Origin of the sequence: Streptomyces alfalfae, assembly GCF_004127445.1 — a bacterium.
GTDB lineage: Bacteria > Actinomycetota > Actinomycetes > Streptomycetales > Streptomycetaceae > Streptomyces > Streptomyces alfalfae.
In genome coordinates this window covers 284490-340690 of the sequence record NZ_QEXM01000038.1, presented here as the reverse complement: position 1 = coordinate 340690, position 56201 = coordinate 284490, and the positions used below count along the sequence as shown (strand labels likewise).

The 56201-nt window shown below is 73.3% G+C and carries 48 protein-coding genes, 1 tRNA gene and 1 pseudogene (2 of these 50 cut by a window edge); 20 read left to right on the top strand and 30 right to left on the bottom strand.

Translation table 11 applies throughout. The features are described 5' to 3' along the window. From DCW30_RS17985 to DCW30_RS17970, 4 genes are all read right to left on the bottom strand, one after another. Positions 1–110 carry the 5' portion of an NAD(P)-dependent alcohol dehydrogenase gene (locus DCW30_RS17985; RefSeq protein WP_076687809.1) on the bottom strand. It extends 997 nt beyond the left edge of the window, so the window shows 110 of its 1107 coding nt (coding positions 1–110); it begins with the start codon at positions 108–110; the stop codon falls past the left edge of the window. Positions 111–221: 111 nt separating this feature from the next. Beyond that, positions 222–977 (bottom strand): (5-formylfuran-3-yl)methyl phosphate synthase, encoded by a 756-nt coding sequence (locus DCW30_RS17980; RefSeq protein ID WP_076687807.1) that lies wholly within the window; start codon positions 975–977, stop codon positions 222–224. Positions 978–1222: 245 nt separating this feature from the next. Beyond that, complete coding sequence (locus tag DCW30_RS17975) at positions 1223–1756, bottom strand: EF-hand domain-containing protein (RefSeq protein ID WP_076687804.1); 534 nt, start codon at positions 1754–1756, stop codon at positions 1223–1225. 168 nt (positions 1757–1924) lie between these two features. After that, on the bottom strand, positions 1925–2383 hold the full coding sequence (locus DCW30_RS17970) for a carboxymuconolactone decarboxylase family protein (protein WP_076687802.1): 459 nt from the start codon (positions 2381–2383) through the stop codon (positions 1925–1927). An 86-nt stretch (positions 2384–2469) separates the two neighbouring features. On the opposite strand from DCW30_RS17970, the gene DCW30_RS17965 reads away from it, so the two are divergent. Continuing rightward, positions 2470–3354 (top strand): sigma-70 family RNA polymerase sigma factor, encoded by an 885-nt coding sequence (locus DCW30_RS17965; RefSeq protein WP_076687800.1) that lies wholly within the window; start codon positions 2470–2472, stop codon positions 3352–3354. A 79-nt stretch (positions 3355–3433) separates the two neighbouring features. On the opposite strand, the gene DCW30_RS17960 is transcribed toward DCW30_RS17965, so the two are convergent. Beyond that, positions 3434–3847, bottom strand: a complete 414-nt coding sequence (locus DCW30_RS17960; protein ID WP_232626566.1) for a MerR family transcriptional regulator — start codon at positions 3845–3847, stop codon at positions 3434–3436. Between the two features lie 306 nt (positions 3848–4153). Between DCW30_RS17960 and DCW30_RS17955 the strand changes: the two genes are divergently transcribed. Beyond that, complete coding sequence (locus tag DCW30_RS17955; RefSeq protein ID WP_076689745.1) at positions 4154–5659, top strand: SulP family inorganic anion transporter; 1506 nt, start codon at positions 4154–4156, stop codon at positions 5657–5659. A gap of 41 nt (positions 5660–5700) precedes the next feature. Here the strand turns inward: DCW30_RS17955 and DCW30_RS17950 are convergent, their stop codons facing one another. The 3 genes from DCW30_RS17950 to DCW30_RS17940 are packed head-to-tail and all read right to left on the bottom strand — an operon-like array spanning position 5701 to position 8176. Continuing rightward, positions 5701–6762: an ArsO family NAD(P)H-dependent flavin-containing monooxygenase gene (locus DCW30_RS17950; protein ID WP_076687797.1), complete on the bottom strand. Its 1062-nt coding sequence runs from the start codon at positions 6760–6762 to the stop codon at positions 5701–5703. Beyond that, complete coding sequence (gene arsB, locus DCW30_RS17945) at positions 6759–7871, bottom strand: ACR3 family arsenite efflux transporter (protein ID WP_076687796.1); 1113 nt, start codon at positions 7869–7871, stop codon at positions 6759–6761. The genes DCW30_RS17950 and arsB overlap by 4 nt, the downstream gene beginning before the upstream one ends. Next, positions 7871–8176, bottom strand: a complete 306-nt coding sequence (locus tag DCW30_RS17940; protein ID WP_076687794.1) for an ArsR/SmtB family transcription factor — start codon at positions 8174–8176, stop codon at positions 7871–7873. Before DCW30_RS17940 ends, arsB begins: the two co-directional genes overlap by 1 nt. 105 nt (positions 8177–8281) lie before the next feature. On the opposite strand from DCW30_RS17940, the gene DCW30_RS17935 reads away from it, so the two are divergent. Then, positions 8282–8695 carry an arsenate reductase ArsC gene (locus tag DCW30_RS17935; RefSeq protein ID WP_076687792.1) on the top strand — a complete coding sequence of 138 codons (414 nt, stop codon included), beginning with the start codon at positions 8282–8284 and terminating at the stop codon, positions 8693–8695. A gap of 314 nt (positions 8696–9009) precedes the next feature. On the opposite strand, the gene DCW30_RS17930 is transcribed toward DCW30_RS17935, so the two are convergent. Beyond that, positions 9010–9657: a TetR/AcrR family transcriptional regulator gene (locus DCW30_RS17930; RefSeq protein ID WP_076687789.1), complete on the bottom strand. Its 648-nt coding sequence runs from the start codon at positions 9655–9657 to the stop codon at positions 9010–9012. A gap of 160 nt (positions 9658–9817) precedes the next feature. On the opposite strand from DCW30_RS17930, the gene DCW30_RS17925 reads away from it, so the two are divergent. Both DCW30_RS17925 and DCW30_RS17920 read left to right on the top strand, forming a co-directional pair. Beyond that, positions 9818–11215: an MFS transporter gene (locus DCW30_RS17925; RefSeq protein ID WP_076687787.1), complete on the top strand. Its 1398-nt coding sequence runs from the start codon at positions 9818–9820 to the stop codon at positions 11213–11215. After that, entirely contained in the window at positions 11212–12504 is a 1293-nt protein-coding gene (locus tag DCW30_RS17920) for an FAD-dependent monooxygenase (protein WP_079250263.1), read from the top strand. The genes DCW30_RS17925 and DCW30_RS17920 overlap by 4 nt, the downstream gene beginning before the upstream one ends. 125 nt (positions 12505–12629) lie before the next feature. Here DCW30_RS17920 and DCW30_RS17915 read toward each other — a convergent pair whose 3' ends face one another. The 6 genes from DCW30_RS17915 to DCW30_RS17890 form a co-directional block, all read right to left on the bottom strand. Continuing rightward, complete coding sequence (locus DCW30_RS17915) at positions 12630–13835, bottom strand: vWA domain-containing protein (RefSeq protein ID WP_076687786.1); 1206 nt, start codon at positions 13833–13835, stop codon at positions 12630–12632. Between the two features lie 197 nt (positions 13836–14032). Further along, entirely contained in the window at positions 14033–15334 is a 1302-nt protein-coding gene (locus DCW30_RS17910; protein ID WP_076687785.1) for an AAA family ATPase, read from the bottom strand. 204 nt (positions 15335–15538) lie between these two features. Further along, positions 15539–17035: a serine/threonine-protein kinase gene (locus DCW30_RS17905; protein ID WP_076687782.1), complete on the bottom strand. Its 1497-nt coding sequence runs from the start codon at positions 17033–17035 to the stop codon at positions 15539–15541. A gap of 97 nt (positions 17036–17132) precedes the next feature. After that, positions 17133–17414 carry a hypothetical protein gene (locus DCW30_RS38235; protein WP_076687780.1) on the bottom strand — a complete coding sequence of 94 codons (282 nt, stop codon included), beginning with the start codon at positions 17412–17414 and terminating at the stop codon, positions 17133–17135. A 98-nt stretch (positions 17415–17512) separates the two neighbouring features. Continuing rightward, entirely contained in the window at positions 17513–18592 is a 1080-nt protein-coding gene (locus DCW30_RS17895) for a MerR family transcriptional regulator (protein ID WP_076687778.1), read from the bottom strand. 89 nt (positions 18593–18681) lie between these two features. After that, positions 18682–26856: a type I polyketide synthase gene (locus DCW30_RS17890; RefSeq protein WP_076687776.1), complete on the bottom strand. Its 8175-nt coding sequence runs from the start codon at positions 26854–26856 to the stop codon at positions 18682–18684. A gap of 187 nt (positions 26857–27043) precedes the next feature. Here DCW30_RS17890 and DCW30_RS17885 point away from each other — a divergent pair, with 187 nt between their 5' ends. After that, entirely contained in the window at positions 27044–28651 is a 1608-nt protein-coding gene (locus DCW30_RS17885) for an amidase (RefSeq protein WP_076689742.1), read from the top strand. 51 nt (positions 28652–28702) lie between these two features. Here DCW30_RS17885 and DCW30_RS17880 read toward each other — a convergent pair whose 3' ends face one another. After that, complete coding sequence (locus tag DCW30_RS17880) at positions 28703–29254, bottom strand: GNAT family N-acetyltransferase (protein WP_076687774.1); 552 nt, start codon at positions 29252–29254, stop codon at positions 28703–28705. A gap of 63 nt (positions 29255–29317) precedes the next feature. Beyond that, entirely contained in the window at positions 29318–29950 is a 633-nt protein-coding gene (locus tag DCW30_RS17875) for a dihydrofolate reductase family protein (protein WP_076687772.1), read from the bottom strand. A 154-nt stretch (positions 29951–30104) separates the two neighbouring features. On the opposite strand from DCW30_RS17875, the gene DCW30_RS17870 reads away from it, so the two are divergent. After that, on the top strand, positions 30105–32063 hold the full coding sequence (locus DCW30_RS17870) for an acyl-CoA dehydrogenase family protein (protein ID WP_076687770.1): 1959 nt from the start codon (positions 30105–30107) through the stop codon (positions 32061–32063). A gap of 9 nt (positions 32064–32072) precedes the next feature. Here DCW30_RS17870 and DCW30_RS17865 read toward each other — a convergent pair whose 3' ends face one another. Next, the gene (locus DCW30_RS17865) at positions 32073–33218 is read right to left on the bottom strand and encodes an FAD-dependent oxidoreductase (protein WP_076687768.1); all 1146 of its coding nucleotides are present in this window, start codon (positions 33216–33218) and stop codon (positions 32073–32075) included. Between the two features lie 226 nt (positions 33219–33444). Between DCW30_RS17865 and DCW30_RS17860 the strand changes: the two genes are divergently transcribed. Next, positions 33445–34644: an epoxide hydrolase family protein gene (locus DCW30_RS17860; protein ID WP_076687766.1), complete on the top strand. Its 1200-nt coding sequence runs from the start codon at positions 33445–33447 to the stop codon at positions 34642–34644. Positions 34645–34647: 3 nt separating this feature from the next. Here the strand turns inward: DCW30_RS17860 and DCW30_RS17855 are convergent, their stop codons facing one another. Beyond that, on the bottom strand, positions 34648–35208 hold the full coding sequence (locus DCW30_RS17855) for a CchlQ (RefSeq protein ID WP_076687765.1): 561 nt from the start codon (positions 35206–35208) through the stop codon (positions 34648–34650). A gap of 167 nt (positions 35209–35375) precedes the next feature. On the opposite strand from DCW30_RS17855, the gene DCW30_RS17850 reads away from it, so the two are divergent. After that, positions 35376–35999: a HutD/Ves family protein gene (locus DCW30_RS17850; RefSeq protein WP_076687764.1), complete on the top strand. Its 624-nt coding sequence runs from the start codon at positions 35376–35378 to the stop codon at positions 35997–35999. 52 nt (positions 36000–36051) lie between these two features. On the opposite strand, the gene DCW30_RS17845 is transcribed toward DCW30_RS17850, so the two are convergent. From DCW30_RS17845 to DCW30_RS17835, 3 genes are all read right to left on the bottom strand, one after another. Next, entirely contained in the window at positions 36052–37032 is a 981-nt protein-coding gene (locus DCW30_RS17845; protein ID WP_076687763.1) for a DUF1648 domain-containing protein, read from the bottom strand. Continuing rightward, positions 37029–37376, bottom strand: a complete 348-nt coding sequence (locus DCW30_RS17840; RefSeq protein WP_076687762.1) for a GntR family transcriptional regulator — start codon at positions 37374–37376, stop codon at positions 37029–37031. Before DCW30_RS17840 ends, DCW30_RS17845 begins: the two co-directional genes overlap by 4 nt. A 150-nt stretch (positions 37377–37526) precedes the next feature. Beyond that, positions 37527–38291 (bottom strand): polysaccharide deacetylase family protein, encoded by a 765-nt coding sequence (locus DCW30_RS17835; RefSeq protein WP_062768401.1) that lies wholly within the window; start codon positions 38289–38291, stop codon positions 37527–37529. Between the two features lie 367 nt (positions 38292–38658). Between DCW30_RS17835 and DCW30_RS38230 the strand changes: the two genes are divergently transcribed. The 5 genes from DCW30_RS38230 to DCW30_RS36705 all read left to right on the top strand — a co-directional run bounded on the left by DCW30_RS38230 (position 38659) and on the right by DCW30_RS36705 (position 43727). After that, complete coding sequence (locus DCW30_RS38230; protein ID WP_422125988.1) at positions 38659–39285, top strand: hypothetical protein; 627 nt, start codon at positions 38659–38661, stop codon at positions 39283–39285. A gap of 601 nt (positions 39286–39886) precedes the next feature. Then, on the top strand, positions 39887–40465 hold the full coding sequence (locus tag DCW30_RS17825; protein ID WP_076687761.1) for a dihydrofolate reductase family protein: 579 nt from the start codon (positions 39887–39889) through the stop codon (positions 40463–40465). Positions 40466–40571: 106 nt separating this feature from the next. Beyond that, positions 40572–41201 carry a DUF6629 family protein gene (locus DCW30_RS17820; RefSeq protein ID WP_076687760.1) on the top strand — a complete coding sequence of 210 codons (630 nt, stop codon included), beginning with the start codon at positions 40572–40574 and terminating at the stop codon, positions 41199–41201. A gap of 180 nt (positions 41202–41381) precedes the next feature. Beyond that, positions 41382–42524 carry a polyprenyl synthetase family protein gene (locus DCW30_RS17815; RefSeq protein WP_103557560.1) on the top strand — a complete coding sequence of 381 codons (1143 nt, stop codon included), beginning with the start codon at positions 41382–41384 and terminating at the stop codon, positions 42522–42524. Positions 42525–42614: 90 nt separating this feature from the next. Then, positions 42615–43727, top strand: coding sequence for a DUF6183 family protein (locus DCW30_RS36705; RefSeq protein ID WP_076687759.1), 1113 nt, complete (start codon positions 42615–42617; stop codon positions 43725–43727). Positions 43728–43796: 69 nt separating this feature from the next. On the opposite strand, the gene DCW30_RS17805 is transcribed toward DCW30_RS36705, so the two are convergent. Further along, on the bottom strand, positions 43797–44507 hold the full coding sequence (locus tag DCW30_RS17805; protein ID WP_076687758.1) for a response regulator: 711 nt from the start codon (positions 44505–44507) through the stop codon (positions 43797–43799). Between the two features lie 251 nt (positions 44508–44758). Continuing rightward, positions 44759–45706, bottom strand: a pseudogene (locus tag DCW30_RS17800) (HAMP domain-containing sensor histidine kinase); the annotation flags it as partial. A 398-nt stretch (positions 45707–46104) separates the two neighbouring features. Between DCW30_RS17800 and DCW30_RS17795 the strand changes: the two are divergent. The 5 genes from DCW30_RS17795 to gdhA all read left to right on the top strand — a co-directional run bounded on the left by DCW30_RS17795 (position 46105) and on the right by gdhA (position 50024). Continuing rightward, a complete protein-coding gene (locus DCW30_RS17795; protein WP_062768429.1) occupies positions 46105–46434 on the top strand; it encodes a TraR/DksA family transcriptional regulator in 330 nt (109 codons plus the stop codon). Positions 46435–46489: 55 nt separating this feature from the next. Beyond that, a complete protein-coding gene (locus DCW30_RS17790) occupies positions 46490–46852 on the top strand; it encodes a TraR/DksA family transcriptional regulator (RefSeq protein ID WP_076687756.1) in 363 nt (120 codons plus the stop codon). Next, the gene (locus DCW30_RS17785; protein WP_076687755.1) at positions 46849–47682 is read left to right on the top strand and encodes a rod shape-determining protein; all 834 of its coding nucleotides are present in this window, start codon (positions 46849–46851) and stop codon (positions 47680–47682) included. The genes DCW30_RS17790 and DCW30_RS17785 overlap by 4 nt, the downstream gene beginning before the upstream one ends. Before the next feature lie 143 nt (positions 47683–47825). Further along, positions 47826–48464: an Rv1733c family protein gene (locus tag DCW30_RS17780; protein ID WP_079250262.1), complete on the top strand. Its 639-nt coding sequence runs from the start codon at positions 47826–47828 to the stop codon at positions 48462–48464. A 201-nt stretch (positions 48465–48665) separates the two neighbouring features. Beyond that, positions 48666–50024: an NADP-specific glutamate dehydrogenase gene (gdhA, locus tag DCW30_RS17775; protein ID WP_076687754.1), complete on the top strand. Its 1359-nt coding sequence runs from the start codon at positions 48666–48668 to the stop codon at positions 50022–50024. 33 nt (positions 50025–50057) lie between these two features. Here the strand turns inward: gdhA and DCW30_RS17770 are convergent, their stop codons facing one another. The 3 genes from DCW30_RS17770 to DCW30_RS17760 all read right to left on the bottom strand — a co-directional run bounded on the left by DCW30_RS17770 (position 50058) and on the right by DCW30_RS17760 (position 53577). Beyond that, positions 50058–50825: a cupin domain-containing protein gene (locus tag DCW30_RS17770; RefSeq protein WP_076687753.1), complete on the bottom strand. Its 768-nt coding sequence runs from the start codon at positions 50823–50825 to the stop codon at positions 50058–50060. Positions 50826–51843: 1018 nt separating this feature from the next. After that, entirely contained in the window at positions 51844–52848 is a 1005-nt protein-coding gene (locus DCW30_RS17765) for a MerR family transcriptional regulator (RefSeq protein WP_076687752.1), read from the bottom strand. Between the two features lie 3 nt (positions 52849–52851). Beyond that, positions 52852–53577, bottom strand: a complete 726-nt coding sequence (locus DCW30_RS17760; RefSeq protein ID WP_076689736.1) for a HEAT repeat domain-containing protein — start codon at positions 53575–53577, stop codon at positions 52852–52854. 192 nt (positions 53578–53769) lie between these two features. Between DCW30_RS17760 and DCW30_RS17755 the strand changes: the two genes are divergently transcribed. Beyond that, positions 53770–53844, top strand: a tRNA-Trp gene (locus DCW30_RS17755). Between the two features lie 44 nt (positions 53845–53888). Here the strand turns inward: DCW30_RS17755 and DCW30_RS17750 are convergent. The 3 genes from DCW30_RS17750 to DCW30_RS37500 all read right to left on the bottom strand — a co-directional run. Then, on the bottom strand, positions 53889–54533 hold the full coding sequence (locus tag DCW30_RS17750) for a DUF7691 family protein (protein ID WP_076687751.1): 645 nt from the start codon (positions 54531–54533) through the stop codon (positions 53889–53891). A gap of 90 nt (positions 54534–54623) precedes the next feature. Next, positions 54624–55610 (bottom strand): DUF3500 domain-containing protein, encoded by a 987-nt coding sequence (locus tag DCW30_RS17745; RefSeq protein ID WP_257788624.1) that lies wholly within the window; start codon positions 55608–55610, stop codon positions 54624–54626. 376 nt (positions 55611–55986) lie between these two features. Continuing rightward, positions 55987–56201, bottom strand: the 3' portion of a protein-coding gene (locus tag DCW30_RS37500; protein ID WP_237283479.1) for a hypothetical protein. 13 nt of this gene lie beyond the right edge of the window; the window shows 215 of its 228 coding nt (coding positions 14–228); the start codon falls outside the window, past its right edge — the gene reads right to left on this strand; it ends in the stop codon at positions 55987–55989.

Genomic DNA, 56201 nt, shown 5'->3' with positions numbered 1-56201 from the left:
CCCGCGATGCGGACGAGGACTTCCCCCTCGGCGAGGCCCGGGCCCAGGTGCACTTCCTCGACGTCGAATCGGCTCTCGTACGAGCGCAGTACCGCCGCGCGGAACCTCATCGTTGCGCCCCTTTCGGGCCGTGCACGACGGATGGACGGGTGTCGAGGGCGCCGTACGAGAATTCCCCGTGGTCCCGGCCGTGAGGAATGTGATGCGCCGGGCGGCAGCGGTCAGTTCGCGGTGGCAATGGCCGTCGCGTTCTCCCCGGCGTGCCGGTCCATCTCCGCCCGGAACGCTGCCACCAGCCCGGGTTGAATCCGCCCGGTGGTGCGGTCCCCTCCCCCGCAGACCGCCCCGCGCACCCCCACGATGTCCGTGCCGATGCGGGTCAGCGCCCCGAGGTCGGCCGCCCGCACGCTGCCCGCGAGCGCGGCCAGCAGGTCCGCCTGGTGGGCCAGGTGGACGAACTGCGCGCAGACCTCTTCTGGAAGGTGGTCGAACAGCCGCGTTCCGTCCTTGATCGCGGTGTCGAGCATGGCCGCGTCGGCGCCGGAACGGTGGGCGATATCGGGCAGCGCGAGCGGGTTGACGCAGCCTATCCGGTGGGCGTCGGCGTATCCCGAGGCGACCACGAAGGCGTCCGGCCGGTAGTCCTTCACCGCTCGGACCACCCCGCGCATGACGTCGATGGCCTGGTCCGGGGTCGTGCATCCGTAGAGGCCGACCTTGATGTAGGTGGCTCCGGAGACGGCGGCGCCGAGCGCCGCCTGGGCCACCGTGCCGGGCTTGTACGGCACGTCTCCGACCGTGGCGGAGACCGGCTTGTCCGCCGGGACCGTGTCGCGGATCTCCCTGATGACCCACGGGAAGTTGGCGCCGAGCGAGCCCTCGTCGGGCTTCTTGACGTCGACGATGTCAAGGTGCTGCGCCGCCTTCGCGCAGTCGCGGGCCTCCTCGACGCCGTCCGGGGATATGAGAAGTAACAAGGTGCACTCCTTCCACCGCGTGTCCGCCCGGCCAGAAGGCGGACCCGCGGAGTCGCCTGGGTCCCTCGCGGTCGGTTCATCATCAAGGTGGCCCTTGACGACCGATAGGGCGCACGGAGTGCGAACGGGTGTGGTCAGGAGAAATCAGCGTGCGCCGTGTGCGCCGGTTCGCACGCGGATTCCTCCTGACCGCGTGGGGGCCGGCTGCTGCCGTTGGGGCGGCGGCAGCCGACCGGCCACCAACGTCAGCCGGTCGGGCTCGCGACCAGGCGGTCTCCCACGATGCCCGCGAGGTCGGGGCGGTAGTAGTCCTTGATGGCCTCGTTCCAGGCCGACACCGTGACCTGGTCGGCTGCCGTCGGTCCCAGGGCGTCGAACAGCGAGTGGATGTTCGGCAGTGCGAAGCCGATGGCCGTCATGGCCCTCGCGAAGGTCGGTCGGTCGATCAGCCCGTCACCGTCCGGGTCCGCCAGCAGCGTGAGCCCGTCGGCGAACTCCCCGATCGCGGCGTCGAAGCGCTCCGGAGCGAGCACGACCGCCTTGAACTCCTCGAAGTCGATCCTGCCGTCGCGATTGGCGTCCAACTCACCGGCCAGCGCCGACCAGAAGGCCCGGAAAGCGGCCAGCATCGCGTCGCGCTTCGCTTCGTCCGCCTCGGGCACCGCCTCGACGACCCGTCCGGCCATCAGCTCGAAGTCATCGGCTTCGATGACGCCGTTGCCGTCGGCGTCGAACAGGGTGAACACCAGCCGTACCCGGTCGACCGCTTCTGTCCGCATCAATACCTCACCTTTCCCACTCCCGGAGACTTGCCGCTCTTCACTTTATTGAAAAACATCAAGTCGGCTCTTTGCGTGCGCACAATTCACGCGAACGAGCCTCCTCGGGAAATTCGTGCGAAGGCTTTCGGTGATGGAGGCTTTGCACACGTCGTTCAGCCGCGCCGGTCAGCCCCAAGTGCGGCCCGCAGGTTCCTTGATGGTGCGGTTGAGCCGGTTGAAGAAGTTGGTCAAGGCGATCTCGAGGTTGATCGCGCCGATCTGCTCCTCGGTGAAGTGGACGGTGGCCTCCGCCCAGATCTCGTCCGTGACGCCTTCCGCGCCGTCCTGCAGCCGGGTGGCGCCCTCCGCCAGCGCCAGGGCCGCGCGCTCCGCGTCGGTGTAGAACGGCGCCTCGCGCCATGCCGCCACGTTGTGCAGCCGCTCGTCGGTGTCGCCGGCCTGCTTGCCCCCGGCGACACCGGCGTGGACGCACGCCGAGCAGCCGTTGATCTGGCTGGCGCGGAGGTGGAGCAGCGCGAGGAGCTTCGGGTCGACGCCTCCGGCGGCTATCGCCTTGTGGAGGTGCTGGATCGCGGTCCACAGGTCGGGGTTGTCGGTGTTCTTGTTCTTGAGCCGGTTCTCCATGAGGAGTGCTCTCCTTGGTAGGGGTTACGTTTCGGGGCTGGTGCCCGTCACCCCTATGACGGAGCAGCTTCCAGAGAGGTAACAACATGCCCGAGGCCCACCCCGCGGTTCCGGCCGGTCCGCTCGTCGACGCCTTCGAGTCCCACCGCGACCGGCTCCGGGCCGTCGCCTACCGGGTGCTCGGCTCGCACGCCGACGCGGAGGACGTCGTCCAGGAGGCGTGGCTGCGGCTCTCCCGCCAGGACGCCGGCGCCATCGACAACCTCGGCGGCTGGCTGACCACCGTGGTCGGCCGCATCAGCCTCGACGTCCTGCGGTCGGGCCGGACCCGCCCGGAAGCCGTCCTCGACGACGGGCTGCCGGAGTTCACCGTGACGCTCGACGAGGCTCCCGCTCCGGAAGAACTGGTGGCGCTCGGGGACTCGGTGGGCCTCGCGCTCCTCACGGTGCTCGACTCGCTGCGGCCCGACGAGCGGCTCGCGTTCGTGCTGCACGACGTGTTCGCCGTGCCCCACGCGGAGATCGGCACGATTCTCGGCAAGTCCGCCGACGCGACGAAGATGCTCACGAGCCGTGCCCGCAGGAAGGTCCGGGCCGCGCCGCGGCCGGCGGGCGGCGCGCGGGAGCAGCGCGAGGTGGTGCGGGCCTTCCTTGCCGCGGCCGGCGAGGGCCGGTTCGAGGAGTTGCTGCGGGTCCTGCACCCGGAGGTGGAGTTCACCGTCCACACCCCGGCGGGCCGGTTCGTCACGATCGGGGCCACCGAGGTCGCCGGACGTGCGCGTGTGGCAGGCGGCTCGACCCAGGGACACGCGGCGACCGTCAACGGCTTCCCCGGCGTCATCTCCTGGCACGAGGACGGCACCCCGCGCTCCCTGCTCGCCTTCACCGTCGCCGAGGGCCGTATCACCGCGATCACGGCCGTGGTCGACCCGGCCGCCCTCGCGCTCATGGAGCTGCCGGACCCGGTGTGACCCGGGCCGGTCCTGGCCCGGACCTCCGGTCGGGTCCGGGACCAGGGGCTGCGGTCGGTGCGAGGGCCAGGGCCTCCGCTCAGGGGCGGGGCCCGGGCGGGGCAGGGTTCAGGCGGGCCCGGAGCGTGGCGGCGAAGTCCTCGGCGCGCGCCAGCTGGACGCGCAGTTCGTCGATCTTCTGGAGGGCGTCGCCCTCGTATCCGCGCACCCGCTCCAGCAGGGCCTCGCGCTCCTCGGCCGTCAGCTCACCGTCGGCGTCGAGGCGGTCGGTGGCGTCCAGCAGGTCGCGCATCTGGTCCAGGGTGAAGCCGAGTGGTTTCATCCGGCGGATGACCATCAGGCGTGCCACGTCGGCCTCGGTGTAGAGGCGGAAGCCGCCCTGGGAGCGCGCGGAGGGGATGACCAGGCCCGTGTCCTCGTAGTGCCGGATGGTGCGCAGCGACAGCTCGGTCCGTGCGGCGACCTCGCCGATCTGCATGTGCTCGCTGCTCACGTGGGGCCCTTTCTCGTGATCACCAGGGCCGGCGGTCGACCGAGCCGATCTCTACTCTAACGTTAGGGTAGAGTACGGGTCCGCGGACACGGGTCGCCACTGCGGGGCACCGTCGACCCGACACGGATGACAGCCGCGGAAGCGGGTCTCGTCCCGTACCGCCGACGCGGCGCACGCCGCCCGCCGCACCCCTGGACTTCGCCCGCCGCATCCGGGCCCCACGGATGGCCGTCCCGGCCCTTCCGTGCCCTCACGCGCGCCTCCCGCCCATGGTGGGGCGTGCCCGAGCACGACAGGTATCTGCCCTTGCCCTCCTCCGCACTGTCCCCGGCGGCGCGCCTGCGCGGCCTGCGTCCCGACTGGCTGAACGACCCCAAGGTCTGGCGCACCGAGATCCTGGGCGGCCTCGTGGTCGCTCTCGCGCTGATCCCCGAGGCGATCTCGTTCTCGATCATCGCGGGCGTCGACCCGGCGATCGGCCTGTTCGCGTCCTTCACGATGGCCGTGACGATCTCGATCGTCGGCGGCCGCCGCGCGATGATCTCCGCGGCGACCGGCGCGGTCGCCCTGGTCATCGCCCCGCTCAACCGGGAGCACGGCCTGGGCTATCTGGTGGCTGCCGTGATCCTGGCCGGTGTCTTCCAGATCGTCCTGGGTGCGCTCGGCGTCGCCAAGCTGATGCGCTTCGTGCCGCGCAGCGTGATGGTCGGCTTCGTCAACGCGCTGGCCATCCTGATCTTCATGGCGCAGGTCCCCGAGATGCACGACGTGCCCTGGGCCGTCTATCCGCTGCTCGTCGGCGGTCTGGTGCTCATGGTGTTCTTCCCCAAGGTCACCACGGTGATCCCGGCGCCGCTCGTCTCCATCGTCGTCCTCACCGTGATCACGCTCGCCGCCGGTATCGCCGTGCCGACCGTGGGCGACAAGGGCGACCTGCCCTCCTCGCTGCCGGCGCCGGGGCTCCCCGACGTGCCCTTCACGGTGGAGACCCTGACCACCGTCGCCCCCTACGCGCTCGCGATGGCGCTGGTGGGCCTGATGGAGTCGCTGATGACCGCCAAGCTGGTCGACGAGATCACCGACACCCACTCCTCCAAGACGCGGGAGTCGATCGGTCAGGGCGTCGCCAACATCGTCACCGGGTTCTTCGGCGGCATGGGCGGCTGCGCGATGATCGGCCAGACCATGATCAACGTGAAGGTGTCCGGCGCCCGCACCCGGCTGTCCACCTTCCTCGCGGGGTCGTTCCTGATGGTGCTCTGCATCGTCTTCGGCCCCGTCGTCTCCGACATCCCGATGGCCGCGCTCGTCGCCGTCATGGTGATGGTGTCGTTCGCGACGTTCGACTGGCACTCCATCGCGCCGAAGACCCTGAAGCGGATGCCCACCGGCGAGATCGCCGTCATGGTCATCACCGTGGCCTGCGTGGTCGCCACCCACAACCTCGCCATCGGCGTGGTCGTCGGCTCCGTCACCGCCATGGTCATCTTCGCCCGGCGCGTCGCGCACCTGGCCGACGTCACCTCCCTCGCGGAGCCCGACGGAGAGACGGTGGTCTACGCCGTGACCGGCGAGCTGTTCTTCGCCTCCTCCAACGACATCGTCGGCCGGTTCGACTACGCCGTCGACGCCAGAAAGGTCATCATCGACCTCACCCACGCCCACATCTGGGACGCCTCGTCGGTCGCGGCCCTCGACGCGATCGAGACCAAGTACGCCGACCGCGGCAGGACCGTCGAGATCATCGGCCTGAACGAGGCGAGCGCCCGCATCCACGAGAAGCTCAGCGGCGAACTCACCGGCAGCCACTGACGGCCTTCCGGGCACGGGGGTGAGTGCCCGCCCGGAGGTGCTCAGGGCCGCAGGGCTCCCGCGATCTCGTGGGCCGCTTCCCGGGCCGTACGGCCGACACCGATCAGGGTGGCGGATGCCGGGCCGGTCCAGTCGCCGTAGCCGAGCAGGTGCAGGCGCGGCTCGTCGACGGCGCGGGTGCCCGCGGTGGCGATGTGCCCCCGTGGCCCGCGCAGGCCGAGCGGCGCGAGGTGGGCCAGGGCGGGCCGGAAGCCCGTGCACCAGATCACCGCGTCCGCGCGGGCCGACGTGCCGTCCGCCCATCGCACCGCGTCGCCGGTGAGGTGCCGGAACATCGGCTGGGGCTTCAGCAGCCCGGCGTCGCGGGCGGCGCGGACCGGGGCGACGGCGACGATGTCGCCGAGGGAGGCCACTCCACCGGTGTCGGCCCCTCCCGTGTCGAGGGCGCGGCGGCGGGCGGTCGCGGCGTCGAACAGGGCGCGCCCGTCGATGTCGTCGGCCAGGAAGCGGGCCGGGCGCCGGGTGACCCAGGTCGGGTCGACGCCGCCCAGGGCGAGGTCGGCGGCGATCTGCGCGCCGGAGTTGCCCCCGCCGACCACCACGACCCGCTGCCCGGCGAACTCGGCCGGGCTCCGGTAGCCGGTGGTGTGCAGTTGGCGGCCCGCGAACTGCTCGCGGCCCGCGACGGCGGGCAGGAACGGACGCCACCAGGTGCCGGTCGCCGACACCACGGCCCGCGCGGACCAGGTGCCCGCGTCGGTCTCCACCCGCAGCCGCCGCCCCTCGGACCGTACGGCGCCGACCCGGACGGGGCGCCGCACGGGAAGGGCGTAGCGCTGTTCGTACGCGGCGAGGTAGTCCACGACGTGTCCGGCGTCGGGGTACTCCTGGCCGCGCTGGGCGGGCATGAGCCGCCCCGGCAGGGAGGAGAACGCGGCCGGGGAGAACAGGCGCAGCGAGTCCCAGGTGTGCTGCCAGGCGCCGCCCGGAGTGGTCTGGGCGTCGAGGACGACGAAGTCGAGCTTCTGGCGACGCAGGTGGTAGCCGGCGGCGAGCCCCGCTTGCCCGCCGCCGATCACCACGACGTCCACGGCGTGCGTCACGGGGTCGTCGTCGGCGCCGGGGCGCTGAACTTCCGGCGCCAGGCCAGGGCGACGTACACGAGGCCGATCAGCACCGGCACCTCGATGAGCGGGCCGACGACGCCGGAGAGGGCCTGGCCGCTGGTCACGCCGAAGGTGGCGATGGCGACGGCGATGGCGAGCTCGAAGTTGTTGCCCGCCGCGGTGAAGGCGAGGGTCGCCGTGCGGTCGTAGGCCAGGCCGATTCCCTTGCCCAGCAGGAAGGTGCCGAAGAACATGAGCGCGAAGTACACGAGGAGGGGCAGCGCGATCCGTACGACGTCCAGCGGCTGGGAGGTGATGGTCCTGCCCTGGAGGGCGAAGAGGACGACGATCGTGAACAGCAGTCCGTACAGCGCCCACGGGCCGATCCTCGGCAGGAACGTGCGCTCGTAGCCGGCGCGGCCCATCTTCTTCTCGCCGACGCGGCGGGTGAGGAATCCGGCGAGGAGCGGGACGCCGAGGAAGATGGCGACGTTCAGCGCGATCTTCCCCATGGAGATGTCGAGGTGCTCGCCGTCGCCGAGGCCGAGCCAGCCCGGCAGCAGGTCGAGGTAGAGCCAGCCGAGCAGGCCGAACGCGATGACCTGGAAGACGGAGTTGAGGGCGACGAGGACGGCTGCGGCCTCGCGGTCGCCGCAGGCCAGGTCGTTCCAGATGATGACCATCGCGATGCAGCGGGCGAGACCGACGATGATGAGGCCGGTGCGGTACTCGGGCAGGTCGGGCAGGAAGATCCAGGCCAGCGCGAACATGACGGCCGGGCCGACGATCCAGTTGACGACCAGCGACGACACCATCAGCTTCTTGTCGCCGGTGACCGCGTCGAGCCGGTCGTAGCGCACCTTCGCGAGGACCGGGTACATCATCACGAGCAGGCCGAGTGCGATGGGCAGGGAGATCCCGCCGATCTCGATCTTCGCCAGGGCGTCGTTCATGCCCGGAATCAGCCGGCCGAGGCCGAGGCCGACGGCCATGGCGAGGAGGATCCACACGGCCAGGTAGCGGTCCAGGGTGGAGAGCTTGGCGACGATGCCCTCGCCCGGGGGCTCGCTCTGGTGCGCCTCCGGGGCGGTGTCGGTGCGGCTCATCAGCAGGCCCTCTTGTTCTCGGCGGCGCCGCGGGCGGCGGTGGCGAGCGCGGCGAACTGCTCGGACAGGCCGGCCAGGACGTCGGGCCTGAGCTTGTAGTAGGTGAACCGGCCACACGGCTCGGTCTCCACCAGCCCGGCCTCGCGCAGCACCTTCATGTGGTTGGAGAGGTTGGTCTGCTTGGCTCCGGTCTCCGCCACCAGGTGCGTCGTGCACAGTGTCTCGCGCGCCAGCAGGGTCACGATCTTCAGGCGGAGCGGATCGCCCAGCGCCCGGATCACATCAGGATCGACTGAAGTCAGCATGCGCTGATACTGTCACATCAGCGTTCACTGTTGCCGACAGGGGACCGAAGTCGTCGGCGGCCGAGTTCCGCCGAGCCACCGGAGAGACCGGAGAAACCGATCACCATGGCCGACAAGCCGTCCGTCCTGTTCGTCTGCGTCCACAACGCGGGCCGCTCCCAGATGGCCGCCGCCTGGTTGACCCACCTGGCCGGCGACCGCGTCGAGGTCCGCTCCGCCGGCTCCGCCCCGGGCTCCGCCGTCAACCCGGCCGCCGTCCTCGCCATGGCCGAGGTCGGCATCGACATCTCCGCCGAGACCCCGAAGATCCTCACCGTCGACGCGGTCAGGGAATCCGATGTCTGCATCACCATGGGCTGCGGCGACACCTGCCCCGTCTTCCCCGGCAAGCGGTACCTCGACTGGGACCTGGAGGACCCCGCGGGACAGGGCGTGGCGGCCGTGCGCCCGATCCGGGACGAGATCAGGGCCCGGGTCGAGGCCCTGATCGCCGAGATCGCCCCGGCCGCGGCGGGGTGAACGGACGGACCGCGACATCGCGGCACGGGTAGGGGTGGGGTGCGTCGGGGGTCACCCCCACCGGCTGCCCGGAGAGCGCTTCCGCGTGCTGTCTCCATGGTCCGGTGGATCTTGGGCGAGCAGCCTGAGCGCGTAGGGATCTCCGAGCAGAAGGAACCACCTGTGTTCAGCATGGAACCGGTGCGCCGCCGTATGGCGCGTACCGCCGCCGTCGGTAGCGGCGACCGGCGTCGAGCGGACCATGGTTGACCATGGTCCGCTCGACGCGTTGCGCCGCTTGACCGCCACGTGACCCGGCAGGCCCGGGGCAAGTACTACGTGGCCTGGTAGGCCCGAAGGAAGGTCCGCACTCCCTCGACGATGAGCGGCTGGACGCGGGGGTCCTCCGCGGCGTTCGCGGAGCCGTACCTGTTGAGGGCGACGCCGAAGGTCAGCGCGATGAACTGGTCGGCCGCGAGCCGGGGGTCGGGGACATCGAGCCGCCCGGCCGCCGCGAAGGCGGCGAACCGCTCGGCGAGCGCCTCGTCGGGGGTGTCGGCCATGGGGTTCTCGCTCTGGTCCGGCGGGTGCCCCGTCTGCGCCCGGACCAGTCGCCGCAGCGTCGCGTGCTCCGCCGAGCCGAGCATGTCGGTCGCGATGCGCGTCGAGAACGTGACCAGCACGTCCTCCAGGTCGGCGGACTCGGCCGGGTCGGTCAGCGTGTCGTCGAGGATGCGCCCGATCGTGGCGATCAGCGACTGGCCGACGTCGTCGACGACCGCTTGCAGCAGCGTCTGCTTGTCGCCGAAGTAGTCGTAGACCGTCCGCTTGGACACCTCGGCGCGGGCGGCGATCGCGTCGACGCTCGACCGGTCGAACCCGTCGGCGAGGAACAGTTCGCGGGCCGCGGCGAGGATGGCGGCCCGCTTCCGCGAGGACCCCTCGCGCAGTGTCTTCGTGGTCGGTGTCTTCGTGGTCGGCATGGCCGTATCCTAACCCAACTTCACTACACCGTGTAGTGTAGTTTCGGAGAGTGGGGCCGCGGGGCGTCGCCATGGCCGCGTCCTGCCCCATGGGGCGACAACAGCGACGGCGCGCGCACGCCCGGAATCCTCACGCCCCGCAGAGACGGAAAGGACGTCCATGACCACGACCCTGGCTCCCCCCGTTCGCATCGGAAGGGCCGCTGTCGGAGCCCTCGGCATGCTGGCAGTTGCCACCGGCGCTCTGGAGTCGGTGGTGACACCGACGCTTCCCCTCCTGCAACGCGAGCTCGACATGAGCCCCGCCGAAGGGGCGTTGCTCAGCATCATGCTTCTCGTCACCGGCGCGCTCATCACGCCGATCGCAGGCAAGTTAGGCGACCGCTACGGCGGAAAACAGGTCCTGACACGGCTGATGGCGGTGGTCAGCGCCGGCGGCCTGGTGTCCGCGCTGGCGCCGAACCTGCCGGTCCTGCTGCTCGGCCAGGTGTTGCAGGGGGCGATGGTGGGCGCGCTGCCCTTGTCGTTCATCCTCGTACGCGCCCACCTCCCCGCGGACGAGGCGAAAGTCGCCATCGGGGTGGTCAGCGGGCTGTTCGTGGGAGGCGGGATGGCGGGCACACTGGCCGCCGGGCCCGTGGCGGAAGGGCTGTCCCGGCACTGGATGTTCGCGCTGCCGACGATCGCCGTCATCGCGGCCACCCTGCTGGTGAACAGGCTGATGCCGCACGACCCGCCGGGCAGGTCGGACGGGGCCGGCGTCGACTGGCTCGGCCTGCTGCTCTTCAGCGGGACGCTGGTCACGCTCATGCTCGCCCTCGCGCTGGCGCCCGACATCGGTTCGCGGCCCCTCGTGCTCGGCGCCGTCGTGGTGGTCCTGGCCGCCTTCGTGATCGCGTGGGTGGCCGTCGAGCGCCGCGCGGCCTCGCCGATGGTCGATCTGCGGATGCTGGCACGGCCCGCGGTGTGGAAGTCGTGCGTGCTGACATTCGTGATCTGCGTCGGCACCTCCGTGGCGGTCTACCTCGTCCCGCAGTTGTTCGCGGTGTCCGACGACGCGTACGGCTTCGGGGCCAGTGCCACCGCGATCGGCTTCTTCCTGCTGCCCGGCGCGGTGGCCGCGTCGCTGGCCGGGCCGATCAGCGGGCTCGGGGTGCGCCGCTTCGGCTCGCGCGCCGTGGTCACCACCGGGGTCGTCATGATGGTCACCGCCCTGCTGGCCCTGGCGGCGGTCCACACGCAGATCTGGCACCTCGTCGTCGGCAAGGTCCTGATCGCGCTGGCCAACGGCCTGTGCGTCACGGCGATGGTGACCAGCACCGCCACCTCCGTCGAACGAGGTGACACCGGCATCGCGACCAGCCTGGTCCTGGTGACCCGTGTACTGGGTTACGCGGTGGGTGTGCAGGCCAGTGGCGCGATCCTCACCGCCGGCACCCCTTCCGGGTCGGACGTCCCGGCCGAATCGTCCTTCGTCACCGGCTTCGTCATCGCCGGCGTCGTCACCGCGCTGTCCCTGCTTGTCGTCCGCACCATGAGCAAAGGAGCCAAGGCATGAGCAGCATCGATCCCCTGACGGACGCCCATCCCCTGACAGACGACCGTCTCCTGACGGGCCCCCATCCGCTGAGGGACACGGGTGCCGCGCGCAGGCGTGAGGTCCTGATATCGGGAGCCGGCATCGCGGGGTCCGCCCTCGCGTTCTGGCTGCACCGCGCGGGATACGCGGTCACGGTCATCGAGAAGGCGACCGCGCTCCGCAGTGGTGGCTACCCCATCGACGTGCGCGGCACCGCACTCGACGTCGTCCGCAGGATGGGGCTCCTGCCACGACTGCGGGACGCCCACGTCGACCTGCGGCGCATCACCTTCCTCGACGAGGACGGCGGCAAGGTCGCCTCGGTCGACCCGCACACCGCCGCCGGCAGCGTCGCGGGACGAGACCTCGAGGTGCGGCGCGGCGATCTCACCCACGCCCTCCACGCGGCGGTCCGTGACGACGTGGAGTTCCTGTTCGGCGACTCCATCGCCACACTCGACCAGTCCGGCCACGGGGTCGACGTCGCCTTCCACGGGGGCGGCAGGCGTACGTTCGCCATGGTGTTCGGCGCGGACGGCATGCACTCACGTACCCGGGAGTTCCTGTTCGGCCCCGAGGAGCGGTTCCACCGGTACCTCGGATACTGCTTCGCCGGGTTCACCATGCGCAACACCCGCGGCCTCTCCCGCGAGGTCATGATGTGGAACACCCCGGGCAGAGCCGCGGCCCTCTACGCCGTCGGGGACAGCGACGACGAGGTGCACGCCTTCCTCAACTTCGCCCGCCCCAAGCCGCCGTTCGACGCGTTCAGAGATCCGGGAGCCCAGCGTGATCTGGTCGCCTCGGTCTTCGCCGACGCGGGGTGGGAGGTCCCCGGCATGCTCGCCGCTCTGCGCGAGGCGGACGACCTGTTCTTCGACGGGGTCAGTCAGATCCGCATGCCGCGCTGGTCCAGCGGCCGGGTCGCGCTGGTCGGCGACGCCGCGTACGCGCCCTCGTTCCTCACCGGGCAGGGCTCGAGCCTCGCGCTCGTCGGTGCGTACATGCTCGCCGGTTCCCTCGCGGGACGCGACCACGCCGAGGGCTTCGCCGCGTACGAGCGCGACACCCGGGGCTTCGTGACCATGAACCAGGACCAGATCGGCGAGGGCGGCGCGTCCCTCTTCCCCACCACCGCTCGGGCCCTGGAGCAGCGCAACGCCATGCTGCGCCGGCTCCGCACCCTGCCTGCCGCGGAGGGACGACCGGCCCACTCGGCGCTCACCCTGCCCGACTTCACGCCCGTGGGCCGGGAGCCGGTGGGCTGAGAGCCGTGGGTCGGGAGCCTGGGGGTCTGGAGCCTGTGGGCTGAGCCTGGGTCCCCTTCCCCTTCCCCTTCCCCTCCCCCCCTCCCCCGCGTCCGCGCGTCCGCCGTCCGCCGTCCGCCCCAGCCTCAGCCGATGTCGACGACACGGGCCCAGGGCGGCGGGGTGTCGGGGACGTGGTCCGGGTTCTCCTCGTCGACCTTTCGGGCCGCGCGGGGGAAGAGGCCCACGACGGTGCGGCAGGCCGGCTGGGCCGACGGCCACGGGGTCTGGCCGTCCGTGAGGGCGACGATCACATCCGGGCGCGGCCGGCTCCGCAGTGCGCGGGCGAACCCGGAGCGCAGGTCCGTCCCGCCGCCGCCGACCAGTTCCACGTGCTCGGCCCGGCAGAGCGGGACGGCGATCCCGGCCGCCACGTCGCAGGAGATCAGCGAGACCAGGTCACGCCGTCCGCCCACCGCCCGCGCGATAGCCATGACCTCCAGCAGCGCGGCGCCCAACTCGGCGTCGCTCACCGAACCGGAGGTGTCGATCACCACGCACACCCTGGGCGGCGTACGGCGCAGGCTGGGCAACACCACTCCGGGGACGCCGGCCGAGCGCCGGGAGGGACGCCGGTAGCTGTGGTTCTCACCCACCCCGGGCGCGCCCGCCGCCGAGCGGATCGCCGAGCCGAGCAACTGCCGCCACGGCTGCGGGGGCTGGAACGCCTCGTCCGCCCAGCGCCGCCACCCTTCCGGCGCACTGCCCGGCCGGCCCTTGATCCCCTCCGCGACCCGGAAACGCACCGCGTCCCGCTGCTGCCGGGTCAGTCCGTGCGCCCCGTCGGGCCCGAGTTCCCAGGGCCGCTCATGGCCGTCGGCGCCGCTGCCGCAGTCCAGCCAGGCCAGCTCCGCGGCCAGCCCGGACATCGAGGCCGTGCGCAGGTACTCCTCCATCAACAGCCCGTCGGGCAGCTGGAGCAGCGACGGGAGCACCACCCCGGTGGGCAGGGGCAGGCCGTCGCCGTAGATGTCGTCGTTGATCTCGAAGTCGGCGGCGATGTTGCGCCGCAACCGCTCGCCGGGGCCGTGCCGCTCGTGCTCGCGGGCGTAGCGCTCGCCCCGCCCGTGGTGGTCCCGGAGCAGGTGGGAGACCTCGTGCACCCAGACGCCCGCCAACTCCTCCACGGGGGTGCGCGCCACGAAACCGGCGGAGACGTAGCAGCGCCAGTGGGCGTCCACCGCCATCGTCGGCACCGACCGGTCCTCCACCACGTGCAGGGCGAAGAGCGCGTCGGCGAGGTAGGGCCGGACCTTCACCGCGTGCAGCCGGGCGGACAGCAGTTTCTCCATGTCCAGGGGAAGTCCTGGCCCGACGCCCGCCGGCCCGGGTCCGGGCCGGCCGCCCGGTCCACCGCTGGAGCCAGGCGGAGGCCCCGGCGCCGTGGCATGCACCGGGCGCGGCGGCGCCGGCCTGGGCAGCGGGCGAGGCAGCGGCCGTGTTCCCATGCGAGGCAATTGCCGCGGCTCCGGGCGTCGCGCGGTCCCCGTCATCGGCGTGTCCCCACCGTGGAACCGGCCGCCGCCGCGGACCGTTCCACGGAGCGGTCGGCGCGCCGGGCGAGCCCGACCACGCCGGTCAGCCGCTCCACCGTGTCCGGCACCTCCCAGTCGTCGCGCCGCAGCGCGGCCAGCGTCGTCGCCGGGGCGACGAGCAGGTCGGGCGCGCCGGTCTCCAGCGCGCGGGCCAGCACCGCCCAACCCGCCTCCCACCGCTTGCGCTCGGGCCGCGCCCCGACGGCCGCCACCACCGCGTCCAGCGCCGCCTGGCGCAGATCGCCGCGCTCGGGCAGCTCGGCGGCTGCCGGATCGACCAGCAGCGTCTCGGGATCCGGCAGATCCAACCGGTCCAGATACGCGAGGAGTTCGAGGCCGGGTCCGTCTCCCACCGCGCCCCGCACCAGCAGCGCCAGCACGTCCCGGGAGACGTGCGCGGCCGTGCCGAAGGCCAGCAGGGTCAGCGCGGCCTCCCAACTCCGCGGTGACGGCCAGGCCCCGCCCCGCCGCGGCTCGGTGCTCGGCAGGCGGTGGATCAGCGTCGGCCGGGCCTCCAGGAAGCCGCACACCACACGCCGCGCGAACGCCACCGCCTCCGGCAACCGCTCCGGCAGCAGCCGGGGCAGCTCGGCACGCGGCCACACCCCGCCGAGGCCGCGCACCACCACCTCACGGTCGTGCGTCCAGTACAGGTGCACGAAACGGTTGGCCAGCGGCGGGCTCAGCTCCCACCCGTCCGCCGCCGAGGCGCGCGGATTGGCGGCCGCCACGATGCGCACCCCCGCGGGCAGTTGCAGCGCCCCGACCCGCCGCTCCAGGACCACCCGGAGCAGGGCGGCCTGGACGGCGGGGGTGGCGGTGGACAGCTCGTCGAGGAACAGCAGCCCCCGCCCCGCGCGTACGAGTTCGACGGCCCACTGCGGCGGCGCCATCGGCACGCCCTGCGTCGCCGGGTCGTCGCCCACGACGGGCAGCCCGGAGAAGTCGGACGGTTCATGGACGCTGGCGATCACGGTCGTCAACGGCAGGCCGAGGGAGGCCGCGAGCTGCGTCAGCGCCGCGGTCTTGCCGATGCCCGGTTCCCCCCAGAGCAGCACGGGCAGGTCGGCCGAGACCGCCAGGGTGAGCGCTTCGAGCTGTTCGTCGGGGCGCGGTTCGGTGGTGGTCGTGCGCAGGAGGGACAGCAGGTCGTCGGCGACGGCGAGCCGGGCGCCGGCGCCGGACGGCTCCGAGTGCGTCGGCACGGGCGTGTCGGCGGCCGGGGGCGGAGTGGGCAGGAGCGTGCTGGTGGTCATGGGCATCACCTGAAGTCGGTCAGGGGAACGGGAGCGGGCCCGTTCCGGGGCTTGGAGACGTGGGGAGCCACGGCGCACGCGGCAAGCGGCGTACGGAGGTGTGGACCTGCGCGGGCACGGGTGTACGGAGCCGTGGCGCTGCCCGGTGACCGCGCGGGGCGGTCGCCGAGCTGTAGGGACAGGAGTCGCGGTGGGCGAGGCGGGTCAGCAGGCCAGGCCGGTGCGGGGGCGGAATCGGGTGCCGCGCTCGCGGCGCGTCATGACGGGCGTATGGCGGTCGATGCGAGGGCGGCGAGCCGCTTTCCGACGCGCGGCGCCCGGGCCGCGGCGCCCGTCGTCCCCGTCATCCCCGTAGTCGGCGTCATCTGCCGAGCCGCGACCGGTGCCGGACCGAGCCCAGGCCCCGGCGTCCCCGCTGACCAGCCCGGCCCGGAAGAGGCCATGGTTGACGCGGCGGGCCGCGGCGGACTCCAGCGCGTCCCTCAGCGGTCCGTCGCGCAGGACCGCCCCGGTGCCGAGCAGGCCTTCGACCACGGCCAGGGCTCCGGTGACGTCCCCGTGGCCGAGCCGCTCGCGCACCGCGGGCAGCGCCTCCGGCGAGCGGTGCACCGCGTCGATGGCCCGTAGGCAGGGCAGCGGTGGCCCGCCGAACGCCACCAGCAGTTCTTCGCGGCGCAGTTGGTCCGGGTCGTGATCGACGGCGGTCAGCACACCGTCCCGCAGGGCGATGCGGTGGACCTCGCCCCGGCACTCAACGCGGTGCGGATCGGCGGGTTTCGGGGCCTGCCCGGCGGCCGACGGCTGCGCGGCGAACATCGGAAGCGCCGCGGCGACGAGCGGATGCAGGCACCCGGACGTGACCAGCCCTGCCCGCAGCAGCTCCAGGTCGGGCAGGGTCCTTGCCGCGGCCTCGGGCAGCACCGGCAGCGCGGCGACCTCCCTCGGTGGCAGCGCGTCGCCCAGTGGCCGCAGCGTCGGGGCATGTCCGGCGTCGGGGGCGACGAGTGCGAACGCGGCCCGGTGACCGCGCGCGCCGAGCCGCACGGCGAAGGCCCCGCGCGGCAGCCCCTCCGCGCGCAGCAACAGCTCCGCCTCGGGCGCCCAACGGCCCGTCGCCCAGCCGGGCTCGGGGGAAGTCACCCCGCCCGCCCCGCTCCGCAGCCCGAGCTCTCCGCTGCGGCTCGCGTCCCAGAGGTGTCTGTGCAGGTCGAGCCGGAAGCGCCGGTCGGGGTGAGGGTGTGGATGCGGGGCCGCGTACCGACGCCCGGCGGTGGCGGCCAGAGCCCCGTCCCACAGGGCGAGGGACATCCGCTGCCCGGCGTCCGCCCAGGCCGGAGGTGTCCGTACGACCAGGTGCAACGGTGTGATGGCGTCCCTCTCGTAGCGGACGAGGGAGAGGGTGAGGCCCGGCCTGAGCCGTCCGTCGGGGGCGATGCGGGGCATGTGCCACCGCAGCAGATCGGGCGCCAGCCGACGCAGATCCGCGCGGAGGCGGGTGAGGAGTTCGGTGCCGTGGCGGTTGCGGACGGCGCGCAGATCGAGGTCGACGTCGACGCGTGCGGCGGCGCAGGCTCCCGCCCAGTCACCGGCGGCACGCCGTGCGGTCGCGGTCTCGATCATGGACGGTGGCACGGCGTACTGACGGACGCGCTGCCACATCGACAGGTGGGGCGGAATCTCGTTCGCGAAGTGATGTGCCATCAGCACTCACCTTGCGCGAATGATTCCCCCATTCCGTGCGAGGAGAAGTTCTTCATCGCCGGAATCCTAACCACAGACGCGTCGATCTGTCAGTGCCTTATCTCACCAGCGCGGCCACCAGGCGCCGGACGCGGGGGCGCGGGTCGGGTACGCCCGGCCCGCCGGTCACTCCCTGGCCGACCCCGACCGCATCCGCGCGGTGCTCACCGCGGCCGGGGACACCGGTGTCGGCGTCGACCGGGTCGAGGCGTACGGGACGTGGGGGCGGGGAGTTGAGAACACGGCGGCGTTCCTTCTGGACATGGGCCCCGGCCGGCATCTGATGGAGCAGGCCGACCCGGCCGCGCGGGCCCGGGCCCGCCGTGCCCTGGCGGTCCATCTGCGCCCCAGGAGACGGCGGACGGCACGGTCCGGCTGGTCAGCACCTCGTGGCTGGTCCCGGCGGACCGTCCGGACCGCCCGTAGGCCGGTTCCGGCCTACGGCTGGAGTTCGAAGACGTCGGCGACCACGCAGCTGACGTTGTCGGGGCCGCCGAGGCCGTTGGCGAGGGCGATGAGTTCGCGGACGGCCTCCTCGGGTTCGCCTGCCTCGGAGAGCACCCGGTGGATGTCCTGTTGCGGCACGACGGCCGACAGGCCGTCGGAGCAGAGCAGGTAGCGGTCGCCCGCCCGCGCGTCCTGGAGGCGCATCTCGGGGGTGCTGTCGGCCCCTTGGCCCAGGGCCCGGACGAGCAGCGACCGCCGGGGGTGGGAGGCCGCTTCCTCGGGGCTGAGGCGTCCCTCGTCGACCATCGACTGGACCATGGTGTGGTCGTGGGTGATCTGGAACATCTCCCCGTCGCGCAGGAGGTGGACGCGCGAGTCGCCGATGTGGACGAGGGCCAGTTGTGATCCCGTCCAGAGCATCGCGGTGAGGGTCGTGCCGGTGTACTCGGGTGAGGAGTCACTCCCGGTGACGTCGTGCACGGCCTGCTTGGCCCGGTCGACGACGTCTTCGAGGACGTTCAGGAGGTTGCCTGCCGGGATGCCGTCGGTCTCCAGGCGCTTGAGCGCGTCGATGGCGGCGGCTCCGGCCGGGGCCCCCTGGCTGCCGCAGCCGTCGGCGACCGCGAGCAGCCGGGAGCCGGCGTAGGCGGTGTCCTGGTTGCTCTCGCGGACGAGACCCGTGTCGGACAGGGCGGCGTAGCGGATCGACAGCGGGCTTGTGGTCGTGGACATGGTGGGGTCCTCCCCTGCGAGATGGTCGATGAGGAAGCCGGCCAGGTCCCGCCGCGCGGCGACGTCGGCCTCGACCTGCGCCCAGAACGCCCGGACCTCCTGGCCCGCCGCGTCCGCGTCCAGCGCGCACACGTGCCGGATGCGGGCCAGCGGCATGTCCAGGCGCCGCAGCCAGGCCACGAGCCGGGCCTGCTCCAGTTGGTCCGGGGCGTACAGGCGGTAGCCCGTCACCGGGTCGACGCGCGCCGGGGTCAGCAGACCGAGGTCGTCGTAGAGACGCAGTGCCTTCGGCGACAGCCGGGACGCCTTCGCGAACGCCCCTATGGTCAGCAGTCCCATGTCCGTTCCTCCTCATGCCGGGCGCTTCGCCCGGCCCCACCGATGTTGTGGCCTCCCCCAAGGTGAAGGTCAACCAGGAATGATCCCGGTCAGCCGGGGATGGTTCCGGTCAGCCAGCGGTGGGCTGCCAGCGCCGTCGTGCGGGCGTGTTCCTCCAGCACGGTGAAGTGGTCCCCGGGCACGGTGACCTCGGTGTGCGGCAGGCCCCAGGCCGGAGCGCGTTCCGCGTCCGGCAGGTGGTCGTGGGCCCGGAGGTACAGGGTCGGGGCGGTGAGCCGCGCGGGTTTCCAGTCGGCGAAGAGGTCGAAGTATCCGGCCATGGCGGTGAGCCGGCCGGTGTCGAGCGCGGCCGATGTCGCGGCGCGGCGCAGCATGGCCGACGTCAGCGCGGAGACCGACTGCCCCTGGCTGTCCGCGTCGTGCGGGTGGGTGTCCACCAGGACCAGGGCGGCCGGGGCGAAGCCATCGGCTTCCAGCCGCTCGGCCACGGCCTGGGCCACCCAACCGCCGGCCGAGCGGCCCAACAGCACCGGAGGCGTCTCCCCCGCGACGGCCCGGACCGCGGCGGCCTGCGCGGTGACCAGGGCGTCCAGCGTGGCAGGCAGGGCCTCGCCGGGTTCGAAGCCCGGGTGCCGCAGCGCCGACGTGGGCCGCAGGCCCTCCAGGCCGGCGCCGAATTGCCCGTATTCATAGGGCCCTGAGTGCATGCTGAAGGAGGGGAAGCAGATCAGCCGGGCGCCCGTGCCGCTCGATGTCAGCGTGACGGGTTCGAGTGCCGCATCGGCGGCCCCGGCGTCGTCGAAGACGGGCCGCAGGCGTGCCGCGATGGTGAGCAGCACCATGCCGTCCCACGTACGTCCACGGAGGCAGGCACTGCGGAAGAGCGCGCCGAGGGAATCCGGGTCGTCACCCGGCACGACCGGTGCCGGGGCGTCGGTGTGCCGTTGGCCCGAAGCAGCGGCCTCCCTGGCATACCGGTCCGCCAGCTCGGCGGCGACCGAACGCGGCGTGGGGAAGTCGAACAGCAACGTGGACGGCAGGGCGAGACCCGTCGACGCCGAGAGCGCGTTGCGCAGGTCGACCGCGGCCAGGGAGTCGAGGCCCAGGTCCGTCAGCCGGTCGCTCTCGTCGATCGCGCTCGCTCCCTCCGGGTGGCCGAGAACGGCGGCTGCCTGGGCGCGGGCCTCGGCGACGAGCATGGCTGTCCGCTCGTCGGGGAAGGCGGCGGCCAGTCGCCACGCGAACGGAGCCTCGCCGTCACCGCCCGATTCCCGCGCGGCGGTGGCCGGTGTCCGGTGGCTGCCCGCCTCCGGTGGGGCTGCGCGGGTGATGTGGGCCGCGACCACCTCGGGGGCGTCACCGGCCACGGCGGCGTCGAAGAGGGCCAGCCCCTCCTCCTGGCCGAGCGGGACGAAGCCCGAGCGGGCCATCCTGCGCAGGTCCACTTCGGTGAGGTGGGCCATCATGCCGTCGTTCTGCTGCCACGGGCCCCAGGCGATGGACGTGCCGGGCAGACCGAGCCGTACGCGGTGTCGCGCGAGGGCGTCCAGGACGTGGTTGGCCGCCGCGTAGTTGGCCTGCCCCGCGGAGCCGAAGACACCGGCGATGGAGGAGAACAGCGCGAACATCGCCAGATCGTGGTCCTGGGTCAGTTCGTGCAGGGCGAGCGCGGTGTCGGCCTTGGGCCGCAGTACGCGTTCCAGCCGGGAAGGGGTGAGCGTGGGGACGATGCCGTCGTCGAGCACCGCCGCCGTGTGGACCACACCGGTCAGCGGGTGGGCCGCCGGCACGGAGGCGAGCAGCGCGGCGAGTTCGGCCCGGTCCGTGAGGTCGCAGGCCCGCACGCTCACCTCTGCGCCGTGTTCGCCGAGTTCGGCGACGAGCGCGTCCGCTCCCGGCGCCCGGGGGCCTCGGCGGCTGGCGAGGAGCAGACGCCGTACGCCATGGGCGGCGACCAGGTGCCGTGCGACCAGCATGCCGAGCGAACCGGTGCCGCCGGTCACCAGGACGGTTCCCTCGGGATCGAGCCGCCGCCGGCGCTTCCCGTGTCCGTCGACGGGGGCGAGGGCGGGGACGAACGCCGTCCCGTCCCGCACAGCCGTCTCCGGGGCCAGGGCCGGGGCGTGTGCCGGTGCCGGTGCGGGTGCGGCCAGGAGGGCGGGGAGCAGCCGCCAGGTGTCGGGGTGGTCGTCCACGTCGAGCAGGGCCAGGCGGCCCGGGTTCTCCCGCTGGGCCGAGCGGACCAGGCCCCACACCGCGGCGTGGGCCAGCGCGTGGTTCCCCGCGCCGGCGTCGTCGTCCTGGACCGGCGAGACGGCGCCGGAGGTGACCAGGACGAGGCAGGAGTCGGCCAGGCGCGGCTCGGCCAGCCACTCCTGGATCAGCTCCAGGGCCTGGCTCGCCGCCGCCAGCACCTGGGCCGCCGGGTCCCGCGCGGCGTCCGCCGTCGTCGTGTCCGACGGCGCCGGACACGAGGCGACGACCACGCGGGGTGCTCCGTCGCCCGCCGATGCCGGGTCGGGGTGGAGGGACACGCCGGAGCCCCGGGGCGCGAGGGCATCGGCCAGCCGTGTGCCGGCCGGCCCCAGGACTCCCCAGGTGGGTGCCGCCGGAGGTACGGGCGGCTCGGGCAGGGGCGTCCAGTCCATGCGGTGGAGGAGTGCCGGGGCCGCCGATGCGGGCGCGGTGTGCGGGGTGGGGGCCCGGAGCGGCCGCAGCGTCAGCGAACGCACCGTCGCCACGGGCGCCCCTCCCTCATCGGCCAGTCGCACCTCGGCCCGGCCGTTCGCCGCCGTGGAGATGCGCACCCGCAGCCGCTCCCGTCCGGCGGTGTGCAGGCTCACTCCCTCGAAGGCGAACGGCAGGGCCACCCCGCCGCCGTCCCCGTATGCCGCTCCGGCACGGTCCGGCGTGCCTCTGTCGACGGCCAGGACATGCAGGGCCGCGTCCAGCAGCGCGGGATGCAGCAGGAACCGCGGGGCGCCCTCTTCGGCGAGCGGGGCCTGTGCGAGCGCGGGCAGTGCGACGTCGGCGTACAGCTCCTGGCCGTGGCGCCAGGCGGCACGCAGACCGCGGAACGAGGGGCCGTACCCCAACCCGGCCTCGGTCAGGGGCCCGTACGGGTCACTCGCGGGGTCGTCGTCCAGCGGGACGGCGCCCGGTGGTGGCCAGGCCCCGGTGTCGGCGGCGGGGCGGCCCTGCGGCCGCTCCACCGGCCCGAGGGTTCCGGAGGCGTGCGGGTGCCAGGGTTCATGGTCGTGCGAGGCATGGGGGCGGGCGTGGAAGAGGACGGTGCGTCGTCCCGCGCCGTCCGGCCCCGACACCGTCACCTGGAGGTCGACGGTGGCGTCCGGGGGCAGCGCCAGCGGTGCGGTCAGGACGAGTTCGCGCAGGCCGTGCGTGCCGAGCGACGCACCGGCGTGCAGGGCCATCTCCACGAAGGCGGTGCCGGGCAGCAGCACCGCCCCCGCCACGGTGTGATCGGCGAGCCAGGGGTGGTCGCGCACGCAGAGCGGCCCGCCCAGCAGCAGGCCGCCGTCAGCCGTCGCGGTGCGGTGGGACAGGAAGGGGTGGGCCGGTCCGTCGTGCGGAGGCGCAGGCCGGCGCCGGGCCGGGGCTTCGAGCCAGTACCGGCGGCGCTCGAAGGCGTAGGTGGGCAGGGGGACGCGCCGGGGGCCGCGTCCGGCGAAGACGGCCTTCCAGTCGACGGGAGTCCCGTGGCTGTGCAGGGCCGCGACGGTGTCGACCAGGGCGTCGGCCTCCGGCCGTGCTCGCCGCAGCGTCGGCAGGACGAGCGGCGCCGGGGACCGCTCCGCGAGACAGTCCCGTACCAGGCCGGTCAGCACGCCGCCCGGCCCCACCTCGACGTAGTGCGCCGCTCCACGGTCGCGCAGCCGGGTCACCGTGTCGGCGAAGCGCACCGGGCGGCGGACGTGGTCCACCCAGAAGTCCGGTGAGCGCAGTTCCTCATCGGTCGCCGCTCGTCCCGCCACGGCGGTGACCAGGGGCAGCCGCGGCGCGGCGAAGGCCAGACCGCGCACCGTCTCCGCGAAGTCGGCCAGCATGGGTTCCATCCGTGCCGAGTGGAAGGCGTGGCTCACCTGGAGCGGTGTCGCCGAGCGTCCCTGTTCGCGGAAGTCCGCGACGGTCTGCGCCACAGCCGCCTCGTCCCCGGAGACGACCACCGCGAGCGGCCCGTTGACGGCGGCGATCTCCACGGCGCGCCCCGCCCTGGCGAGGTGGTCCGCCACCTCGTCCGCACCTGCGGCCAGCGAAGCCATCGCGCCGCCCGGCGGCAGCGCGTCCATCAGCCGGCCGCGAGCTGCCACCAGAGCGCAGGCGTCGCCGAGTGACAGCACTCCCGCGGCATGCGCGGCGGCCACCTCGCCCAGCGAGTGCCCGGCCACCAGCTCCGGGTGCACGCCCCAGTCGGCGAGGAGCCGGAACAGGGCCGTCTCCAGGGCGAAGAGCGCGGGCTGCGCGAACCGGGCCGTTTCCAAAAGAGCGCCCTTTTCGGCGCCGGGGGCGGCGAACATGACGTCCCGCAGGGGCAGCGGCAGCCAGGGGTCGAGCAGGGCGCACGTCTCGTCGAAGGCCCGGGCGAAGGCGGGGTGCCGCTCCGCCGACGCGTACAACTCGCGGCCCATGCCGAGGCGTTGGCCGCCCTGGCCGGTGAAGAGGAAGGCGGGCGGGCCCTGGCGGCGGGCCGTGCCCGTGTGTGCTCCGGGTGGGGTCGTGCCCTGTGCCACCGCCTGGAGGGAAGTGAGCAGATGGGCGCGGTCCCGGACCACCAGCACGGTCCGGTGCTCGAAGGCGGCACGGGTGGTCGCGAGCGTGAAGCCGACGTCGAGCGGGGTCATGGCCGGGTCGGCGGCCACCCTCTCGTACAGCTGTCGCGCCTGGGCCCGCCGCCCGGACGCGGTCCGCGCCGACACCGGGACCGCGACGGACGCCGAAGCCCCGCCGTCCTGGCTGTCGCTGACGTGGCCGTCCGCCACCCGGGGCGGCGGAGGTGTGCACGCGTCGGCCGGCGCCTCCTCCAGGACGACGTGCGCGTTGGTGCCGCTGATGCCGAACGAGGACACCCCGGCCCGGCGCGGGCGGTCGGTCCTCGGCCAGGGAGCCGGTCGGGTCAGCAGCGCCACCCGCCCCGACGACCAGTCGACCCGGGTGCTGGGTTCGTCCGCGTGCAGCGTCCGGGGCAGCAGCCCGTTCGCCATCGCCTGGACCGTCTTGATCACGCCCGCCACCCCGGCGGCGGCCTGGGTGTGACCGATGTTCGACTTCACCGAGCCCAGCCAGAGGGGGCGTTCGCGCGGCTCGTGTCCGTAGGTCGCCAGGAACGCCTCGGCCTCGATGACGTCGCCCAGCCGGGTGCCGGTGCCGTGCGCCTCCACCGCGTCGATGTCACCGGGCGTCAGGCGGGCCTCCACGAGTGCCTGCCGGATCACTCGCCGCTGCGCCGGACCGTGCGGCGCCGTCAGTCCGTTGCTCGCTCCGTCCTGGTTGACCGCCGATCCGCGTACGACGGCCAGCACGGGGAGCCCGGCGCCGCGGGCCTCCGACAGCCGCGTGAGCAGCAGCATCCCGGCGCCCTCGGCCCACCCCGTGCCGTCGGCGCCGGCCCCGAAGGCCTTGCAGCGGCCGTCGGGAGCCAGCGCCCGCTGGCGGCTGAACTCCACGAACGACGCCGGTCCCGACATCACCGTGACCCCGCCCGCCAGCGCGTACGAGCACTCTCCGCGGTCGAGCGCCTGGGCCGCCAGGTGCAGGGCCACCAGGGAGGAGGAGCACGCCGTGTCCACCGTGATGGCCGGTCCTTCGAGGCCGAAGGTGTAGGCGATGCGGCCGGAGGCGACGCTCCCGGCGTTGCCCAGGCTGAGGTAGCCCTCGACCTGCTCGGGGGTCTCGGCGAGGCGTCCGGCGTAGTCGCTGTACATCATCCCGACGTACACCCCGGCCGATGTGCCGCGCAGGGTGCGGGGCACTACTCCGGCGCGCTCGAAGGCCTCCCAGGCGACTTCGAGGAGCAGCCGGTGCTGCGGGTCCATGGCCACGGCCTCACGGGGTGAGATGCCGAAGAAGCCGGGGTCGAAGCGGTCCACGCCGGAGAGGAATCCGCCCTCGCGGACGTAGGTGCGGCCGGGCCGCCCGGGGTCCGGGTCGTACAGTGCCGACGTGTCCCAGCCCCGGTCGGTGGGGAACGGGCCGATGGCGTCCCTGCCCTCGGCCACCAGGGCCCACAGGTCCTCGGGGGAGGTCACGCCGCCGGGATAGCGGCAGGCCATTCCCACGATCACCACGGGGTCGTCGTCCGGCCGGCCGGGGCCCGGGAGCGCGGCGCCGGTGGCGGGGCGAGCGGCGGCGCTGCGCGCGCGGATGTGGTCGGCCAGCGCGGCGGCCGTGGGGAAGTCGAAGGCGACGGCCTCGGAGAGGGGCAGCCCTGTGGCCGCCGCGAGACGTTCCCGCAGCGTCGTCGCCGTCAGTGAGTCCATGCCGAGGTCCCGGAGGGCCGTGTCGGGCTCCACGTCCTCGACCGGGCAGCCGACGAGCGCCGCCGTCTCACCGCGCACCAGGGCCAGCAGGTCATCGGCGGGGCCGGTCGCCGTCCCGCCCCCGAGCGCCCGCGCGTTCAGGTCCGCGAGGGCGAACCGCTGGACCTTGCCGGTGGCGGTGCGGGGGATGCGGTCCACCTCGTACAGGTCGGCGGGGACCTTGGCGGCGGACAGTTCCGCGCGGCAGGCGGCCAGCAGGGCGCCGCGGTCCGGGGCGGCGCCGTCCGGCGCGGCGACCACGTAACCGACGGGCACCTCGCCGAGGACGGGGTGCTCGCGTCCGGCCACGGCGGCGTCCGCCACGCCGGGCAGCCGCCGCAGCACCGCCTCCACCTCGGCGGGGTGGACGTTCACGCCGCCGCGGATGATCAGGTCGCCGGCCCGGCCGGTGATCACGAGGTCGCCGGACGGTTCGATCCTGGCCAGGTCGCCGGTGCGGAACCAGCCGTCGCGCAGCACCTCGGCGGTGGCCTCGGGCGCGCCGTGGTAGCCGGCCATGACGCCCGGTCCCCGCACCCACAACTCGCCCTCGCCGGTGTCCTGTCCGTCGGCGCCGCTGCCGACCCGGAGCAGGGTGCCCGGCAGCGCCCGGCCGCAGGAGCCGGCCGCCACGTCCTCGCCGCGTGCCGCCATGGTGACCGGACCGGCCTCGGTGCTGCCGTAGTGCTCCAGGTAGGGAACACCGCAGATCGCCTCGAAGGCCCTGCGGAACGCGGGCCCGGCGGAGGCTCCCCCGCTGACGCAGCCCCGCAGCGCGGGCGCACCGAGCCCGGGGCCGCCGCCGCTGCCCGCGCCATGGCCGTCCACGTCGCCGCCGTTCTCGCGGCGGACCTCGTCGAGCAGGGCCGAGTACGTCGTCGGCACCCCGGCGAGGAGGGTGTACGGATCGTCCTCGCGGCGCAGTTCGCCCAGCACCTCCCGCACCGAGAACCGGGGCGCGATCGTGGCGCTCGCCCCGGCCACGGTCACCCCGAGGACGCAGGACACCTGGCTCATGGCGTGGTGCAGCGGCAGCGGCCACAGCAGCCGGTCCCGCTCCGACAGGCCGAGGACGCCCATCAGGCCCGTGACGACCGGGGCCAGGCGGTTGCGCTGCGTGGACAGCACACCTTTGGGCGTACCGGAGGAGCCGGAGGTGTAGAGCGTCCACGCCACCTCGTCCAGCCCCAGGTCGTCCCGGGCCCGCGCCGCCGCCTCCGTACCAGCCAGGTCCTCGTACCGCAGCACGGCGCCGCCGGGTGCGTCGAGCGTGTCCGCCGGAGCGCCGGAGCCGCCGCTGCCGCTGTCCTCCGCGCCGCCCTCAGCCACCACCAGGGTCAGCCCAAGGCGGGACAGCAGCCCGGGCTGACGCGTCAGCCGTGCCGCGTCGGTGACCAGGACGCGCGCACCGCAGTCGTCCAGCAGCCTCTCCAGCTCGGTCTCCGGAACACCCGCGTCCAGCGGTACGCCCACTCCGCTCGCGCGGACCACGGCCAGCAGGCTCTCGACCGTCTCGACGCGGTTGCCGAGGAGGACGGCCACCCGTTCACCGCGCGCGAGACCGAGCCCGGACAGGTGACCGGCGAACCGACCGGTCCGCCGCTCCAGGCCCCGGTAGGTCCTCCGCACCCGGCGGTCCTGGAAGGCGACCTTGTCCCCGAGGTGCGAGGCATGGTCCCGGAGGATCTCCACGATGGGCCTGATCGCGTCCTCGCCAGTGCTGGCTCGCATCGAACTCCTCTCTGTGTGCGTGTGGTTGAGAGCGGCGGCGCCGAACGTCCCGTCCCAGTATCCGTGTTCTCCCGATGGGTTCGGTGCGGGCCGCCGTCCGGGGAGAGGCGTGAAGGCGGTGTCCGCGTTCCACGAGGGGCACGCGCACCCTTGCGCCGGATGAGCCCCGTGTAGTCCGCTGATGCGCATGGGGAAGAGAAGCATGGCCGCAATGACCGCCGCCCTCGTCGCGGGGTCCCTTCTGATGGCCGGCCCACAGGCGGGCGCGCAAGCCGCCGGGTCCGGCACCGGTGGTTCGCCGAAGCCGTCCGGAACCGCCCTCGACGGGGTGGACCTCGACACGGTGACCATCCCGGAGCTCCAGGCGCGCATGGCACGCGGCTCGCTCACGTCGTCGGCGCTGACCCGCGCCTACCTGCGGCGGATCGAGAAAGTCGACTCCAGGATCCACTCGGTGCTGCACGTCAGCCCGACGGCCCTGCGCCAGGCGGCGGCCAGTGATGTCAGGCACCGGCGCGGCAGGACCCTCGGGCCGCTGGACGGCGTTCCCGTCCTGATCAAGGACAACGTGAACACCCGCGACATGCCGACGACGGCCGGTTCGCTGGCGCTGGCGGGGAGTCCGCCCGCCACCGACGCCACGCTGGTGAAGCGGCTGCGCAAGGCGGGGGCGGTGATCCTCGGCAAGACCAACCTGTCGGAATGGGCCAACTTCCGTTCGGCGAAGCCGACATCGGGGTGGTCGGCCGTGGGCGGTCAGACCAGGAACCCCTACGTCCTCGACCGGAACCCGTGCGGTTCGTCGTCCGGCTCCGCCGCCGCGCTGGCCGCGTCGCTGGCACAGGTGGCGATCGGCACCGAGACGGACGGCTCCATCGTGTGCCCGGCCGGGATGAACGGCGTCGTCGGCCACAAACCCAGCCTCGGTCTGGTCAGTCAGTCGGGCGTGGCGCCGATCTCCGCCGAGCAGGACACGGCCGGGCCCATGGCGCGCAACGTGATCGACACCGCGCTCACGTTCTCGGTGCTGAGCGGGGGCAAGGACGCGCGTGGCGGAGAGGCCGCCCCGCGGGGCCTTGAGGGCCACCCGGGCCTCTCGAACCTTCGCGGCAAACGCATCGGGCTGTGGCGCCTGCCCTCGCTCGGGTCGGACGTGGACGCCGTGATGACCCGTACGGCGAAGCAGCTGCGCAAGGCCGGGGCCGTCGTCGTCGAAGTGAAGCCTCCCCACCAGGAGCGGCTCGCCGAACTCGAATTCCCGGCGCTGCTCAGCGAGTTCCACCGGGACATCGACGCCTACCTCGCCACGCGCGAGGGGCCGCAGGACCTCGCCGAGCTGATCGAGTTCAACCGCACGCACCCCGAGGAGCAGACCTGCTTCCCGGGCCAGGAGCTGTTCGAACAGGCCCTCGCCGCGCCGCCTACCACCGACCCCCGGTACCGGAAGACGCGCGCGGAGCTGAAGGACCTCTCCCGGCGCTCCATCGACGAGACCATGGCCTCCCACCGCCTGGACGCCATCGCCGCCCCCACGAACCCGCCCGCGTGGACGACCGACTGCGCCCGCGGCGACAACGACGTCATCCCGTCCTCCACCCCGGCGGCCGTCGCCGGTTACCCGTCCCTGTCGGTGCCCGCCGGGTCCGTGGGCGAACTGCCGGTCGGGCTCCTCCTGATGGCGGGCGACCAGCAGGACACGGAGCTGCTGTCACTGGGGGCGGCGGTGGAGCACCGCCTGAAGGCCTGGCGGGCGCCGCGCTTCCTGCCGACGGTCGGGGGCGACGCGGCCAGGTGACCAGCGCCGGTGAACGGCCCGTGCGGCACGGGCCGTTCACCGGCGGCAGGCTCAGGTGTCCGTCGCCGCCGGGAGCCACACGCCGAACCACTGCTCGGCGTTGAACTCCTCGAACCGCTCCACCTCGGTGAAGCCCAGCTTGGCCGCCAGGCGCATCGAGCGGTCGTTGGCGGTCTGGGTGCAGAGGACCACCGGCTCACCCGGACACGCGCCGGCGAACCAGTCGAGCACCGCCGCGCACGCCTCGGCGGCGTACCCGCGCCCCCAGGCCGTCGGCAGGAGCAGGTAGCCGAGTTCGGTCTGCTCCGCGTCCCGGCGGACATGCCCCGGGCGCTCCGGGTCACGCTGGTCGAGCGTGACCGTGCCGATCATCGCGCCGTCCAGGTCGACCACGAAGAGGCCGGGCCGCCGGCCGGGCACCTCGGGCGCCGCGCGCTCCAGCTCCTCACGCGAGCCGCGAGCGCCACCGAGGTAGGCGCCCACCTCCGTCGAAGCGAACAGCTCGACGAACGCCGCGCGGTCCCGGGCCGCGGACTCGCGGAGCACGAGCCGCTGGGTCCTGATCGGGGCCGGGGGCCACGCCATGTGTCCGAGGTCGGTCATGGCGGGCAACCTATCGCACGCCCCGGGGACACGAGCCGGGCCGGGACCCCGGCCTCCCGGCCCCTACGCATGCCCGCCCCTGCCCTGCGCGTCGGCCCCGTACGTCCCGTACTCAGGGCGCCCCGCCCATGCGTAGACGTGCATGGCGAGCCCGCCCGGCGTCGTCTCGTTGCTCATGAGCCGCAGGCCCGCCGGGGCGCCGCCGTCCGGGAACAGGCGGCGTCCCTCGCCCACGACCACCGGGGCGATCACGAGGCGCAGTTCATCGATCAGGCCGGCCGCCAGCAGGGACTGGGCCAGCCGGGCGCTCCCGTGGATCTGCAGCTCGCGGCCGGGCCGCCGCTTCACCTCGGCCACCTGGGCGGGGACGTCGCCGGACAGGATCGTGGTCGGGTCCCACGGGGCTTCGGTCAGGCTCTGGGAGGCGACGTACTTCGGCAGGCCGTTCAGGAGGTGCGCGAATGGATGTTCGGTCATCTTCGGCCAGTCCCGGGCGAAGTTCGTGTACGTACGGCGGCCGAACAGAAACGCGTCCGCGGCGCCGAGCCAGGTGCCCGCCCGCCGTTCGAACTCCTCGTCCAGATGGGGCACGAACCAGCCGCCCCGCGTGAACCCGTCGCTGGTGTCCTCGTCCGGGGCCCCCGGGCCCTGGCAGACGCCGTCGAGGGACAGGAACTCCTGCAGTACCAGTCTCATCGCGCACCACTTCCTCTCGGGGCAGCGGTCTGCCCCTCACTCTCCTCGGACATCGTTCCGCGCGAGAACTCATCGGCCGGAGCGCGACGCGGCCTCACCGCTGATCGGACCAAGCGGCCGATTCGATGATCCTTCGGTCGGGTAGCAGGGCGGCATGGTCACCGACAGCGCCGCCTCTCCGCGCGGCTACGCGCAGCCCGTCATCGACGTCCAGGCCCTCGCCCAGTTGCTCGACGGCGAGTACGCCGAGGTCCGCGATCTGGTCCGCGCCAACCTCACGACGTACGCGGACGTGCTGGACGAGGCGGAGCAGCTCGGCTTCGACGAGTTCCGTGAGCGGGTGCGTGAGCTCGTCGTCGAGCTGGCGGCGACGGGTCAGACCGGCATGGGTTTCCCGGAGGAGTACGGCGGTGGCGGCGACATCGGCGCGTCGATCGCCGCGTTCGAGACGCTGGCCTTCGGCGATCTGTCGGTGCTGGTGAAGGTCGGCGTGCAGTTCGGCCTCTTCGGCGGCGCCATCCTGCACCTGGGCACCGAGCGCCACCACAGGGCCTACCTGCCCCGGCTGATCACCGGGGAGCTGATGGGCTGCTTCGCGATGACCGAGACGGGACACGGCTCCAACGTCCAGGCGCTCGGCACCCTGGCCCGGTACGACGCCGGCAGCCAGGAGTTCGTCATCACCACCGCCACGGACCAGGCGCGCAAGGACTACATCGGCAACGCCGCCCGGCACGCCGAACTCGCGGTCGTCTTCGCCCAGCTGGAGGTGGGCGGGGAACAGCGGGGCGTGCACGCGTTCGTCGTGCCGGTCCGTGTCGACGGCGAGGTGGCCCCCGGTGTCCGGATCGAGGACGACGGCCGCAAGATGGGGCTCAACGGCGTGGACAACGGCCGGATCTGGTTCGACGGCGTACGCGTGCCGCGCGAGGCGCTGCTCGACCGCTTCGCCGGCGTCACTCCCGAGGGCGACTACCGGAGCCCGATCGACAACCCCGACCGCCGCTTCTTCACCATGCTCGGCACGCTGGTGCAGGGGCGGGTGAGTGTCGCGGGCGGCGCCGTCAACGCCAGCAAGGTCGCCCTGGCCGTCGCCACCAAGTACGCCGAGCGGCGACGCCAGTTCCGGGCGGCCTCGGACGCCGACGAACAGGTGCTCCTCGACTACGGCATGCACCAGCGCAGGCTGCTCCCCCTCATCGCCCGCACCTACGCGCTGCACTTCGCCCAGGACGTCGTCCGCACGCAGTTGCACGAGGTCTTCTCGGGCACCGGCGACGACGAGCACGCGCGGCGTGAGCTGGAGGCACGGGCCGCGGGCACCAAGGCGCTCGGCACCTGGCACGCCACGCGCACGATCCAGGAGTGCCGCGAGGCATGCGGGGGCGCCGGGTACCTCGCCGTCAACCGGTTCGCCGCCCTGAAGGCCGACAGCGACGTCTTCTCGACGTTCGAGGGGGACAACCACGTACTGCTGCAACTGGTGGCGAAGGGGCTGCTGACCCACCACGCGAGCGAGTTCGAGAACATGGACCAGCTCGGCATGGTCCGGTACGTCACGGGCCTCGCCGTCGAGACGGTCATCGAGAAGACATCGGCCCACAAACTCCTCGAACGGGTACGTGACCTGCTGCCCGGCGGCGACGAGTGGGACCGGGAGGCCGGCCTCCTCGATCCGGAGTACCAGCTCGCCATGCTCCGCTTCCGCGAGGAGCACATGCTCGCCGGTGTGGCGCGTCGGCTGAAGCGGGGCATGGACCAGGACTCCGACCCCGGCGCCGTCTTCTCCCGGGTCCAGGACCACGTCATCGCGGGGGCCCACGCCCATGTCGAGCGGCTGGTGCTCGAAGCGTTCGCCGACAAGGTGAAGGAGGTGCCCGAGGGCGACGACAAGGTGGCGCTGAAGCTGCTGTGCGACCTCTTCGCCCTCTCCACCATCGAGGCGGACCGCGCCTGGTTCATGGAACACGGCCGGCTGACGGCACAGCGCTCCAAGGCCATCCGCCGCGAGGTGACCGACCTGTGCCGCAAGGTCCGCCCCCTGGCGACCGACCTCGTCGACGCGTGGAACATCCCGCCGCGGCTGCTGCGCTCGCCCGACCTGGTGGGGTGAGCGGGGCGGCTAGGCCGCGCTGCCCGGTTCCTGCTGGATGAGCATGGTGACCAGGTCCTGCATCGCGTTCGGGCCGGAGTCGGTCCCGTGCGCTCCGGCGCCGTCGAAGAGGGCGGCCGCCTCGGCGCCGCGCGGGAACATGGCCTCCTCGTACGCGGTGAGCGCGGCCTCGGTGTCGTCGGGGTGCGCGGCGAGGGCCTGGCCGAGTTCGGCGCCGTCGAGCATGGCCAGATTGGCGCCCTCGCCGTTCGGGGCCGCCAGGTGGGCGGCGTCGCCGAGCAGGGTCACCCCCGGCGCCCGGTCCCAACGGTGCCCGGCCGGCAGGGCGTGGAGGGGGCGCAGGACCGGTGCGGTGTCGGCGTCGGTGATCAGGGCGGTCAGCTCCGGCGCCCAGCCGCCGAACTCCTCCGCGATCCGCGCGGCGGCGGCCGGGGCGTCGGTGAAGTCGATGGCGGCGAACCACTCCCGCGGCTGGTACAGCCCGACGTAGGCGTGCAGCGTGTCGCCCCTCTCCCGGTGTGCGAAGATCTCCCTCTCCGCCTTGAGCGCGATCATCGATCCGCCGCCGACCGCCTTCGCGGCGGCCGGATGCCGGGTGTCGGCCTCGAAGAGGTGGGTCTCGACGATCGACTTGCCGATGTACTCGGGTGTCGCGGCGGAGAGCAGCGGCCGGACCCGTGACCACGCGCCGTCCGCGCCGACCAGCAGGCGGCTGACGACGGTGCCGCCGTCGGCGAACGTCACCTCGTGCCGGCCGTCGCCGAGGGGGCGTGCGCCGGTGGCCTTGTGCCCCCAGCGGACGGTGCCGGGCGGGAGCGAGTCGAGCAGCATCTGCCGCAGCTCGCCGCGCTGCACCTCGGGGCGGCCTCCCGTGCCGTCGTCGGCCTTGTCGAACAGGACGGTCCCGTCCGGGTCGAGGATCCGCATGGCCTGGCGGCCCTCCAGGATGAGGCCGCGGAACTCGTCCAGCAGACCGGCCGCCTCGATGGCGAGCTGTCCGTTGTAGTCGTGGATGTCGAGCATCCCGCCCTGCGCACGCGCGGCCGGTGAGGTCTCCGCCTCGTAAACCGTGGCCGGTATCCGGTGGACGTGCAGGACGCGGGCGAGCATGAGACCACCGAGACCTGCACCGATGATCGTGACGCCGTGGGTCATGGGGGGTTCCCTTCACTTCCGGGGGCGGACCACTCCACTGTCCGGTCGGCCGTCGACAGACCGCCGACAGATCATCGACGGGCCCCGGCCGCCTCCGACAACCGCCTGACAGCGTCGGGTCCGGCCCCGCACCGGGCTCGTCCTCGTGCCGTCCGCGCTCCTCGCCGGACACACCCGGGAGTGTGCCTGCGGGCGGGGCCCCACTCGCCGTAGCAGGATGGCGCGCATGACGAGCGACACCGCCACCGGCGCCGACGTGCCCGCGTCGCGCCCCGAGCCGTTCGCGCCGCGCGCCGAACCGGCCGTCCTCGAGGATCTACGGGCCCGTCTGCGCGCCACCCGCTGGCCCGACGCTCCCGAGGACGCGGGCTGGTCCCTGGGCGCCGATGTCGCCTACCTCCGTGAGCTGGCGGACTACTGGGCGGACGGCTTCGACTGGCCCGCCCAGGAGGCGCGGCTGGCCCTTCTGCCCCGGTACCGCGCGAGGGTCGGCGGCCTGGGCATCCACTTCGTGCACGCGCGGGCCGCCGCACCGCACGGGAGCGCGCTGCCGCTCGTGCTCTGCCACGGCTGGCCGGACTCGTTCTGGCGCTACTCCAAGGTCGTCGCGCTGCTCACCGATCCGGGCGCGCACGGCGGTGACCCCGCCGACGCGTTCGACGTGGTCGTGCCCGACATACCGGGCTACGGCTACTCCGAGCGGCCCACCGGACCACCGCTCAGCTCCCTCGACGTGGCCGGTCTCTGGGCGGATCTCATGACGACGCTCGGCTACGAGAGGTTCGGCGCGGCGGGCGGTGACATGGGGAGCCACGTGAGCCGCTACCTCGCCCTCGATCACCCCGACCGGGTCGTGGCGGTCCACCGTACGGACGGCGGCCTGCCCGCGTTCACCGGTGATCCGGCGGAGCTGTCGGCCGAGGAGCGGGAGTGGATCGAGCGCGCCGGGGCCTGGGGTGCAAGCGAGGGCGCGTACGGGGCGATGCACCGGACGAAGCCGCAGACCGCCGCGTTCGGGCTGACCGACTCCCCCGTCGGCCTGGCCGCGTGGATCGTCGAGAAGCTGCGCGGGTGGAGTGACTGCGGCGGCGACATCGAGAGCGTCTACACCAAGGACGAGATCCTCACGGCGGTGATGCTGTACTGGCTGACCGGCACGATCGGCTCGTCGATGCGGATGTACCACGCGAACGCCGCGATCGACCCGGCGCAGCTCGCCCGCCGGGTCGAGGTGCCCTCGGGCTTCTCGCTCTTCCGCGGCGACGTCGTCCGTCCGCCGAGGGCGTGGCTGGCGCGCACGACGAACCTCGCGTACGTGAGTGAACCCGAACGCGGCGGCCACTTCGCCCCGTTCGAGCAGCCGGAGCGCTACGCGCGCGAACTGCGCGAGTTCTTCCGCCCCTTCCGCCGCTCCGGCTCTCGGTGATGGTCAGCGCTGCCCGGCCGCCGTGTCCGTCCCGCGGTCCGCGCAGTGCGGGCAGCGCTCACGGCCGTCCCACGCGGCCCAGCCGAAGTCGGCCGGGGCGAGGACGCGGCCCTCCAGTTCGTCGCGGACGGCCTCGCGGTAGGCCCAGACGGCGTCCAGGTAGGGGTGGTAGACGTCGTGGAACGCGGGGGCCGAGATGCCGGCGCCCGCGGCGACCGCCTTCCGCAGGGCGCGGAGGCGTTCGAACATGGCCTGGCCCGTGCCCGCGACGCGTGCGCTGGCGTCGATGAAGAGGCGCTCACGCACCTCGTAGATGCGGGCGTCCGTCAGGGCGGCCCGGCTCGCCTCCTCCAGGTCGCCCGCCCCGGCGGGGTTCTGCGCGAGGCGGCGCAGTTCGGTGTGGGCCGCGCCCGCCGCCGCGATGAACTCCGTGTAGACGTCCCTGCGGCGCGCCTGCAGGCCGCGGCGGTGTTCCTGGCGGGTGCGCAGGCGGTCGGCGAGGACCGTACCCGCTATCGCGATCAGGCCACCGCCCAGCGTGGCGACCAGCGTTCCCCACTCCACCCGTGCCCCCTGCTCTCGCGTCGCCCCCCGGCCCGCCCCGCAGATCATGCCCGATGACCGGGGCCTGCCGCGCGCGGTTCGGACAGAGCGTGGAACACGTACGCTGGCGGACCGGTTGACCACGTGTCCGGGCGGGGCCCGGGACACGGGGACAGGAGGCGGGCCGCATGGGCGGAGAAGTGCTGCGCCGGAGCGGATACCGCGCCGTGCCGTGGAAGAACGGCGGTGGTACGACCCGTGAGGTCGCGTCGGGCACCGTGCAGGAGCCCCCGGTCCTCGGCGAGCACGAGGGCGGCTGTGACTGGCGGGTGAGTGTCGCGGACGTGGACGCGGAAGGCCCCTTCTCGGTCTTCCCGGAGACCGACCGCGTGATCACCTGCGTCGAGGGCGAGGGCATGGTGCTGACCGTGGACGGGGCCGCGCGAGCGGTCGGGCCGCTGAGTCCGTTCGCCTTTCCCGGTGACGCGGCCACGGACTGCCGGCTGAAGGCGGGCGCGGTGCGGAACCTGAACGTGATGACCCGCAGGGGCCGGGCGACGGCACACGTGCGGCTCGTCACCGTCGGCGCCGCGCAGGGGACGGAACTGCCGTACACGGCGGGCGAGACCCTCCTCGTGCTGGCCGTCACCGAAGGAATCGCGGCCGCCACCGAGGGAGTCGCCGCCGCCACTCCGGGCGGTCAGGGGACCGCGCTGGGCCGTCTCGACTGCGTACGTCATGAAGGCCCGGGGCCGTTGACGCTGCGGGGTGACGGCGCGGTGGCCGAGATCAGGATCGCCGCGGTGCGTTGAGGAGGGCGGGCAGGGCGGGCCGCTCGGGCTCCCCCTGCCCGCCCTCCCGACGTCAGGCCGCGGTCCTCGCCGTCAGGGAGTTCAGCAGCGCGGCGCCGCGTTCCGCGTCATCGACGCTCACCGCGAAGTCCTTGCCCTTGGCCCGGATGACGAGGCATTCGCCGCCGCGCAGCATGAGCGTGGTCCCCAGGCCGTTCAGCCGGTACCCCCATCCACCGACCTGCGCCGGGGCGCGGTTCTCGGCGCGGGCCGACTCGATGTCCCCGGTCACCCACCGGCGGGTCGGCAGGCCGAACGGACCGAAGGACACTTCAAGTCCCCTGTCGCTGACCCGTGTCCGCACCGAGGAGCAGCACAGGACGGCGAGCGAGGCGAGGCCCAGCGGGACGATCAACGACCAGGCCGGTCCTGTCAGGCCTGCCGCCGCGGCGACGGCAGCCGCCACGGCCGGGAGGCCGGTCACGACGGAAATCAGGTGCAGCCACCGGTTCGACGCGCGCGAGAACCAGACGACGCGCTGGCCCTCGGGGATCGCCAACCGCGGTGCAGAAGCGACCGGTTCGCCCGCGCCGACGTCTCGCCGGGTCATCAGCCAGGCGGCCAGTCCGACGATGACGGCGACGACGATGGCCACCACGATCCAGCCGGACACCGAACCGGCCTCACGCCAGTGTTCGCGGTCCACGTTGGCCCGCACCACGGCCGCCTGCCCGCCCATGAGGAAGACGCCCGCGGAGAGCAGCGTGGCGCCGAGCCACCCCCGGGTCACCGCTTCCGTCCGGCCGTCCGCCCGCAGCCAGGCCACGGCCGCGACCGCCACCAGTGCCGCCCAGATCAGCGCGGGAAGGACGGCCGCCGCCCACAGCGGCATGGAACCGTCGGGCTCGCCCCCGCCGCCCCAGTGCGTCGCCAGCCGCTCCGGCAGTCGCCCTCTCGCGGCGAGGGGCGCTCCCACCAGGAGCAGCAGCACCCCGGCCGACCATCCGGCCACACCCCAAGTCGCCGCGCCCACGCGCACCTTGCGATCGTTCATGAGGTCCCCCTGATCATTTCTATGAGTTCGGTCTTGCTGTAGCCCATGCGCGCGGCATCGGTGACCAGGTCGTGTACGCGGTCCAGCAGCACCGCGCGCTGATCCGCTCCCCCGGCCACCGTCACGCCCCGGCCCCGCCGGAACTCCAGCACCCCCTCGTCACGCAGGGTCCGAAGGCCGCGCAGCACGGTGTTCGCGTTCACCCCGAGCACCTGGGAAAGGTCCCGCGCCGGGGGCAACTTGTCGCCGAGGGCGAGCTCACCCTCGGCGATGGCGCGCCGGATCGATCCCGCCACTTGTTCATGGAGGGGACTCGTGTCCGCGATGTTCAGTCTCAGCAACATGATGCTAATGACGCTAGCACCATTCCCGTCTTACCGGGAAGTGCGTGCAGGTCGTATCGGGATGTACCGGGCTGCACCGGGCATGAAAAATGGGCGGCAAGGTGCTTGCCGCCCATCGGGGGAGTCGTCCGTTCAGCGCACGGGGAACGTTCAGCGCACGGGGAACCCGAAGGTGTAGCCCTGCTCCTTGAGCTGGGGCAGGAGCCGGCGCAGGGCCTCGACGGTCTGGGTGCGGTCGCCGCCCGCGTCGTGGAAGAGGAGCGTCGGACCGTTCGGCAGCTCCCGCTCGACGGTGGCGACGATGGCCTCCGTACCCGGAAGCTCGAAGTCCTTGGTGTCGACGTTCCAGCCCAGCGGGCGCATCCCCCGGGACGCGGCGAGCTGACGGCTGTGCGGGGTGAAGGCCCCGCCGGGCGCCCGGTAGTACATCGGCCGCACGCCGCCCGACGCCTTGGTGATCATGCGCTCGGCGTCGAGTATCTGCTTCGACTGGTAGGCCTCGGACTGCTTGTCCATGGCGGTGTTGTGCGACACCGAGTGGTCGCACAGCCGGTGCCCGGCGGCGACCACCTTCTTCACCAGGTCGGGGTGGGCTTCGGCCTGACCCCCCACCATGCAGAAGGTGGCCTTCACCTCGTGCTCCCGCAGCAGGTCGAGGATCACGGGGGTCCACTTGGGGTCGGGGCCGTCGTCGATGGTGATGTTGATGCCGCGCTTTCCCGCCTCCGACGCGTGCGCGATGGTCGCCTCGACCGGCTTGACGGCCTTGCCCGGCGCGGCCGCCCTCGGGGGCGCGTCATCCGTGGCGCCGGCCTGCGCGGTCCATACGGAAGCGCCGGTGGCCAGGATCGTCACCCCGAGCGCCGCTCCGACCATCTTGCCGTACCAGCCGCGCCCGCCGCCGTGCCGTGCCATGTCCGCCCCTTTTCACGCAGTGCCTCGCCGCTTCCCCGGTCGCCTCGCGACCACCTGGCAGGACGAGACGCGCCGGGTGAGGGATGCGCCTGTTACTGATCACGGACAATTTCGGAGTGGTTCGCGGACAACCCGCGGCGCCCGACGGCCGGAGCGGACGCTCTGGACGCCCCGAACACTCGGAACGCCCCCCCGAACACGGGAAACGCTCACCACACCGAGTGACGCTCGGAAACACGCGGGACGATGCCTGTTCAGTGGGAGGCGACGCCGATAAGCTCTGCGCCCTTCGTGCTGCGGGGGTCTCGTGAACGGTCTCCGTGCGGTTGTCGTCTGTCTCGTGCTCGCTTGTGCCGCGGTCGTGTCAATGGCCGCCGCCACCGCGTCGCCGCCGGCCGCGGCCGCGAAGCCCGGCTGGTCGGCGCTGCCCGTGCCCCCGGCGTCCGCCCTGGTGACGGTGTCCGACCTGTCGGCCCGCGGGCCCGACGAGGCCTGGGCGAGCGGATACGAGCACGCCGCCGACGGACTGCGGCCGATGCTGTACCGGTGGGACGGCACGGCGTGGACCCGCGACACGACCTTCCCCGGCGCCGGTGAACTGGGCCGGCTCGGCAAGGCGCAGTTCGTCGGCGAGGAGGCGTGGATCCTCCAGGACCGCGCAGGAGCGGGCCAGATCCTGCGCCGGTCGGCGGACGGGTGGAACTCGGCGGGCGGCGCCCATCTGCTCCGCTTCGACGGCAAGACCTGGCGCGAGAGCCGTTCGCCGAGCGACGTGGCGCTGACCAGCGTCGTCGCCGGCGGCGGTGAGACCTGGCTGATCGGTTCGCGGGACGGCGCTCAGGTCCTGCTGCGGCGGGACGGGCGCGGCCGGCGCGACCTTCCGGCGCCGCCCGGGTCCGTGTACGGGCTGCACATCCTGGCCGGCGACGACGTCTGGGCGGCGGGTGGCACCCATGCGGGTGCGGCCGTCTCGCACTGCGACGGGAAGGCGTGACAGCAGACGATCGTGCACGGATTCCCCCGTGCGGCCGTGGGCAGCGTGTTCGCGGCGTCGCCGACGGAGGTGTGGGCGGGAAGTGCCTCCGGGTTCGTCGGGGGTCCGGCGGGCAAGCCGATCCCGCCCCTCCTCGTCCGTTTCGACGGTCAGTCGTGGAGCAGGGTGAGCGTGCCGGCCGACTTCGGTTCGATCAGCTCACTGGCACCCGGCGCGTCCGGCGGGCTGGGCTGGGTCTCGGTCGCAGTCGCAGAAGTGGGGCCCGCCCGGCAGTACTCCGCCGCTGGTCCCCGGGCCGGACTTCCTCGCCTGGAACGGCCGGTCCTTCACCGAGTACGGCGAACCGGCGGTGGCCGGGGAGGGCGGCTCCGCGACGCTCCGGCCGGCGCCGATGCCGGGGACGGAGACGGTCTGGTCGGTCGGCAGGGCCGCCGGCCCCGAGGCCACGTTCGCCCCGCGCGTCCTGCGGTTCGGCTGAGGCCCGCGCGGCCGTCGGTCACCCGGGCCCACCGGTCGTACGGCACGCCGTCCACCGCAGCGATGATTCTCGGCCTGCTCGCCGGTCAGTACTTTCAGCACGCCCCACGGCTTGGAGGCCATCATGACCGCGCCCTACACCTTCGACGTCTTCTCCAGCCTCGACGGCTTCGGCGCCGCCGGCGGCGACTGGACCGGCTACTGGGGCAAGCAGGGCCCCGAGCTCCTCGACCACCGCCTCGCCCTGTACCGCGCGGAGCAGCGGATGGTGTTCGGGGCCACCACCTACCGTGTGTTCGCGGAGATGCTGGCCGCGAGCACCGAGGAGTCCGACGTACGTGACCCCTGGGTCACCCGGATGAGGCACCTGCCGGCGACGGTGGTGTCGACCACGCTGAAAGAGCCCCTCGACTGGCCGGACGCGCACGTCGTGAGCGGTGACGCCGTCGACGTGGTCGCCCGGCTCAAGGCGGAGTCCGAGGTGCCGCTGCGCTCGCACGGCAGCCTGTCGATGAACCGGGCGCTGATGGCCGCCGGTCTGGTCGACCGCGTGCAGGTGACGCTCTTCCCCGTGATCACCGGCCGGACCGGGCTCGACCCGGTCTTCCGGGGCGCGGCCGACTTCGACCTCGAACTGATCGAGCAGCGCACGCTCGACGGCCGCGTCCAGGAGCTGATCTACCGGCCCACCGTGCACGGGTGAACCGCCCGCGGGCCCCGTCCCGGGGCCCGTCGGGACGCGGGTGTTCCGCGGCGGTTCAGGGCCACCCGGCGCGCCACCGCGCCAGGACCTCCGTAGCGTTTCCGCCATGTGCTGGAGCGCGACGGCCGACCTCGTGGCGGGCGCGGGCATCGCGGCCGCGGGCGTCGCCTCGGTGGCCCTGGCGGCCCGCCGCCCGCGCGATCTGCCGCTGGCCGCGCTGCCGCTCCTGCTGGGTGCCCATCAGATCGTCGAGGCTGTGGTCTGGCACCACGACGGCGGCAGCGGGCCCGCCACCCTTGCCTGGGCCGTCATCGCACTCCCGCTGCTCGCGCTGTGGGTGCCGGCGGCCGTGCTGTGCGCCGCGCCCCGTGGCTCCCGCAGCGGCCTGCTCCTGCCGTTGGCGGTGGGTGTCGCGACGGCGACGGCGCTCGCCCACGCGCTGGCGACCCGCACGGTGACGGCCGAGATCCGGGGGCACACCGTCGGGTACTCCCTGGGGCTGCCGCACCCGGAGCTGACCGTGCTCGGCTACCTCGCCGCCACCATCGGCTCCCTGCTCCTGTCCGGCGACCGGGGGCTGGTCCTGTTCGGTGTCCTGGTCACCGCCGGGGCCGCCGTGTCGTTCACCCTGTGGCGGCAGGAGTACATCTCGACGTGGTGCGCGTCCGCCGCCGTGTGCTCGGTGGTCCTGACGCTGTGGGTCGGAAGGCGCCGCCCGTCGAGTCCTCGGCCTTGAGGCCTGTCCCGATCCGTCGGCCCCGAGCGCCGTTTCCGCCGAGGTGCGCCCCGCTCGCGTACGCGTCCCAGGGGGCTTCGCGGCGCGCATCGCGCGCTCCCCCCTCCGGGCACGGCCCCGGACGCCGCGCCGTGAGCCGGGCGCGCGCTCCGCCGGTCAAGCGGTGCGGAGTGGGGGCCTTTGCCGAAGTGGGCACCCTACACAGAGCGGTCGCTTCGCAGCCGCCACGCGCAATCGCCTGTCGACGCCACGCCCACGTTCACCAAGGAGGCCGTCCTGCTCTCCGAGCCGCTGCCCGTAACCCCGTCCTCGTCCGCCACGGCCGAAGCCGCCCTGGCCCGGAACCTGCCCCACGTCCGTCAGTACGTCGCCGAACTCCTCGACGCCTACCCGCCCCAGCACGCGCAGTTGCAGTCCTCCGTCAGCCGGCTCGTCGCGCACGGAAGGGCGTCACCGCTCGAACACTCCCTGCCGTTCCTGGTGCATGGGGCCATGACGGGCGACCCCGCCCCGGCCGTCCCCGTCGCCGCGGCGCACGCCCTGTGGTGGCGCGCCGCCAACACCTTCGACGACTTCGCCGACGGCGACGCCGGGCCCCACCTGTACGGGATCTCCCGCGGCGCCGCCCTCACCGCGGCGCTGGAGTGCGGTTACGCCCTGCCGTTGCGGGCCCTCGCCGCCGTGAACGCCCCGGAGGCCGTACGCAACGAGCTGGTGGACACCTACCTCGACGGCTGGACGGCCGCCAGCAACGGTCAGCTCGGGGATCTCCTCATAGAGCCCGAACGGACCACCCCGCAGGCCATCCTCGACGTCTACCGGGACAAGAGCGGGGCCATCTACGCCATGGCCTGTGCCATGGCGGCCCGACTGGCCACCGGCACGACGCGCCTCTCGGGTTCCGACGCCGAACTCGTCGCGGCATGGCACCGCTTCGGGCAGATCCTGGGCATGCTGGCGCAGTTCCGCAACGACGAGGACGACCTGCGGGACGGGCCCGGCGAGGATCTGCGCAACCGGACACCCACCTACCTCCTCGTCCACCTGCTCGACTTCCTGTCCGGCCAGAGCCTCCAACAGGCTCTGGCCTTCCTGCGGAGAGCTCCCTACTCGGCCGTCGACCGGGAACAACTGCGCGCCATGATGACCGCGCCCGAGGTGCTGCGTCCCTATCACGCACGCCTGTCGGCGCTGCGCGAAGAGGCCTGCGCCCTGCTCGACGACCTCGCGCCGGACTGCCCCTTCGGCTCCGCGCTACGGGCACGTGTCCAGGCCGAGACCCACTTCCTGCCCGCCGGCAGGGGCGCTTCGCACGGCCCCTGACGGGTGCTCGGCTGGGCCTGCCCCACCGGTGCCGGCCGGCCCCGTCCCGTGGGCGGCCATCGCGGCCGGCGGATCGTAGGGTGACGGATCATGGAAGACGCCCCGGACGATCCCGGCCACCGCACACGGTCCCGGGCCGAGCAGCGCGCCGCGCACGGCGACACCGCGTATCTGCGCGACCTCGCGTCACGGCTGGCCGACCAGTACGAGTCCGCCGCCGAGCTGGTGCGGGAGCACGAGCGCCGACTCGCCCACGTGGTACGGGTACTCGCCCTCACCCCCGGCCGCGACAGCCTGGCGCAACTGCTCCGGCTCCTGGCCGAGAAGCGTCCGCCCGGCAACGGCTGCACGCCGCGCTTCATCGCCTCGCTCCTCGCCGAGCACCACGAGGCCACCGACCTGGCAACGGTCGTCTTCGACCGCCCCCGGTCGGACGGCCTCGACGAGCTGCGCGCCTGCCTCTTCCACGAGCTGGTGCTGCGTGGCGTGGACATCGCGTCCTTCCCGCAGCTGCGCTCCTGGCCGGTCGTGCGGCCCGGCGGGCACGCGCTGGCCTGGCTCCCGGACCAGCGCCGCGACTTCGAGGCCGGCGCCCGCTTCCCGAGCCGCTCAGTCCACGGCTCCGCGAGCGGGATGCCCGGCGGGCTCTCCGCCGAGAGGCGGGTCGACCCGCCGGTGCCCCGCACCTCCCCGCGATCGTCCCTCCGGGACCTCGCCACCACGCACGTCCACGAGAGCATCACCGCCGCCGCGCAGGCGGGCGACTGGGGTGACTGCGGCGCCTGGGTCTTCGAGCCGGACGAGGCCCTGGCGCCCGAACGGGTGCCCGCGCTGCTGCCGGCCCTGCCCATGGCCTGCCTCGACGGGCTCGGCCCCACGGACCGCTTCGAGATCGCCGTCCGCCCTCTGGGCGACGTCTGGCGCCTGCTCTTCGCCACCGCCTCGATGGGCGGCTTCGGCGGCTCGGGCGTGCACGCGGCCTACGGCCGGCTGTGGACGTGGCGTTCGCTCGCAGGGCTCAGCGGCGCCCCGGCGGGCGCGAGCGCGGAGGAGGTGCAGCGCCGGGCCCGGCAGAGCACGTGGTTCCACTTCCAGGCCGGCACGGAGTGGTTCCACGACGACGTCGGCTCTTCCTACGGCCTGGCAGCCCTCTCCCCCGACCGCCGCCGGCTCGCCGTCCTGGCGGCGACCGACACCGACTAGGAGCGGGCGCACCGCGCCGGGCCGCCCGGGCCCAGGCTCAAGGTCTCAGGGGTTCGAGGTCTCAGGGGCTCAGGGCTCGATGAGGCCGGCGCGGATCGCGTAGCGGGTCAGTTCGAGGCGGTCGCGCAGGCCGAGTTTGTGCAGCAGGTTGGCCCGGTGGCGGTGCACGGTCTTGATGCTGATGAAGAGCATCTCGGCGATGTCCTTGGAGGAGTGGCCCTCGGCGACGAGTTTGAGGACCTCCTCCTCGCGCGGGGTGAGGAGCTGATCGGGGTTCTCCTCGCCGTGCCTGACCCGCTCCAGATAGCTGCGGATCAGGGCGGTGACCGCGCCGGGGTAGAGGAACGGCTCGTTGCGCATGGCGGCCCGGCAGGCGGCGACCAGGTCGCGGTCGGCGACCGACTTCAGCACGTAGCCGCACGCGCCGGCCTTGAGCGCCTGGAACAAGTACTGCTCGTTGTCGTGCATGGTCAGCATCAGGACGCGCAGGCCCGGCTTGAGCGCCACCAGTTCGCGGGTTGCCTGCAGGCCGGTCAGGCGCGGCATGGCGATGTCCATGACGGCCAGGTCGATGTCATGGCCGCGGGCCGCCTCGATGGCCTCGGCACCGTCTCCGGCCTCGGCGACGACCTGGAGATCGGGCTCCCGGTCGAGGATCAGACGGACCCCACGGCGTACGAGGGCGTGGTCGTCGGTGAGCAGGATACGGATCGGCCGCACGGCGTCGTCGGAGGACGCCGACGACGCGGTGGGTTCAGGGGGCTGGGCCGGGTCGGTCATGAAAGGGACTTTCTAGGCGGAGGGGCGAAACCTTCCGGCAGCGAAAGGCCGACACCTTCCGCCGCCGGCAGCGGCGTGACGCTTTCGGGGGACTGGTGGCCGCTTCCCTGGGCCGGGGTGCCACCTACCGGAGCCGGGGTGCCACTCTCGGGGGCGTCCAAGCCACTCCCCGGGGCCGAGTAGCCACTTCCCGGGGTCGGGAGGCCGTCCCGGGCCGCGGTGTCATGTGCCGGGGCGGGGCGGCCGCTTGCCGGGAGTGGGGCGGTGAGGCGGATGCGGGTGCCGGAGCCGGGCCGGGAGGTGAGGTCCAAGGTGGCTTCGGCCAGCAGGGCCCGTTCGCGCATGCCGCGAATCCCTGCGCCCTCGCACGCGGCTTCGATGCCGCGGCCGTCGTCGGCGATCTCCAGCTCCACCGCGTCCCCGACACGCCGCAGGCTCACCTCGACGCGGCTCGCCTCGGCGTGACGGGCCGCGTTCGTCAGGCTCTCCTGCGCCACCCGGTAGAGGACCAGCTCGGTCTCCGGGGCGAGGGCGGGCAGGTCGGTGTCGAAGCGGCGCGCCACGTAGAGCCCGGCGTGGGTGGCGAAGTCCTGCGTGAGCGAGGTCAGCGCGCTGATGAGCCCGAGGTCGTCCAGGACACCGGGGCGCAGGCGGCGCACGAGACGGCGGACTTCGTCCAGGCTGTCCCGGGTGATCTCCTGGGCCTGGTGCAGTTCCCCGCGCAGCGGCTCCTGGGCGTCGTCCGCGGCCCGCTTGAGGACCAGCAGGATCGCGGTCATGCTCTGCCCGACCTCGTCGTGCAGCTCCTGGGCGATGCGGCGCCGTTCGGCCTCCTGGGCGAGCAGCGCCCGCGCGCTGGAGGTGGCCCGCTCGTGCTCGAGGCGGTCGAGCATGGCGTTGAAGGTGCGGATCAGCTCGCTCACCTCGCTGCCACCACCCGCGCCGGGCACGGGCAGCCGCTGCCCGGGGCGCAGCAGGTCGACGGTGGTCATCAGCTTCGTCAGCCGGCCCAGCGGGGCCAGGCCCCAGCGCAGCAGGGCGGCGTTGGCGACGAGCATGACGGCGAGGCCGCCCACCAGGATGAACGCCTCGGTCAGCAGCACCGGTACGGAGACGGTGACCGGCGCCCACAGCAGCAGCGCCGTCGCGGCGCCGAGGACCAGGGCGTTGAGCCCGAAGATCCGCCCGAACAGTGACACCGGGACAGCTCCTCTGCGTAGGGGGGTGCGTAGGGGGCGGCCGTGCTCCGCTCCGGCCGATGGGTGGCGCACGCTGCGTGGCGCGGAGCGCCGAGCCTTCGATTCACGCCTTTCGGGGCCCATGCTGCCCTGCGGTCTGTGCGCCGTCGAGGGCCTGAGATCACCATATCCGAGGCGTTCAGGGATCTCTTACGGCCGCTCATGGGTATCGCGCCCCCCGGTCAATGGGGCCTGCGCCCGATGGGATTCGGGCGCGGCGAGGAGCAGAGTCGGAGGTGATCAGGCCGCCCGGTACGGCCGGCGCTCGGGGTCCGCCGAGCGTTCGTCCGTACCGGGCGGCCATCGCTGCGCCCTGGGGCCCGTCACCGCGCCCCGCGGCCCGTAGGAAGGACCCTCCCGTGACCCTCGACACCTCCCGCACCGGCTCCCGTTCCGCGGGGCTGACCGCCCACGACGCGCGCCAGCGCCTCGAACACGCCCGTAGCAGCCGCCTGGCGCAGTTGCGGGCGCTCGACGAGACCGGCCAGAGCGCGGAGGACCATCTGATGTCCGCTCAGGCGGAGGCGATCGGCCGGGTCCTCAAGGAGATCGACGAGGCGTTCGCCCGCATCGACGACGGCTCCTACGGCGCCTGCCTCGGCTGCTCCGCGCCTGTCCCCGCCGAGCGCCTGGAGATCCTGCCCTACACCCGGTACTGCGTCACCTGCCAGCGCCGCGCCTCGGCCTGACCCGGCCGCCGGCCCACCGTCCCGCCTTCGTTTCCCGCCCTGCATGAGGGGTGAAGTGGTGAACCATCAGACCATCGGCGACCGAGCCGCGCACCTGCCGCCCGAAGACCTCGCCGCACTGCAGGAGAACCTGCGCGAACAGCTGCTCTTCCGCCGGGAGCAGCTGCGGAAGATCGACGCGCCCCCCCGGGCCGGCGCCCACCGGCAGTCCGCGGCGCGGGCCGAGGTGCGGGACAAGCTCGCCGCCTCCGCCCGCATGGTCCTCGCCGACGTCGAGGCGGCGCTGCGGCGCATCGCCGAGGGCCGCTACGGCGCCTGCCACCTGTGCCGCCGCCCCGTGGAGCGCGAGCGCCTGATGATCGTGCCGCAGGCCCGCTACTGCGGACGGTGCCAGCACGTACGGGAGGCGCAGCCGTGAGCGCCGTCCGCCGGGGCCGTCCCACCTTCCTGGAAAGGCACCGGCCCTGGCCGCTGTGCCGGCAGTGCTGCGGGCTGGCCCTCGACATGGGCAGCGCCCGCACCCGCGCCTGGATCGCCGGCCGCAAGGCGATACTCGACGTGCCCACGATCACTTTCCCCGGGGCCGGGGCGGCTTACCCGATCCAGCGCGGCGCGATCGTGGACGTGCCCGGGGCGGCGCGGATGCTGGACCGCCTGCTGGGTGACCGCCTGCACCGCCTCTCCCGGCCCCTGGTGGTCGTCACCACGCCCGTCCTCGACGGTCCCCTCTACCGTGAGCGCGCCCGCGCAGCGGTGCAGGTGCTGCGTCCGCGCTCGGTGATCACCGTGCCCGCCGCACGCGCGATCGCGCTGGCGGCGGACGCCGACCTCGAACGCCCGCTGCTCGTGGTGGACATCGGCGCCCACCTCACCGAGGTCGTCCTGCTGGTGGACGGCGACGTCTTCGACGCCCGCCGCACCGCTCTGGGCACCGCCGACCTGGCCGGCGCCCACACCTCGGCGGAGATCGGCGAGGCCGTCACGACCATGATCACGTCGATGCTCCGCCAGGACCTCACGCCGGTCACGGCGGACGCGCTGAGCCGGGGCGCCCTGCTGGCCGGGGGCGGCGCCCTGCGGCCCGACATCGCCCGGCGGCTCATCACCGGCCTCCAGGCGCCCCTTCGGGCCGTCGCCGCGCCGCACACCGCCGCCGTCCGCGGCGCGGCGAAGATCCTGCGTGCCGCGCACTCCCACCCCTCGCACGGCACGGCGTCCCCGCCCGGCTACGGCCCGCTGTCCCGCTGAGCCCGTCCCCACCGCCACGGGCCGGTGCCGTTCCACCGGCCCGTGGCCCTCCCCGACGTATCCGCCCAGTCGCCGCCCACCGGCACTTCCGCCGGCTCTCTGTCCCGTCACCGCGCCATCCCGTCACCGGAAGGGGAACCACCGTGTCCGGCGTCATGCCCTCCGAGCAGCCGTCCCCCTCTGCGGGGCGGCACGAGCCGGTGCACCCCCTGTCACTGTGGCGGTGGCGGCACAACCCGCTGCGCAGGCGCACCGACCGCATCCAGGGCTGGACCGCGCTGGCCCTGCTGCTGCTCGCGCCCGTACTGGGGCTGGCCGCCGCGTTCTCCGCCGGGGACGCCGCCCGCGCCCGCTACCGCGCCGTCGCCGAGGAGCAGGAGCAGACCCGGCACCTCCTGGTCGCCACCCTCACCCATGACTCCCCGCGCCACCCGGAGCCCGGCTCCGACGAGGCGAAGAAGGCCCGCTACCCGGTCCCCGTCCGCTACACCGCTCCCGGCGGAGAGACCCGCACCGCCGAGACCGACGTCCTGCCGGGGCTGAGCCGGGGCAGCACGGTCGACGTCTGGGTTGACGCCCGGGGAGCGCTGACCGGGGCGCCCATGGCCGCCGACGAGATCCGCAGCCGTGCCATGGGCTGGGCGGTCATCGCCTTCCTGGCCGTCGCCGTCGCGGGCGCCGCCGTCTACGGCGTCGCCGCGCTGAGCCTGCACCGGCACAACCTGGCCGACTGGGAATCGCGCTGGGCCCGGACCGCTCCGCGCTGGACCACCTCGCCCTGACGCCCGGCCGCAGCCGTGCGGTCCGGTCTCGCATAGTGGTCGTACTCTGGACCCGAACAGCGGTCCGTATGTTTACATGCGCGTAACACTTGAGTGTCCCGCGCACGGCAACGGCGCCGAGCGTCCCTACGGGCTGTACCGCGGTGAGCCGCGCCCTGTACCGGATCGCCGGTGCCAGCCGTGCCAGAAAGGCCTCCTTTTTTGACCACTCGACCCGATTCGAAGTCCACGCTCGCGCAGCTGCTCTCGGAGATCGAACACCGTAACCCGGCCCAGCCCGAGTTCCTCCAGGCCGTGCACGAGGTCCTGGAGACGTTGGAGCCGGTCCTCGCCGCCCGCCCGGAGTACGCCGAGCCCGGCCTGATCGAGCGGCTGTGCGAGCCCGAGCGGCAGGTCCTCTTCCGGGTGCCGTGGCAGGACGACCGGGGTCGCGTCCACGTGAACCGCGGTTTCCGGGTGGAGTTCAACAGCGCGCTCGGCCCCTACAAGGGCGGTCTGCGCTTCCACCCGTCGGTGAACCTCGGTGTCATCAAGTTCCTGGGCTTCGAGCAGATCTTCAAGAACGCGCTGACCGGCCTCGGCATCGGCGGCGGCAAGGGCGGCAGCGACTTCGAGCCGCACGGCCGCAGCGACGCGGAGGTCATGCGGTTCTGCCAGTCGTTCATGACGGAGCTGTACCGGCACATCGGCGAGCACACGGACGTCCCCGCGGGTGACATCGGCGTCGGCGGGCGCGAGATCGGCTACCTCTTCGGCCAGTACCGGCGCATCACCAACCGCTGGGAGGCCGGTGTCCTCACCGGCAAGGGCCAGGGCTGGGGCGGTTCCCTGATCCGTCCGGAAGCCACCGGCTACGGCAACGTCCTGTTCGCGGCGGCGATGCTGCGCGAGCGCGGCGAGGATCTGGAGGGCCGCACGGCCGTCGTCTCCGGCTCCGGCAACGTCGCCATCTACACCATCCAGAAGCTCGCCGCCCTCGGCGCCAACGCCGTGACCTGCTCGGACTCGTCCGGCTACGTGGTGGACGAGAAGGGCATCGACCTCGACCTCCTCAAGCAGGTCAAGGAGGTCGAGCGCGGGCGCGTCGACACCTACGCCGAGCGCCGGGGCTCCTCGGCCCGCTTCGTGCCCGGCGGGCGGGTCTGGGACGTCCCCGCCGACATCGCGCTGCCGTCGGCCACGCAGAACGAACTGGACGGCTCCGACGCCGCCACGCTCATCCGCAACGGAGTGAAGGCGGTATCCGAGGGCGCCAACATGCCGTCGACCCCCGAGGCGGTGCGCCTGTTCCAGGAGGCCGGCGTCGCCTTCGGCCCCGGCAAGGCGGCCAACGCGGGCGGCGTCGCGGTCAGCGCCCTGGAGATGGCGCAGAACCACGCCCGTACGTCGTGGACGGCGGACCGGGTCGAGGAGGAGCTGACGCACATCATGAACGACATCCACACCACGTGCCACGAGACCGCCGAGCGCTACGGCTCCCCCGGCGACTACGTCACGGGCGCCAACATCGCGGGCTTCGAGCGGGTCGCGGACGCGATGCTGGCCCAGGGCGTGATCTGACGGTCCCGCCTCATTCCGGCCGGCCGCACCCCGTCAGGCGTGCGGCCGGCGGGACGCGTCCGGCCACGTGGACGCGGCCCGCAGACCTGGCTCGTACTCGTCCCTGCGGCCGCACATGCCGTAGCCGCCACGGCGTACGGGAACCATGTCGTAGGAGCCTGCCCCGGTGAGGTGGGCCGCGCTGCCCGCCTCCAGCGCGTCGAGCTGGGCGCCGGTGCGCTCCGCCGCGGCCAGCGCGCCGGACCGCCACAGCTCGCGCCAGCCCGGCACCTTGTCCCTGACCAGTCGCGCCGCGGCCCGCTGGAACGCCAGGAACGGGCCGTCGTCCCCCGCCTGGAGCGCCTCCCGCAGCGGCAGATACCCCTCGACCGCCAGGTCCCGTCGCCTGCGCGCGGCCCGCTCCGCCCCCGGGCCGCTCCTGGCCGGCAGCCGCGCCTCGGACGCGTACCACTCGGGATCGGCGAGGACGGCGGGCGGGAAGGTGAAGACCGCGTCCCCGGCCTCGGGCAGGCCGTCGTTCTGCATCAGGACGGTGATCCGCAGCTCGCCGCCCTGCACCATGCGGTGCACGGTGCCCGGCGTGAACCAGGCCACGGAGCCCTCCGCCAGCGGGATGTCTCGGTAGCCGTCGGGGCCGAGGGTCTGCACGGCGCCGCGCCCGCCGGTGACGACGTACGCCTCGGTGCACACGAGGTGCAGGTGGGGACTGCCGCCGCAGACGCCGTCGGCCGCCTCCCACGGGTAGGCGCTCAGATGCGACAGGCCGACGGCCCCCGGCAGTGACGGTGGAACGCTCACCATGACAGACCCTCCAGATGGGTGGTGATCCGGCCGCGGCCGCGGCGGCGTCAGTTGTCCTCGGGCGAAGGGGCGATACGCATTTCCACGGCCGTCACCGTGAGAGCCGGCGGTCCCCCCAGCAGCGGAGCCAGCAGCGGCAGCATCCACAGGAACGTGGCGCACAGGGTGGCGGCAGCAGCTATCAGGGCGCTGCCCGGCAGATCGGCGGCGGAATTGCGGGCGACTGGCGCTCATGCCCGCACGGCCGCGGCGGTTCGCCGGGGGCGCGCGTGCGGTGGCGGCACGACGGGGGCTGGGTGTGCCCAGGGGCCTCCACGGGTGGGACGACGGTTATAGCAAGCGCTTTCTCCCGCCGTGTCACTCAAGCATCGTTCGCCCCGGGCGGTCAACAGGGCGGAGCGACGCAATCCGGGACGAGTGCGGGGGCGTTGCGGTGTTGGCGTGTGGGCGTATTGAGGTGTTGGGGCGGCTTGCTGGGAGCTTGGTCTTGGTGGGGGGCCTTGTTCTTGGTGGGGCGTTGGAATCCGCATGCGGGCTGCGGGAGCCCCAGGGGCATAGGAGCCGTGGGGCTCCGGGGGGGGCGGGCATGGAGGTGCGGGGAGCCGCTGGAGTTCGTGGCGGACGGAGGGGGCGGGGAGCCGCCCGGAGTTCGGGGCGGGAGCTACCGGAGCCACAGGATCCCGTGGGGCACGAAGGGGGGCGGGGAGCCGCCGGAGTTCATGACGGACGGAAGGTGCCGGCGCCCCGGAGCCCGCGGGCGGAAGCTACCGGAGCCGCAGGGCTCCGAGGGGCGTGGAGGGGCGTGGGGAGCCGCCGGAGTTCGTGACGGACGGAAGGTGCCGGGAGCCGCCCGAGCCTGCGGGCGGAAGCCACCAGAGCCACAGAACCCCGCGGGGCACGAAGGCTGCGCGGACTTCCCGGGCAGGAGCCGCAGGACCCCGAGGGGCATGAAGGCTGCGGAGAGCCGCTGGAGTTCGTGGCGGACGGAGAGGCGGGGAGCCGGCGGAGTTCGGGGCCGTCAGGACGCGTCGCGCAGCCGCAGCAGGTACTCCGCCGTGAACGCGACCGCTCGGTCCTCGTCACGCGACAGATCCGCGAGGGCGCGCGCAGCCCGCGCCCCCGGTACGGAACCCAGCGCCTGCGTCAGCCGACCGCGCGCGGGCGCTCCGGTGCTGCCGAGAGCGAGGCGGTCGACGAGCCGGGCCGCGATCTGATCCGCGGCCACGGCGTCGCTCGCCAGCACGCTCAACGCGTCCGCGGCATCGGTGTCGTTCCTGCCGGCCACGATCATCTCGACGAGCGTCGGAATCGCACCGTCCACTCCCCGCGCCCCGAGTGCCAGGGCCGCGCACGCGCGCACCGCGATGTCGGGGTCCGCGAGGGCCTGCCGCAGATACGTGGTGGCCTCGTCTCCGGGCATCTCGGCGAGGCACCGCACGGCGCGTTCGCGCACCGCGGCCACCGGTGAGCGAAGCCCCTCCCCCAGCAGCGCCGGGCCGCCCTCGCCCGATCGTGCCAGGGCCCATCGAAGGGCTCCCGCGACATTCGGCTCGGTCTCGCTCAGCGCGGCCTCGACCAGGGCCTCCGCCGGCAGAGGAAGCCCGTCGGCCGTGGAAAGAGCTGCACGCTGGCGTGCGCCCGGACTCTTCGAACCCAGCGCTTGCAACAGCGCGACGACGTGCAGGGCGTCCTCCCAACGGGCGGGCCCCGCGGCATCGATACCCCGCAGCCGCGCCAGCAGCTCGGTCTCGGCCGCGATGCGTTCGCGCGTCCGGCGGACGAGGTCGCCGACGAGCGCCGACGGCGTGAAGCCGGGATCGTCGAGCGCGCGCCCGATCTCGCGCAGCGAAAGCCCCAGCGACCGCAGTCCCTCGATGTGAAAGATCCGCCGGATGTCGTCCTCGGAGAACTCCCGGTATCCGGAGCCCGTCCGGCCGGAGGGCCGTACCAGCCCGAGTGATTCGTAGTGCCGCAGCATGCGGGCGCTGACCCCGGACCGCCGCGCCACCTCACCGATCAACACGTCCTACTGCCCCTCCCGGCCGGAGCCGCGTCCCTTCCGGCCAGAGCCCCCAAGGGCCACGATCCGCTTCGCCTCCTCGACAGCGAACTCGAATCCGGTGTCCGGGTCGCGCAGCAACTGCTGTGTGGCCAGTGCATGCGTACGCACCCGCGGGTCATCGGCCATCGTCGCATCATCCAGCGCCGGCACGACCACTTCACCCAAGGCCACCAGCGCCCGGCTGAGGCTCAACTGCGTCTCCCGATCCCCGCGCCCGAGCTGCGTCACCAACGCCGCCGCCAGGGCAGGTCCCTCACTGTCGGGCACGAGTATGACCGCGGCCCGCCACGCGCTGCGCGCCACCTCGTCGTCGGCGTCGGACAGCAACTCCCGGGTGATGGCCGGCCATGCCCGCGGGTCCCCGATCTTGGACAGCGTATGCAGGGCCTGGCTGCGCGCCTGCGCACGCTCCGAGCGGACCTCGCGGACCAGGACGGGAAGCGTGCGGGACACCGGATGCCGGGTGAGCGCCCAGGTCAGCATGTCGCGGACGAAGAACTCGGGCTCGACCGCGCACCGCTCGACGAGCACGTCGACGCAGCGGGGGTCAGGTGCCGTGCCGACTGCCAGTGCCGCCCGCAATCGCACGGACGAACGCCCGTCCTCCAGCCCTCGCAGCGCCCGCACCGTCTCCGCGCCCGCGCCCGCATCTGCACCCGGGTATGGGCACGGGCCCGGGCCCGTGCCCATACCCGGGTCCGCGTCCTGCCCCTGCCCCTGCCCCTGCTCCGTGATCGTCATCGAGACCACCTCCTACGGCCACAGCGAAGACCCTGTCACCGTGTCAAGGTCAAACCGCCCGCTCTCGCACGCTGCCCAGAGGTACGGCGGGGCCGGGCTCGGTGTGAGCCCGCCGGAGGGTCATCGGTAGGATCGCGGGCGGCGGGTGTAGCGCAGGGGTCGACGCGCGCGGTCTCCAAAACCGCGAGGACGCCGGTTCGAATCCGGTCACCCGCCACCCCGGGCACCACTGGCCGACCACCGGCCGGAAGAACCGCGCGTCACCCCACGATCGAGAAGAAGATCGTGTCCTGCGTGAACCAGTCGACGTCCCGCCAGTTCTCGTCCTCGAAGTCCAGCTTCTCGATGAGCAGGTCGAGGTCGTACCGGAAGTCCGGGTCGATCCGGTCGATGACCGCGCGATACGCGTCGGCCGCGGGTTTGGCCTTGGCGAGGGGCCAGCGGCCCATCTCCGGGGAACCGTCGGCAGGGCTGGGAATGCGGAACGGTATCCCCGCGGGCGGCCCCGCGTACAGGAAGTCGTAGGGCAGCAGGTCGCTGGGCACTCCCGCCCGGGTGAGTTCCTTGTCCAGCAGGCCGAAGAAGGTGAACGGCTTGCTGTAACTGCCCAGGGTGCAGGAGTCCGAACCGGTCGAGTCGATGACGGCCTGCAAGGCGGTGTAATAGGCGTTCCCCGCATACTCGCCGTCTGCGTCGGCCCGTCCGGCCACCAAGTGGTCGAGCGCTTCGGGGATGGACAGGCCCCAGTCGATGCCCTGGTGGTCCAGATCGGCCTGCCGGGCGTGAGCGGCTTCGCGGACATGGCCGAGGATGCGCTGCTGCTCCGCCGTGACCTTGTCCGCGGCGCCCAGGAAGCCGACGATCTGCGCCTCGTCGCCGGTGCTGCAATTGATGACCTTGCTCATGCACGCCATCGTGACAGCCCCCACTGACAACGCCCCTCGGGGCGCCGCGGCTCACGCGAACCGCGCCCCTGCCAGGCGCGGCGCACCGCGCTATCCGTGCTGCTCCGTGTAGTGCGCACGGAGCAGGTCGGCGCCCCAGTCGTGGCGCTGGTGACGCCAGACCGAGTGGGCGTGATTGCCGTCGTCCTGGGTGTTGTCGTACTCGATGAGGAAGTCCTGGGCGCAGACGCAGTAGTAGTGCCGGTCCCCGAGCGCGCTGCCACCGGCCCAGGCGAAGGACAGGCCGTCCAGTCCCCGCGCCACGGTGTCGGACCAGCACTCCTGCGCGTACGCCGCGGGTGCGCGGTCCAGATAGCGGCGCACCAGGCGCTCCAGCAACTTCTGCTGACCGGTGGTCATGCCGGCGTACGGCAGGCCGGTCGGCAGCCGGTCCGGGTCGGCGAAGGGGTCGTCGCGGGTCAGGATGTCGTCCGGCGGGGCGGCGGCGAAGACCGCTTCGGCGCGGCGGCCGACGTCCAGGTCCGTGACCAGTTCCCGTGCCAGGTCCTCCTCGGGCCCCAGGAGTCGGCGGCCGGCCTGGGGACCGTCCGCGATGCGCGCCGGCTCGGCGCCGATGAAGTGCGGCGTCACCCGGATACCGGCCGCCGTGACCGTGACGTGCACGGCGAGGTGGTGGCCGTTCATCCGCCAGCCCCACGGCTCTTCGCCGTCCGGGTCGCCCAGCAGACGCACCCAGTAGCGGTCGCCGCCCGTGGCGCCGGCCATGGCGCGGCGGTGGCGCTCCACCTCGATCGCCCCCCGCGCCAGTTCCGCCCCGGCCGCGCTGTGCGCCGTGGCCAACAGGGCGTCGACGGCTGCACGCCCGCGTGCGTCGAGGCCTTCCGTGGGCAGCCCGGGGCGTGAGCCCGGCAGATACGTCCACTCCCGCAGCTCGGGCGCGTCCAGCCTGGTGGGGCCCGCGCGCAGCTCACGGGCCTGCGCCGGCTCCAGCACGGCAAGCAGCGCATGCACCGCCTCCCGCATCGCAGCGGCCGTCGCCCTGGCCTCCGATCGACATCCGCCTCGATATCCGCTCACTGTCTCTCCCTCCCCCTCAGTCCCGACTCGGGCGCGCCCTTCGGGCGATGCCAGCGCTTCCGCATCCCATGGTGCGCCATCCCGTGGCCACTTCGGCGGATGACCATACCCGGCCCGCTGTTCGCCGTGACGTCTCTGGCGGTCGCCCCCCACCTCCACGGCCGTGCCGTCCGACGACGGCCCGGACAAGGCGCCATCCTCGTCCGCCCATTCGCTGCGGCCCCCGGACACCGAGACCGAGAAGCCCGCTGGCCAGCCACCACGCAAGGCCCACTCGTCGAGGCCGCCGTAGATGTGCGCTTCAAGGCATCGCGGGGCGTCCGGGCCCACGGCCTCGCCTCGGCACACAGCGATGAGGGAGTCCTTTGCCCCGCCATCAGGAGTCGGTCACACCCTGCGCTTCGAGCACCGGCCCGAAGTCGCCGAACTCCAGCGCGTCGACGGCCTTGCGCGTGACCCTCGTGACGGTCGTGGCCCAGCGGCGGGCATGAGCGGCCGGCGCCAGGGATTCCGCCCCTCCGTCGATGCCGGCATGCAGGGGTGTCCAGCGGCGAGGACCGATGCCGAACGCACCGTCGGGGCCGACCATGA

What these genes read in the sequence shown, in the direction of transcription:
- DCW30_RS17975 (WP_076687804.1), bottom strand. Translation starts at nt 1,756, where the DNA reads ATGCGGACAGAAGCGGTCGACCGGGTACGGCTGGTGTTCACCCTGTTC.
- DCW30_RS17970 (WP_076687802.1), bottom strand. Translation starts at nt 2,383, where the DNA reads ATGGAGAACCGGCTCAAGAACAAGAACACCGACAACCCCGACCTGTGG.
- DCW30_RS17965 (WP_076687800.1), top strand. Translation starts at nt 2,470, where the DNA reads ATGCCCGAGGCCCACCCCGCGGTTCCGGCCGGTCCGCTCGTCGACGCC.
- arsB (WP_076687796.1), bottom strand. Translation starts at nt 7,871, where the DNA reads ATGAGCCGCACCGACACCGCCCCGGAGGCGCACCAGAGCGAGCCCCCG.
- DCW30_RS17940 (WP_076687794.1), bottom strand. Translation starts at nt 8,176, where the DNA reads ATGCTGACTTCAGTCGATCCTGATGTGATCCGGGCGCTGGGCGATCCG.
- DCW30_RS17935 (WP_076687792.1), top strand. Translation starts at nt 8,282, where the DNA reads ATGGCCGACAAGCCGTCCGTCCTGTTCGTCTGCGTCCACAACGCGGGC.
- DCW30_RS17930 (WP_076687789.1), bottom strand. Translation starts at nt 9,657, where the DNA reads ATGCCGACCACGAAGACACCGACCACGAAGACACTGCGCGAGGGGTCC.
- DCW30_RS17925 (WP_076687787.1), top strand. Translation starts at nt 9,818, where the DNA reads ATGACCACGACCCTGGCTCCCCCCGTTCGCATCGGAAGGGCCGCTGTC.
- DCW30_RS17920 (WP_079250263.1), top strand. Translation starts at nt 11,212, where the DNA reads ATGAGCAGCATCGATCCCCTGACGGACGCCCATCCCCTGACAGACGAC.
- DCW30_RS17915 (WP_076687786.1), bottom strand. Translation starts at nt 13,835, where the DNA reads ATGGAGAAACTGCTGTCCGCCCGGCTGCACGCGGTGAAGGTCCGGCCC.
- DCW30_RS17910 (WP_076687785.1), bottom strand. Translation starts at nt 15,334, where the DNA reads ATGACCACCAGCACGCTCCTGCCCACTCCGCCCCCGGCCGCCGACACG.
- DCW30_RS17905 (WP_076687782.1), bottom strand. Translation starts at nt 17,035, where the DNA reads ATGGCACATCACTTCGCGAACGAGATTCCGCCCCACCTGTCGATGTGG.
- DCW30_RS38235 (WP_076687780.1), bottom strand. Translation starts at nt 17,414, where the DNA reads ATGGACCGCCAGGGCACGGCGGGCCCGGGCCCGCGCGGCCGGGTCGGC.
- DCW30_RS17895 (WP_076687778.1), bottom strand. Translation starts at nt 18,592, where the DNA reads ATGGGACTGCTGACCATAGGGGCGTTCGCGAAGGCGTCCCGGCTGTCG.
- DCW30_RS17890 (WP_076687776.1), bottom strand. Translation starts at nt 26,856, where the DNA reads ATGCGAGCCAGCACTGGCGAGGACGCGATCAGGCCCATCGTGGAGATC.
- DCW30_RS17885 (WP_076689742.1), top strand. Translation starts at nt 27,044, where the DNA reads ATGGGGAAGAGAAGCATGGCCGCAATGACCGCCGCCCTCGTCGCGGGG.
- DCW30_RS17880 (WP_076687774.1), bottom strand. Translation starts at nt 29,254, where the DNA reads ATGACCGACCTCGGACACATGGCGTGGCCCCCGGCCCCGATCAGGACC.
- DCW30_RS17875 (WP_076687772.1), bottom strand. Translation starts at nt 29,950, where the DNA reads ATGAGACTGGTACTGCAGGAGTTCCTGTCCCTCGACGGCGTCTGCCAG.
- DCW30_RS17870 (WP_076687770.1), top strand. Translation starts at nt 30,105, where the DNA reads ATGGTCACCGACAGCGCCGCCTCTCCGCGCGGCTACGCGCAGCCCGTC.
- DCW30_RS17865 (WP_076687768.1), bottom strand. Translation starts at nt 33,218, where the DNA reads ATGACCCACGGCGTCACGATCATCGGTGCAGGTCTCGGTGGTCTCATG.
- DCW30_RS17860 (WP_076687766.1), top strand. Translation starts at nt 33,445, where the DNA reads ATGACGAGCGACACCGCCACCGGCGCCGACGTGCCCGCGTCGCGCCCC.
- DCW30_RS17850 (WP_076687764.1), top strand. Translation starts at nt 35,376, where the DNA reads ATGGGCGGAGAAGTGCTGCGCCGGAGCGGATACCGCGCCGTGCCGTGG.
- DCW30_RS17845 (WP_076687763.1), bottom strand. Translation starts at nt 37,032, where the DNA reads ATGAACGATCGCAAGGTGCGCGTGGGCGCGGCGACTTGGGGTGTGGCC.
- DCW30_RS17840 (WP_076687762.1), bottom strand. Translation starts at nt 37,376, where the DNA reads ATGTTGCTGAGACTGAACATCGCGGACACGAGTCCCCTCCATGAACAA.
- DCW30_RS17835 (WP_062768401.1), bottom strand. Translation starts at nt 38,291, where the DNA reads ATGGCACGGCACGGCGGCGGGCGCGGCTGGTACGGCAAGATGGTCGGA.
- DCW30_RS38230 (WP_422125988.1), top strand. Translation starts at nt 38,659, where the DNA reads ATGGCCGCCGCCACCGCGTCGCCGCCGGCCGCGGCCGCGAAGCCCGGC.
- DCW30_RS17825 (WP_076687761.1), top strand. Translation starts at nt 39,887, where the DNA reads ATGACCGCGCCCTACACCTTCGACGTCTTCTCCAGCCTCGACGGCTTC.
- DCW30_RS17820 (WP_076687760.1), top strand. Translation starts at nt 40,572, where the DNA reads ATGTGCTGGAGCGCGACGGCCGACCTCGTGGCGGGCGCGGGCATCGCG.
- DCW30_RS36705 (WP_076687759.1), top strand. Translation starts at nt 42,615, where the DNA reads ATGGAAGACGCCCCGGACGATCCCGGCCACCGCACACGGTCCCGGGCC.
- DCW30_RS17805 (WP_076687758.1), bottom strand. Translation starts at nt 44,507, where the DNA reads ATGACCGACCCGGCCCAGCCCCCTGAACCCACCGCGTCGTCGGCGTCC.
- DCW30_RS17770 (WP_076687753.1), bottom strand. Translation starts at nt 50,825, where the DNA reads ATGGTGAGCGTTCCACCGTCACTGCCGGGGGCCGTCGGCCTGTCGCAT.
- DCW30_RS17760 (WP_076689736.1), bottom strand. Translation starts at nt 53,577, where the DNA reads ATGGGCACGGGCCCGGGCCCGTGCCCATACCCGGGTGCAGATGCGGGC.
- DCW30_RS17750 (WP_076687751.1), bottom strand. Translation starts at nt 54,533, where the DNA reads ATGAGCAAGGTCATCAATTGCAGCACCGGCGACGAGGCGCAGATCGTC.